51 protein-coding genes and 1 pseudogene (1 of these 52 running past the window's edge) are annotated in these 57671 nt (G+C 64.6%); 10 read left to right on the top strand and 42 right to left on the bottom strand.

What is annotated here, in order from left to right:
- From W930_RS0116700 to W930_RS0116685, 4 genes are all read right to left on the bottom strand, one after another.
- A protein-coding gene (locus W930_RS0116700) for a replication initiator protein A (RefSeq protein WP_036656036.1) crosses the window boundary here: on the bottom strand, positions 1-408 show its 5' end (the start). 438 nt of this gene lie to the left of the window's left edge; the window shows 408 of its 846 coding nt (coding positions 1-408); the start codon lies at positions 406-408; its stop codon lies beyond the left edge, outside the window.
- Positions 409-434: 26 nt separating this feature from the next.
- Positions 435-719 (bottom strand): AlpA family transcriptional regulator, encoded by a 285-nt coding sequence (locus tag W930_RS0116695; protein WP_023873389.1) that lies wholly within the window; start codon positions 717-719, stop codon positions 435-437.
- A 111-nt stretch (positions 720-830) separates the two neighbouring features.
- The gene (locus tag W930_RS0116690) at positions 831-1598 is read right to left on the bottom strand and encodes a DUF2285 domain-containing protein (RefSeq protein WP_028731134.1); all 768 of its coding nucleotides are present in this window, start codon (positions 1596-1598) and stop codon (positions 831-833) included.
- A gap of 346 nt (positions 1599-1944) precedes the next feature.
- On the bottom strand, positions 1945-2292 hold the full coding sequence (locus W930_RS0116685; protein WP_028731133.1) for a DUF2958 domain-containing protein: 348 nt from the start codon (positions 2290-2292) through the stop codon (positions 1945-1947).
- 257 nt (positions 2293-2549) lie between these two features.
- Between W930_RS0116685 and W930_RS0116680 the strand changes: the two genes are divergently transcribed.
- Positions 2550-2840: a helix-turn-helix domain-containing protein gene (locus W930_RS0116680; RefSeq protein WP_028731132.1), complete on the top strand. Its 291-nt coding sequence runs from the start codon at positions 2550-2552 to the stop codon at positions 2838-2840.
- A gap of 327 nt (positions 2841-3167) precedes the next feature.
- On the opposite strand, the gene W930_RS0116675 is transcribed toward W930_RS0116680, so the two are convergent.
- The 4 genes from W930_RS0116675 to W930_RS0116660 all read right to left on the bottom strand — a co-directional run bounded on the left by W930_RS0116675 (position 3168) and on the right by W930_RS0116660 (position 7510).
- Entirely contained in the window at positions 3168-3482 is a 315-nt protein-coding gene (locus W930_RS0116675; RefSeq protein ID WP_028731131.1) for a DUF736 domain-containing protein, read from the bottom strand.
- 775 nt (positions 3483-4257) lie between these two features.
- The gene (locus W930_RS0116670) at positions 4258-4467 is read right to left on the bottom strand and encodes a hypothetical protein (RefSeq protein WP_028731130.1); all 210 of its coding nucleotides are present in this window, start codon (positions 4465-4467) and stop codon (positions 4258-4260) included.
- Positions 4468-4530: 63 nt separating this feature from the next.
- Positions 4531-6591, bottom strand: coding sequence for a ParB/RepB/Spo0J family partition protein (locus tag W930_RS0116665; RefSeq protein ID WP_028731129.1), 2061 nt, complete (start codon positions 6589-6591; stop codon positions 4531-4533).
- 88 nt (positions 6592-6679) lie between these two features.
- Positions 6680-7510 carry a DUF932 domain-containing protein gene (locus W930_RS0116660; protein ID WP_028731128.1) on the bottom strand — a complete coding sequence of 277 codons (831 nt, stop codon included), beginning with the start codon at positions 7508-7510 and terminating at the stop codon, positions 6680-6682.
- 581 nt (positions 7511-8091) lie between these two features.
- On the opposite strand from W930_RS0116660, the gene W930_RS30165 reads away from it, so the two are divergent.
- Positions 8092-8976 carry a hypothetical protein gene (locus W930_RS30165; RefSeq protein ID WP_152552661.1) on the top strand — a complete coding sequence of 295 codons (885 nt, stop codon included), beginning with the start codon at positions 8092-8094 and terminating at the stop codon, positions 8974-8976.
- A 47-nt stretch (positions 8977-9023) separates the two neighbouring features.
- Here W930_RS30165 and W930_RS0116650 read toward each other — a convergent pair whose 3' ends face one another.
- From W930_RS0116650 to garD, 10 genes are all read right to left on the bottom strand, one after another.
- Positions 9024-9365, bottom strand: a complete 342-nt coding sequence (locus W930_RS0116650; RefSeq protein WP_028731126.1) for a DUF2958 domain-containing protein — start codon at positions 9363-9365, stop codon at positions 9024-9026.
- 246 nt (positions 9366-9611) lie between these two features.
- A complete protein-coding gene (gene radC, locus W930_RS0116645; protein ID WP_028731125.1) occupies positions 9612-10121 on the bottom strand; it encodes a DNA repair protein RadC in 510 nt (169 codons plus the stop codon).
- Between the two features lie 411 nt (positions 10122-10532).
- Positions 10533-10835 carry a DNA-binding transcriptional regulator gene (locus W930_RS0116640; RefSeq protein WP_028731124.1) on the bottom strand — a complete coding sequence of 101 codons (303 nt, stop codon included), beginning with the start codon at positions 10833-10835 and terminating at the stop codon, positions 10533-10535.
- A 45-nt stretch (positions 10836-10880) separates the two neighbouring features.
- On the bottom strand, positions 10881-12677 hold the full coding sequence (locus tag W930_RS0116635; RefSeq protein ID WP_028731123.1) for a DUF2326 domain-containing protein: 1797 nt from the start codon (positions 12675-12677) through the stop codon (positions 10881-10883).
- Positions 12664-12864, bottom strand: coding sequence for an ABC-three component system middle component 8 (locus tag W930_RS0116630; protein ID WP_235195551.1), 201 nt, complete (start codon positions 12862-12864; stop codon positions 12664-12666). Before W930_RS0116630 ends, W930_RS0116635 begins: the two co-directional genes overlap by 14 nt.
- Positions 12865-12880: 16 nt before the next feature.
- Positions 12881-13861: an ABC-three component system protein gene (locus tag W930_RS0116625; protein WP_028731121.1), complete on the bottom strand. Its 981-nt coding sequence runs from the start codon at positions 13859-13861 to the stop codon at positions 12881-12883.
- Positions 13862-13891: 30 nt separating this feature from the next.
- Entirely contained in the window at positions 13892-14212 is a 321-nt protein-coding gene (locus tag W930_RS0116620) for a helix-turn-helix domain-containing protein (protein ID WP_028731120.1), read from the bottom strand.
- Positions 14212-14574 (bottom strand): type II toxin-antitoxin system RelE/ParE family toxin, encoded by a 363-nt coding sequence (locus W930_RS0116615; protein WP_028731119.1) that lies wholly within the window; start codon positions 14572-14574, stop codon positions 14212-14214. Before W930_RS0116615 ends, W930_RS0116620 begins: the two co-directional genes overlap by 1 nt.
- A gap of 79 nt (positions 14575-14653) precedes the next feature.
- Positions 14654-16009, bottom strand: a complete 1356-nt coding sequence (locus W930_RS0116610; RefSeq protein ID WP_028731118.1) for a site-specific integrase — start codon at positions 16007-16009, stop codon at positions 14654-14656.
- 463 nt (positions 16010-16472) lie between these two features.
- Entirely contained in the window at positions 16473-18044 is a 1572-nt protein-coding gene (gene garD, locus W930_RS0116605; RefSeq protein WP_023873373.1) for a galactarate dehydratase, read from the bottom strand.
- Positions 18045-18334: 290 nt separating this feature from the next.
- Here garD and W930_RS0116600 point away from each other — a divergent pair, with 290 nt between their 5' ends.
- Both W930_RS0116600 and W930_RS27800 read left to right on the top strand, forming a co-directional pair.
- Positions 18335-19687 carry an MFS transporter gene (locus W930_RS0116600; RefSeq protein ID WP_023873372.1) on the top strand — a complete coding sequence of 451 codons (1353 nt, stop codon included), beginning with the start codon at positions 18335-18337 and terminating at the stop codon, positions 19685-19687.
- A 601-nt stretch (positions 19688-20288) separates the two neighbouring features.
- A complete protein-coding gene (locus W930_RS27800; protein ID WP_025249657.1) occupies positions 20289-20543 on the top strand; it encodes a hypothetical protein in 255 nt (84 codons plus the stop codon).
- 130 nt (positions 20544-20673) lie between these two features.
- Here W930_RS27800 and W930_RS0116590 read toward each other — a convergent pair whose 3' ends face one another.
- Entirely contained in the window at positions 20674-21783 is a 1110-nt protein-coding gene (locus W930_RS0116590) for an ArsO family NAD(P)H-dependent flavin-containing monooxygenase (protein ID WP_023597191.1), read from the bottom strand.
- Positions 21780-22661 (bottom strand): helix-turn-helix transcriptional regulator, encoded by an 882-nt coding sequence (locus tag W930_RS0116585; protein WP_330220683.1) that lies wholly within the window; start codon positions 22659-22661, stop codon positions 21780-21782. The genes W930_RS0116590 and W930_RS0116585 overlap by 4 nt, the downstream gene beginning before the upstream one ends.
- Positions 22662-22778: 117 nt before the next feature.
- Between W930_RS0116585 and W930_RS0116580 the strand changes: the two genes are divergently transcribed.
- Both W930_RS0116580 and W930_RS0116575 read left to right on the top strand, forming a co-directional pair.
- Complete coding sequence (locus W930_RS0116580) at positions 22779-24185, top strand: NAD(P)/FAD-dependent oxidoreductase (protein WP_023873368.1); 1407 nt, start codon at positions 22779-22781, stop codon at positions 24183-24185.
- 57 nt (positions 24186-24242) lie between these two features.
- Entirely contained in the window at positions 24243-25106 is an 864-nt protein-coding gene (locus tag W930_RS0116575; protein WP_023597194.1) for an NAD(P)H-binding protein, read from the top strand.
- A gap of 75 nt (positions 25107-25181) precedes the next feature.
- Here W930_RS0116575 and W930_RS0116570 read toward each other — a convergent pair whose 3' ends face one another.
- The 4 genes and pseudogenes from W930_RS0116570 to W930_RS29225 form a co-directional block, all read right to left on the bottom strand.
- The gene (locus W930_RS0116570) at positions 25182-26030 is read right to left on the bottom strand and encodes an esterase (RefSeq protein WP_023597195.1); all 849 of its coding nucleotides are present in this window, start codon (positions 26028-26030) and stop codon (positions 25182-25184) included.
- On the bottom strand, positions 26011-27213 hold the full coding sequence (locus W930_RS31160) for a glycosyltransferase family 9 protein (RefSeq protein WP_023873367.1): 1203 nt from the start codon (positions 27211-27213) through the stop codon (positions 26011-26013). The genes W930_RS0116570 and W930_RS31160 overlap by 20 nt, the downstream gene beginning before the upstream one ends.
- Before the next feature lie 129 nt (positions 27214-27342).
- Positions 27343-28107 (bottom strand): annotated as a pseudogene (locus W930_RS31155) (tetratricopeptide repeat protein); the annotation flags it as partial.
- 183 nt (positions 28108-28290) lie between these two features.
- The gene (locus tag W930_RS29225; protein WP_023873366.1) at positions 28291-34461 is read right to left on the bottom strand and encodes an autotransporter domain-containing protein; all 6171 of its coding nucleotides are present in this window, start codon (positions 34459-34461) and stop codon (positions 28291-28293) included.
- A 709-nt stretch (positions 34462-35170) separates the two neighbouring features.
- On the opposite strand from W930_RS29225, the gene W930_RS0116555 reads away from it, so the two are divergent.
- A complete protein-coding gene (locus W930_RS0116555; RefSeq protein ID WP_023597198.1) occupies positions 35171-35716 on the top strand; it encodes a glutathione peroxidase in 546 nt (181 codons plus the stop codon).
- Between the two features lie 259 nt (positions 35717-35975).
- Here the strand turns inward: W930_RS0116555 and W930_RS0116550 are convergent, their stop codons facing one another.
- From W930_RS0116550 to W930_RS0116465, 18 genes are all read right to left on the bottom strand, one after another.
- A complete protein-coding gene (locus tag W930_RS0116550) occupies positions 35976-36947 on the bottom strand; it encodes a VOC family protein (protein ID WP_023873364.1) in 972 nt (323 codons plus the stop codon).
- Between the two features lie 33 nt (positions 36948-36980).
- Positions 36981-37946 (bottom strand): PDR/VanB family oxidoreductase, encoded by a 966-nt coding sequence (locus tag W930_RS0116545; RefSeq protein WP_023873362.1) that lies wholly within the window; start codon positions 37944-37946, stop codon positions 36981-36983.
- Between the two features lie 41 nt (positions 37947-37987).
- On the bottom strand, positions 37988-38434 hold the full coding sequence (locus W930_RS0116540) for a RidA family protein (protein ID WP_024788811.1): 447 nt from the start codon (positions 38432-38434) through the stop codon (positions 37988-37990).
- A 17-nt stretch (positions 38435-38451) separates the two neighbouring features.
- Positions 38452-39483, bottom strand: a complete 1032-nt coding sequence (locus W930_RS0116535; protein ID WP_023597202.1) for an aromatic ring-hydroxylating dioxygenase subunit alpha — start codon at positions 39481-39483, stop codon at positions 38452-38454.
- 65 nt (positions 39484-39548) lie between these two features.
- Positions 39549-39767 carry a recombinase-like helix-turn-helix domain-containing protein gene (locus W930_RS0116530; protein WP_023597203.1) on the bottom strand — a complete coding sequence of 73 codons (219 nt, stop codon included), beginning with the start codon at positions 39765-39767 and terminating at the stop codon, positions 39549-39551.
- A complete protein-coding gene (locus W930_RS0116525; protein ID WP_023597204.1) occupies positions 39767-40129 on the bottom strand; it encodes a hypothetical protein in 363 nt (120 codons plus the stop codon). Before W930_RS0116525 ends, W930_RS0116530 begins: the two co-directional genes overlap by 1 nt.
- 13 nt (positions 40130-40142) lie before the next feature.
- The gene (locus W930_RS0116520; RefSeq protein ID WP_023597205.1) at positions 40143-41153 is read right to left on the bottom strand and encodes an ABC transporter substrate-binding protein; all 1011 of its coding nucleotides are present in this window, start codon (positions 41151-41153) and stop codon (positions 40143-40145) included.
- A 73-nt stretch (positions 41154-41226) separates the two neighbouring features.
- Positions 41227-42723 (bottom strand): aldehyde dehydrogenase, encoded by a 1497-nt coding sequence (locus W930_RS0116515; RefSeq protein WP_023597206.1) that lies wholly within the window; start codon positions 42721-42723, stop codon positions 41227-41229.
- Between the two features lie 13 nt (positions 42724-42736).
- Entirely contained in the window at positions 42737-43555 is an 819-nt protein-coding gene (locus W930_RS0116510) for an aspartate dehydrogenase (RefSeq protein ID WP_023873357.1), read from the bottom strand.
- Positions 43548-45200 carry a thiamine pyrophosphate-binding protein gene (locus tag W930_RS0116505; protein WP_023873356.1) on the bottom strand — a complete coding sequence of 551 codons (1653 nt, stop codon included), beginning with the start codon at positions 45198-45200 and terminating at the stop codon, positions 43548-43550. The genes W930_RS0116510 and W930_RS0116505 overlap by 8 nt, the downstream gene beginning before the upstream one ends.
- Positions 45193-45999: an SDR family oxidoreductase gene (locus W930_RS0116500; RefSeq protein ID WP_023597209.1), complete on the bottom strand. Its 807-nt coding sequence runs from the start codon at positions 45997-45999 to the stop codon at positions 45193-45195. Before W930_RS0116500 ends, W930_RS0116505 begins: the two co-directional genes overlap by 8 nt.
- Positions 45996-46862: an IclR family transcriptional regulator gene (locus W930_RS0116495; RefSeq protein WP_023873355.1), complete on the bottom strand. Its 867-nt coding sequence runs from the start codon at positions 46860-46862 to the stop codon at positions 45996-45998. The genes W930_RS0116500 and W930_RS0116495 overlap by 4 nt, the downstream gene beginning before the upstream one ends.
- A 73-nt stretch (positions 46863-46935) precedes the next feature.
- Positions 46936-47862, bottom strand: a complete 927-nt coding sequence (locus W930_RS0116490) for an alpha/beta fold hydrolase (protein WP_023597211.1) — start codon at positions 47860-47862, stop codon at positions 46936-46938.
- Positions 47863-48011: 149 nt separating this feature from the next.
- Positions 48012-48569, bottom strand: a complete 558-nt coding sequence (locus W930_RS0116485) for a cupin domain-containing protein (protein ID WP_023597212.1) — start codon at positions 48567-48569, stop codon at positions 48012-48014.
- A 58-nt stretch (positions 48570-48627) separates the two neighbouring features.
- Complete coding sequence (locus tag W930_RS0116480) at positions 48628-49419, bottom strand: SDR family oxidoreductase (protein ID WP_023873352.1); 792 nt, start codon at positions 49417-49419, stop codon at positions 48628-48630.
- A 16-nt stretch (positions 49420-49435) separates the two neighbouring features.
- Positions 49436-50218: an ABC transporter permease gene (locus W930_RS0116475; protein ID WP_023597214.1), complete on the bottom strand. Its 783-nt coding sequence runs from the start codon at positions 50216-50218 to the stop codon at positions 49436-49438.
- Positions 50219-50258: 40 nt separating this feature from the next.
- Entirely contained in the window at positions 50259-51128 is an 870-nt protein-coding gene (locus W930_RS0116470; protein WP_024788813.1) for an ABC transporter ATP-binding protein, read from the bottom strand.
- A 325-nt stretch (positions 51129-51453) separates the two neighbouring features.
- Positions 51454-52530 carry a porin gene (locus tag W930_RS0116465; RefSeq protein ID WP_023873350.1) on the bottom strand — a complete coding sequence of 359 codons (1077 nt, stop codon included), beginning with the start codon at positions 52528-52530 and terminating at the stop codon, positions 51454-51456.
- 503 nt (positions 52531-53033) lie between these two features.
- On the opposite strand from W930_RS0116465, the gene W930_RS0116460 reads away from it, so the two are divergent.
- From W930_RS0116460 to W930_RS27795, 3 genes are all read left to right on the top strand, one after another.
- Entirely contained in the window at positions 53034-54191 is a 1158-nt protein-coding gene (locus W930_RS0116460; protein ID WP_023873349.1) for an FAD-dependent monooxygenase, read from the top strand.
- A 54-nt stretch (positions 54192-54245) separates the two neighbouring features.
- The gene (locus tag W930_RS0116455) at positions 54246-55100 is read left to right on the top strand and encodes an IclR family transcriptional regulator (protein ID WP_023597218.1); all 855 of its coding nucleotides are present in this window, start codon (positions 54246-54248) and stop codon (positions 55098-55100) included.
- Between the two features lie 82 nt (positions 55101-55182).
- Positions 55183-57597: a M66 family metalloprotease gene (locus W930_RS27795; protein WP_023873348.1), complete on the top strand. Its 2415-nt coding sequence runs from the start codon at positions 55183-55185 to the stop codon at positions 57595-57597.
- Positions 57598-57671: the final 74 nt, after the last annotated feature.

Raw genomic sequence — 57671 nt, 5'->3', positions numbered from 1 at the left:
CGTGGCCACCGTGGTCGATTGCAGCCGGTCGAGCGCGGCTTTGAGGCGCTGGTAGTCGTGAAGCGACGTGCCGCGCCCGATGAAGCGCAGCACTTCGTAAGGCGTGGCCCGTATCCAGCGCGACGGCCGCAGGCCCGCGTCGCGCGCCTCCACGATCTGCGAGGCGGCCCATATCAGCACGTCGGCATCCCATATCGTTGCGATGCCGTGCTCCTGCGTACCCTCCACGCGGATGGTGATGTTCCCGCTGCGGAAATCGATTGGCGTGATACGCCGCGACTTGGCGAGGGAGAAGAACGGAAAGGCCATCAAGTCCTGGCTGTCGCGTGGCGCCATGTCGCCCGGCAGCGCACGGAACAGGTCGAGCTGTTCGCGCTGCGGCAAGGCTTGCCCTGGCGGGCTGGACATGGCGAAGGCCACCCACGCGCCGGCGATCAGCGGCCATCACGGTAGTCGCCCGCGTGGCGTTCGGCGTACTCGGGATCGGACGTGGCCTCGTAGCTGCGCTGGTCGGCCCAGGCATCGAGGTCGGACACCGCGTACATGACGCGGCGGCCGAACTTGCGGAACTTCGGGCCGCCGCCGATCACGCGCTGCTTCTCCAGCGTGCGAGGCGAAAGGCGCAGATAGTCGGCGGCTTCGTCGTTGGTCAGGTAGCGTTGAGGCTGCGCGGGCGCAGCGACAGCAGCGGCGGCAGGCCGCAAAGGAGCGGGTCGCATGGGATGTACCTCCATCAAGCCCGACCACACCACGTGGCCGGATAGAGGCACTTTCAAGAAAGTAGGGATTCTTGCTAAGGGACGTTCTCCAAGGGACGCGAAATGTCCCCCCTAGTGCAACGGTGGCAGAAGCTGTGCCAGACGGCGGTAGCCGCCGCGCATCAGCGTATTGCCCCGGCGCACCAGTCGCCGCACGCGGGCACGCAAGGCGCTGTCTTTGTGCCAGTCGGCCACGACAGCATCAGTGCCGAACAGTCCTTCGGCCACCACGCGCAAGGACGCGCCCGCCAAGGTCGCGTCGAGCGCCTGCAAAGTGTGCATTTCCAACAGCGAGGCAGACGTGGGCCGGGAGCGGACCGCCGCTGTAGGCGCGGTCACGGTCGCGGCCGACAGTGCATCCAGCTCGGCCGCGACCGTGCGATAGCGCGCGCAGAGCGTGGCGCAGGCGCGGGTCGCGTAGAGGTAGGCCATGCCGTCTTCCAAGCCTGGCGCGAGCGCGAGCCGCAGGCAGCAGCCGGGCCAGTGCGACACCAGCACCAGGCGCTTGCCGTCGTGGATCAGTTGCTTGCGGCCAGGAACGCGCCAGAACTCGAAGGCATCGGCTTCGGGAGGCGGGTCGGCATCGGGGTAAAGCTGCACCACGGCATCGTGGTCGGGGAACCAGGCCGGATGCGCGTCACGCGCATCCAGGGCCGGGTCTTCCAGCAGGCGCAGGCCCCAAGCCTGTGCCGCGTCCGACCGGCGGCGACGGCGTAGCCAGTCGCGGCGGTAATCGGGATTTCGGCGCAGGTACTCCCACGCCAGCGCAGGCCCGTCGAGATGCAGCGCGTAGAGATACGAGGCAGTCGGATACCAATGTGCGGCGCTCGGCTCGGCCATGACGCAACCTCCTGTCGATCAGCAGGAACGTCGCCACGGATTCCGCAGTGCGGGAGCTATCGAAACGCCATCAACTCGTCATCGAAATCAGGGCAAGCTGTAACTACTGGTGTCAAGACCAATTCGCTCCGGGGCATTGCTGAAATCGTCTGAATGCGACGGCTACGCCGCTCGAAAATGGCGCGCAGCACCGGACACCGTGCCGCAGCCTGCGCTCGGCATCATGACCGTTTTCAGCAGAAGCGCATCGTCTTGGCGCAAGAATGCAAATTCAGACCTGCACGGTCTTGAGTAAGACTGAAATAGTCACAATGCGCCCTTGTAGGCCGGGCTACGCCCATCCTCATCAGTCCGTGATGGAGCCGTTTCCCTGTGCCAGCCGGACATACTCCGACAGCGGGCACACCGCCTGAAAGTACCGGTCCCGCCGCACAGGCAATTTGCGTGGCCCGACGATGCTGGCCAGGTCGGAGAGTTTCACCGTCCCCAGCGCCGGCATCCCGATACCCAGGTCGATCAATCCCCATGCCGTATCGCCATCGGCGGGATCGAGCGCGGCCAGCAGCCAGGTCGCGTGCGCGTCTGGGGTGAAAAGTCGCACCACGGGCAGCGGGTCGGTGTCCTGATCGGCAGCGCGGGCCTGACCGTGGGCCAGCAGCCGTGCCCGGTCTTCCTCGGTGACAAGCGGGGTCATGACCGCGCTCCTTCCACGAATGCACGGAACCGCCGAAGCGTCTTTGTACCTGCGAACGGATGCACATAGGCGCAAGCGCACGAATCCGCAGAAACGTAGAAACAAGAAAGTGCATTGGTGGAAGTCAGGAAAGACACGGATGCGGTTCCCTGGATTTGAGGAAATCCGCAGATGCGGATTTCTGCAAAAGAACAAAAGCGGTTAATGAGTTAAAGATAACGTGGTTTTAATTGTCTCTGGATTCGACGCTTCTGTCTATGCAGAAGCGAACCGTCCAGCCCGGCCGACCGGCCGGCGCCACCACTTTCGATGCCGAACTGGCCCAAGCCTTCGGCACGGCGGTGCGCGCGTTGCGAACGGAACGTGGCATTGCTCAGGAATCGCTGGCGAATCTGGCCGGGGTTGAGCGTTCCCACATGGGCAAGATCGAGCGTGGCGAGCACATGCCTACGCTGGCGATCGTCTTCAAGATCGCCCATGCGCTCGAATGCAGTTCGGCCGTACTGATGTCCGAAACGGAAAGCCTGCTCGGGAAGCGTCGCGAGTAGGCGTGCGGTTGCCGCACCTTGGGTTTCCTGGCAAGCGGAGCGCGCAGCGCCGTATGCGCGAAGGCGTGAGGGATTGAAGCCGAATGGCCGTGACGGCGAAGTCGGCACGGGGTGAAGCCCGAAAGCCCGGCGGCGCTTACCGCGCCGGCACGCCCTCTTGGATTTGCCTCGACGAGCGCAAAATCCGCCAACCATGGCGACTGCCATACCGGAGCTGGAAACGATCAAGCAAAAGCTGAGGCCGATGGTCTTGCGCTGCCGTGCGTTCGGTGCTGCGATCAGCAGCACCGCGCCCCGCCGCAATGGGCGGGGCGCGGTGGGCGGCCGTCAGGCCGCCTTGGGCTTGTTGCGCGACCAGATCAGGTCGTGCGTGCCGTTCTCGCCTTCGATCAGGCGGGCATAGACCGTTGCCGGGAACGAAGGATCGTCCAGGGTCACGGACACATAGGGGCGTCCGGCCTCGCTGGTTTTCTTCCACGCTGCGCCAATGTCGTAGCCAGCCGCTTGCAGGCGGAAGTCGGGGGCGTTCTCGGTGTCGCCCTTGTCGTTGGGAACCAGCTTGGCCTTGACGTTGAGCGTCAGGGTGCGGAGCTGGCCGGTGTAGCCGTCTTTGTCTGCGGTGAAGGTGCCGATGTTAGCCATGATGATTTCTCCTTTCGGGTTGAACAGGGTCGCGCCAGTGCGTCCTTGTTGTGATCCGTCCGGCGGGGGATGGGCGGGTCGCACCGCGCAGCGGTCGCAGCAACGCGGAGAACCTGGAAGCGAAAAGAATTTGTCCCGCGAGGAATGCGCGTAGCGCAGGGGAAATTGTTTTCGCCGGAAGGTTGCGGCCATGAAGCCCAAGGCGCAGCCGCGCCACCGCCAGGATTCACAACAAGACAAGGACGTACAGGCCGACCGCTCCCGAAAGGAGATATGGCCGACTCGGCATCCCCGCCCAAAGGCTTCATCGGCTTGCGCCCTGACGCGGCCAGGTCAATGCCCCAATGACAAGGCAAGAGCGCCCCTGCCGCAACTCGCGGCCACATGCTTGAGGCGTGGCATGGAAGCTCCATATCGAGGCTGGGCGGTGTGTCGGTGAGCCGTCCTTCGTGACGGACAGGCAACGAACTGCCAGCGTCGAGGACGGCACGCTTTCGTGCAACCTGCCGCAGCAAGCCGGGGCGTAGCCCCACAAGCCCCGCCCATTGCGGCGGGGCGCTATCCGGCTCATCGCGGCGCGTAGCGCCGCCGCATGGCGAGCCTTGGCCGTTCCTCGTGCGCAAGGCCCTTATGCGCGACCCTTTCGCCGCCTGCCCGAAGGCGGCGAAAGGGCGTTTTGGTTTTGGGCATTGAAACCGGGCGCGGCCACCGCCGCGCCCGGATTTTTGGCATTCCCCGCGTCCAAGACGGAACGGCTTGGGCGCGGGGCTGCTCGTTATTCCTTGGTTTCGATAATCCACCACACGGCACGCGGCAAGGCGCGGCCCGTGATGGGGTGCAAATCGGTCAGGTCGGCGCGGGCTGTCCAGCCGCGAGGCGGACGATAGCCGCGCACGTCGCCATCGCCATGCCAGCGGCGGGCGCGTACCGTGCCGGGGGCATAGGTCGCCACCATGCGGGGGCGGCTCGTGGTGATCGGGTTCATGGGGGGGGCCTTGGACGGCGAAGCGCCCCGGCCGGAACCGGGGCGCTTATCTACGGTGCAGGGTCACGCGGCCAATGCCTCGGCCTGTGGCTGCTCATCCGCCACGGTGGCGGTTTCCGGTTCTTCGGCATCCGTCGCCGCGTCCTGCTGCGGGCCTTCGATGCGGAACACGGCGGGCATCCAGCCGGTGCCATCGGCCAGCCGTTCGGCTTCGCTGGCAATGTCGCCCTTCTTCAATTTCGCCAGCCGGGTGACGTGCGCCGGGGCGTACTGGTTCACGGCGTCCAGAATTGCGGCCTTGGGCACATGCCGGAAATACCCCTCGGCGGTGGGTTTCCACCATGCCGCCATGTCCAACCCCACGGCCTGCGCCAGTTCCGCGCCCGGTTGCTGCGCCGTGGAGCGGGGCGTCACCACGTCCACCGTGGACGCCACGCAGACGGCCAGCAGCCGCACCAGTTCGTCTTGCGACTTCGCCAGCAGCCCGGCGAACAGTTCGGCGCTGTCCTCCGGCAAGGCAACGCCCGCCACCTGCTGCAACTCGCGCAGCGCCACGGCGGCGGCAGATTCCGACACATCCGGGGCCATGCCTTCCAGCCGGTCTTGCAGTTTCAGGCTCACGCCCAGCGGCAAATCGTGGCCGTAGTGGTGTTCCTGCAAGACGGTCTGCACCATGCCATGCACCAGTGCGGCCAGCGCGATATGCGGATAGCGGGCCACCTCGATTTGCAGCGCGGCGGTGCGGTGGGCGCTCAACCGCTGCGCCAGCCGGTCGGACATGGCGGCGGTCTTGGGCGGGTCGTCGTCCTCGCCTTCGTCGTCGTTGTCGGCTTCGCCTTCGCTGCCGAAACCCTGCCGCAGCCGTTCCAACGTGCGCAGCGCCTTGGCTTCCGCTTCGCGCAGCAGCCCGCGATGAATCACGGCCTGCCCGTCGCGGTCGATGGTGATGATGGCACCGGCTGCGGCCTTCACGTTGGCGGCATAGTCCAGCAAGCGATCTTCCAGCACCTGCAACTGCTCGCCCAGGCGTTCGCCTTCTTCCTGCAAGGCATCGGCCTTTTCCTCGTCGTCGGCGTCCAGTGCGGCATCCACGGCTTCGGCCACTTCCTGCATCTTGGCTTGCAGCTTCTCGATGCGCTGCGCGTCGCGCTTGTTCGGGCTGCGGCGTTCCCTCGGCGCACGCTGGAAGGCTTGCAGGTCGGCATGGGTCATGCCCGGCGTGGCATCCACCCAGGGCCAACCCTCGGCCTTCACCTCGGCGGCGATGCCTGCCAGCTTGTCTTGCGCCAGCCGTTCCAGCAGCGCGGCATCGGTCAGGTACACGCCGGTTTCGCCTTCGGCGAACAGGTCGCGGCGGATGCCGCCGCCTGCCTGCTGATAGCCGTCCAGCCCGACAAAGCGCACCAGCGGATGCCGGTATGCGTCGATCTCCCGTTCGGTGAGTCGGTCACGCAACGCGGACGGCTGGCGCTGCCACGTCGGCGCATCGTAGAAGGCGCTTTCCTGCGCGGCGTGGTCGTCGGTGATGGCCAGCGCCATCAACTGATCGAGCGTGACGGCTTCGGCGCGGTAGTCGGCCAGCAGGCGGGGCGAGACGTTGGCGAGTTTCAAACGGCGTTGCACCACCAGCGGGGAAACGCTGAAATCCGCCGCTATGTCCTCGATGGGTCGGCCCTCGGCCACCAGCGCGGCGAATGCCTCGAACTGGTCGGCGGGGTGCATGGCTTCGCGCTGCACGTTCTCGGTGAGGCTGGCCGTGCGGGCGGTGCCATCGGCCACCAGCAGGCAAGGCACCTCCCATTCCTTGCTGATACGGTGCTTTTTCGCCAGCAGCTTCAAGGCAGCGAGGCGACGGCCACCAGCCACGACTTCGTAATGCTCGCCATCGGCGGCGGCAATGACGATCAGGTTTTGCAGCAGGCCCACGCGGGCGATGCTGGCGGCGAGTTCGGGGATGGACATGCGCGGGGTCTTGCGCACGTTGCGGCCCGTGGGGCGCGACACCAGCCGCGACAGCGGCACCAGAATCAGGTTCTTGGTCGGGTCGGCGGCTTCCAGCGGGATAGCGGCGGCGGTATGGATGGCGCGGGCTTCGGTTTGGTGAATTTGGGTATTGGCGTTCATGGTGAGACTCCTATCGGTTCAGGGATGCAGCAGCGAAGAAAGCGGCAAGGGCTGCTGCCTGCCCCTGCCGGGTTGAAAAACAGGGGATTCAGGCTTTCAACTGGCGCAGGCCATCGGCCAGCATCCAGAGGGCGCGATTGAGGCGAACATCGGAATCAATGCCCTGCACCGGGCGGGTTTGCTGGCGGCGACCGTTGGCGCTGCGCCCCTGCAATCCGCCTTTGGTCAAGTTTTCTTGGGTGCGGTTGAACACGCTCCACAAGTCCGGGCGGCGGTCGTCGAACCGGCGCGGCATCAGGATTTGCGATTCGGTGATGGGCGCGGGCTTGTTGTCGGCGGGGTCGTACTTGAGGGCCAGCGCGGCGCGGGCGAACACTTCGGCTTCGCCTTCGTCCAGCGTGATAGTGCGCATGGCATCGCGGGAATCCTTCACCCGGTCGAAGCCGCGCAAGACTTCGTAAGCGCCTTCGATGACATGCCCTGAAACGTCGCCTTTGTGGGGGACGCGCACGTCGGCCACCGTATCGCCACAGACAAGGCCATTGCTGCACACGAAACGGAACATACCGGCCAGCATCTGATAGCTGCTCGTACCGTCGTGCGAGTTCAGCAGAATGATTTCGTTGGCCTCGCGCCCGTTGATCTGGCTGGCGTGGCGCAAGCGCAGCATGTGTTTGGTGTGTTCGCGCTTGCCTTCATCGCGCACGCGGGTTTGGCACGCCATAAACGGCTGAAACCCTTCCTTGCGCAGTTCGGTCAGTACGGCGGCGGTGGGGATATAGGCGTAACGCTCGGAACGGCTTTCGTGCGGGGCATCCGCGAAAATGGATGGGGCCACGCGGTGGATCTGGTCATCGGACAGCGGGGCATCGCTGCGAATCGAGGGGGAGCGCGAAGCGAAACGGGAAGCGAGTTGCATGGTCTTTCTCCTGACAAAGAAGGGTTTGGTTTTCACCGCACACCGGATTCCAAGATTCGGAGCCCAGCCTTTCTGCTGTTCTGTGCGGTCGACACGAGGAACCCGGTTGGCCTCGTTGCCACCGTCTTTCCTGAGTTCATCGCCCGCGACGGTCAGGAGCGCGCGGACGGGGGCCGTCAAGGAGAAAAGCGCAGGGTTGGTGCGGCCCGCAGGCGCAGCCGAGGACACGGCCCTGCGCGCCTTGATGGCACACGGGAGCGGGCTACAGTCGCGGACAAGGTGATGAAGTCAGGGAAAGACGGCTGGACAGGCAACGGCCAGCTTCGATGTGCCGACTGCACGCAAGCGAAGCGCGCAGGCCCGGAGCTGGAAGCCGGGCCGTAGGCGTCAGGGATGTGCAAGGCTGGCGAATGCCAGTCCCGTCAGGGATGAGCGAAAAGCGAACCTGGAGCAGCGCGACCCGGTCATGCCTTTCGACCGGGAGACGCCCTATGGCGCTTTATGTGTCGTCCAATAGAATTGGCTGTTTCTATGTCTTTTAGTCAGCCGCCTGTTTTCCAGGCATAAGTCAGGGGTTTCGGATGGTCGAATTTACGGACAGCGACATCCTTAAGTTGGATGAACGCTTCGCCCAGGAAGGCATCCCGTTTCATGCTCGCCCATTTCGTGCAGCGATGGAAATTCTTGGAAAACAGTTTTCCATCGGGTTTTTCGGTAACCCCCAGGTACGCGAAATCGAACGTGCATACGCGCGATTGATTCCTGAAGTCGAGTTCACTTGGCCCGGCATGGGGACGGGCTTGGCCGCATCGGTTGATCGTGTCAGGAAGGTAACTATTGGCGTTGCCTATGGAACCCAAAGTATTAGCGTCGATAAGGGGCTGGGTTTTTTAAATCATCAGGAATGGGCCACCTGGTGTCGCAATGACCGCAGGATTGCAGAAAGATCGGCATTTGCTGTTGCTGACATGCACGACCTCGTATATGGCATTGATCGAGCAGATCAACATACGAATGCACGGATATTTTGGGGACTTGCAGCCGAACAACTTAAGCTAACGGCTGAAAGTCTTTCCCAGTCTGGTTCTATTGGCAGCGCAATTCTTCAACCTATCTGCCTAGCTGCCGAATTGGCTATGAAAGGCACGCTATTGCATCTTGGCGTGCCAGAGAAAGATCTGAAAAACCCCAAATTATTCGGACATGATTTGGTTAAGCTTGGCCAAAAAATGACCCAAGAGAGCAGCCATAGGGATGACGCTTTGCTCTTGCCCGCGCTGAGCAAGTTTCCTGACTATGTTGGTGATCGCTACAGGGAAACCCAACTGACTCGGCTGGACGTTATTACCTTAGCCTTGGACGCGCAGTTTGCCGCGGCTGCCGCTGTAAGGCGCATCTCCGGCGAGGATATGGCAAATCAGATAGAAACCGCAGGACCAGGCCCACGCAGCCAATTTTTCCCATGACTAAGCGTAAGCCGGCGCGCCGCCCGCAGGACGGCGCGCGGGTCCGATCACACGACGATCTGCCCGGCCCGCCGTGCATCGCGCGCGTAGACACTCAAGCGTTTCTCCGCTCGGAAGTGCAAATCGCGCTCGACCGGCAGGCCGAGGCGTCCGCGCACGGTCGCCAGCTCCTGCAAGCTAACCCAGCCGAGTTCGGGTTCGCCCAGGCCCAGGTCGCACAAGCCGAAAGCGTGATCGTCCGGGTCGATCTCGGTCAGCAGCCAGGTCGCGTCGGCGTCCGGCGTGAACAGTTTGACCACGGGGGCGGGATCGAAGCCCTCGTTCTGGAGGGATTCGCGGCCGTTGGCCAGCAGCAGAAAGCGTTGTTCGTCAGTGATGAATGCGCACATGGCGGTATCTCCGGTTGCACGGGCGGAATTGCCCGGAACCGTCGCCAGCACGGCGCAGCGCAGCCGTCAGGGGGCAAGGACGGCCGCCAGGCCGCCAGCGTGCAAGGCACGCGCAGCCCTTGATCGGCGAGAACGACGTGGTACGGTGAAAGGGCAGCAAGACCGCCCCCACACCTCACCAACAGTAAATAGACTCGATTGTGTTTCGGCATCGAGCGCAGAAAAAAGGGGCCGAAGCCCCTTGAATCAAAGCAGGCCACGCTCGGCAAACGACGTTGTGGTGCTGCCGGCGACGATGATGTGATCGAGCACGCGCACGTCCACCAGACCCAGTGCCTGCTTGAGCTGCGTAGTAACCGCCTGGTCGGCCACGCTCGGTTCCGGCGCACCGCTCGGATGATTGTGCGAGAGGATTACCGCCGCCGCGTTGTGCCGCAGGGCTTCCTTGACGACTTCGCGCGGATGCACCGACGTGCTGTCAATCGTGCCACGAAACATCTCCGTGTATTCGATCAGCCGATGGCGCGCATCGAGAAACAGCACAGCGAAGACTTCGTACTCGAAACCGGCGAGCTTGGTGCGCAGATACGTCTTGACCGTCGCTGGCGCATCGAAGTGTGTACCGCGTTGCATCTTCTGGTCGATGACCTGACGTGCAGCTTCCAGAATGGCGTCGCCCGACGCCGGATGGTAGCGGCCGCGCGAGTCACGCACCATCAGAGGGGAATCGAACGAGGAAAAGGACAGTTGCGACATGATCGTGCTCCGGTTGCTCGGGCGGAATTGCCCGGAACCGTGGCCAGCACGGCGCAGCGCAAGCTGTCACAAGGTCGAAGACGGCCGCAGGACGCAAGCGCGCCCAGCGCGCGCCGCCTGTGACAGCGAGAACGACGTGATACGGTGAAGGGAACAGCAAGACCGCCCACACCCTCTCAACAGCAGACAGCCCCGCCGTTGGCAAGCGCAGCGCGCAGGCCCACGAGGGTCGAAGGCGTCAGGGATCAAAGCCGGATGGCCGCAACTCGGCATGAGGTGCGGGGCGCAAGCCCGCGAGCCCGACGGCGGCACGCCGGGACGCACAGATGCTTGTGAGAGGGAGGAAATTGCGTGGAATGGTCGTATCGGTGATATGACCACCTGGACGGCCTGGTTGCCGTCTGCGAAGCATCAGAGGATGGCGTGCAAGCCCTTGTCCGCAATGATATTGAGCAGTTTGAGCGCCGGGCCGGCAGGATGGGTGACGCCTTGCTCCCACTTGCTCACCGTAGAGGCCGTGGTGTGCAAGTGAAGCGCGAACAGCGGCTGGCTGAATTTCAAGGTTTCGCGCAGACGCTTGATGTCGGCGGCACCAAACTCCCGTACCGGCGGCGGACAGATGGCGTCGAACTCGCGCATTGTCACTTTGCCGATAACGCCAGCTTGATGGAGCGCGGCCAAGTCACTACGCAGTGATTCCATTATCTTTCTCACGACGCCCCTCCGGAAACCCGCCTGACCTCAATGAATCGGGGAAAGCTACCAACCCTTCATCCTGAAAAGTCGCCCGTGATCCCCTTCGTCGTGCAGCGTGACGACAATTTCATCGGCCGTGAAGACTGGCTCTGCTTCTTCCGCACGCACGGGTAGATCCGAGTCGATGAGCGTAATCACCGGCTGCAACCCCAAGTCTGCATAACGGCGCACCACTGCCAGCAGGTTTTCTTTTTTGCGGTCATCCAGCGACTCCAGCACGCCGTCATGATAGACAAAGCGCGGGAATTTTTCGGTCAGGTGCGCCCGCAGCACAGCCATATCGAAGGCAACGCACAACAGCTTGCGATAGGTATGTCCGAGGTCAGCACTGGTGGCATTGCCCGCCCCATCGAGGATTTCCGCCTTGAATTCCAGATGACCTTCTTTATTGGGCGCCACACTCAGCAGCGCCTTGCGATCAATGACTTCTTCAACAATCTCGCTGAAGAAAATCCGGATCGTAGAGAACAAACTTTTCTGGTCGGCGTTTTGCTTCTCTACATCAGCCTCGATCTGCGCCTGCAAATGGCCGCGTTCGTCCGTCAAAGATCGAATCTCGGCGCGTAACTCCTGGAGGCGATGCAAATGGCCACGCTGTTGCTCTAGCGACGTTATAGCGGCGCGCAGCGTCACCATCTCATCCGAGAGTTGTCTGTACTTGTTGAAAACATCCGTATTGCTCAAAAATGAGAGCATTTCTGAACGCTTCTTCCCCAATGCATTCAACTCAGCATTGACCCGTTTCAATTCGCCCTCAATCTCAGCGAATTCCTCCTGGAGATAGCCACGGCGCTCATCCGTGATTGCCCGGTTGAAGGCAATCAACTGCTGGAAATCCTTTTTGATCTGCCCCTGGAACAGCACGCCGACCTCACCAAACAGCCGCTGCGCTTCATCGGGACTGAACAGGATTTGATCCTCCTGCAACGATGCCTGGATCTTTTTTCTATTCTGGCTTAAGGAATAACGTTCAGCGTTCAGCGAGGCAATGCGTTCATCGACCTCATCAACCACCTGCTTGGTGCGATCCTTGTCTTGCGCCCGGAAGTCGAAAGCATCCAGCAACACTTGCTTCTTTTCGGCATCCTTCTGCTTGAGCAGGAGAAGGCCTTCAATTTTGCTGATGTCCTCGACGGAGCCACCCAGTTCGTTCTTGATGGTTTGCGCCGTTTCCTGCTTTTTTACCAGCTCTTGCTCTTTCGCATAGTGGTCGGTAATCAGCTTGGCATCAAATCCCAACAGGTGGGCCAGGAACGGTTTCCAGTCGGCGTGCTTGGAAGCAAATTTCCGTAGCTGGAATACCTCTCGAAAATCTTCTTGCGAACGCAGCAGGTAACCCAGCGCTTTACGGTATGACCACGGCTTGAGTGCCCGCCAGTCGAGCAGGCCATCGAGCAGCTCACGCGCACGCTCGAAAGGGACGTCTTGATGATCCCACCCGGTGAGTGGCAGCGCAGACAAATCCTGATGGCCGGCCTCATGCCGCTTGAAGGCAATCTTCGTCGCGTCCTCGACGCTGCGCCTGATCGTGACGAAAGCACCATCTTCCAGCTCGATTTCAAGGAAGAAAACGAACTTTTCAAATAGTTCATAGTGCTTGAACAGGAAGAATCTTGGATCTTTACCCGACAGAAAACCGAAGTCGAGAAGGCGTCCGAGCGTAGTCTTCCCGAGATTGTGAGTGTCCTTGTTCCGATTTTCCGGCAGGCGGATTTCCGCCATGACGACATTCAGCCCGGAAACAAAGTCCACGGGCTCGAAGATGTCCGGTTTGTTGGAATAGAGTTTAGACAGCTTCATTTGGCCCCACGTATTCCACAGCGTCCGTTTTGGGGCGGTATTCAACCAGGCCCATCAGATAGAGAAAGTTGAGCGCGGGCAGAAAAAGCACATCGCCACCCACGACGTTCTTCTTCGCGAACTTCCGCAAGACATCGTATTCATCGACGCGCCGGTCCTTCAGCCGCGACAGGAGCAGCAGAGACACATTGATAACAGTGCGATCAGGGTGCGAGTGTTTGGTCGGCCGCAGCATCCCCCACCTCCCCAATGTCGCAGTTCCAGTACATATAGAAAAGAACAGCCCGCGTCAGTCGCTTATGCGCATGCTGCCGAAGCACCGGATCGCGATTGCATAGCAGATCGACCAAATACTCCATGACCTGATCGAAGGTTTGATAGTCCTTGCGCTTGGCGATGATTTTGAGCTGAAATTCATCGACGATGGACTCGTACATGTGCAGCAGTTCGATATTTTCCGGTGCGGCCAGGAAAGTACGAATTTGCGCAGTTTCCTTCAGGTACTTGCGCCGCTGCGCCTTGGCATACTCCGCCGTCATGTTGTTGAGCGCATTCTTCTGTTCGTAGGTCACACGTGCCGTCGGCGGATCATCGAGCAATGCCGTCAACCCATCCTTTTGACGAGCAAGCGCCTCGACAACCTCGGCGAGATCATCGGGGCTGACGATCAGCGGGGAGTCCACCGCGTCGAGCTTCGCCGCCTGAGCCACCTCCGGAAAGTGCTTGAGCAACAGTTCCAGTTGCTCCAAACCACAGAGATAAATCGACTCGACAGGAATGCCGCATTGAGCCGCGATGTGACCACGGATCTCGGTTTCAGCGTTACCAGTCAGCCGGCGATTCGCAAACAGCATGTAGTGATCGAGCTGGCTGGCCTCACGCAGCTTCTTGATGCGCGGCACCTCCTTGCCGACTACCGTGCTGTTACTCGACGCGCTGTAGAAGTCCAGTTCCGAAAAGCTGCGGTTATACCCGTTGGTATGCTTGGCCTGAACGATGACTGTACCCACCCACGGGGCGGCTTTGCTGGGGTGCAATTCCGCTGTACCGACGAATTTGGCATCGCGCCCGCCGTCCGGTCCCTTCGCGAATCCCTGAGTCGCGATGCCCAGCAAGCGATAGCACAAGAGCACAACCAGCACCTCGAACTGGTCGTCGCTCAGATCCTCATAGGCAAACTTCATTCTTCCCATCCCCTCAATGGCACCGGCGCATTACGCAGCTACCGTGATGCCGTGCTCATGTGCTTGCCGCGCAGGACGCACCACGATTTCAACATGCTGGTCTAGCGACACCAGCGCCTGCATCAGCCGCTCCAGCGAAATATTCTGAAGTTTATAGCGGCGTACTTGCGATACCTTGGGTTGAGTCATACCCGTAATCACTGCCGTTTCGGTCTGGTTTAAACCGCGCTGGTCGATCAGCTCGTTGAGCTTGAGCGCCAAAGCTGCCTTCGCCGTGAGTTCTTCGGCGTCTTCAAAACCAAGATCGGCCAGCACGTTATCGGTGCCTTTGGGGGGGGCGATATGAGCCATCACGTTCTCCCGCTCGTCCCGTAGCGGGCGAGCACTGCTTTCAGTCGCTTCTCGACTAGCACTACGTCCGGCTGCGGCGTCGCGATGCCGGACTTGGATTTCTTCTGGAACGCATGAAGTACGTGCACCGCGTCACCGAGCCGCACGGTATAGACCGCCCGGAAGGTGTCGCCCCGGTGGTCGTCCGCCAGTTCGTACACACCAGAACCCAGCCCCTTCCACGGTTTGGCTGAATCCGGCATGCCGCCCAACTGGACGACGAACAGTGCCACCCCCATGTCCTTCTGCACGTCGATCGGGAACGCCTTGAAGTCCTTTTTCGAGGACCCCTCCCAATACAGCAGCTTACGCTTCTGCGCCATAATTATATCTGTTCAGATATGAAACACAAGCATCATCCGAATTGTCGCGACACTGTCGCGACAATTCGGGGAGGCCCGCTCAGGGAATAATCGGCTCCGACACGCCGGGCTTGGACTCGTCCGTAGCGCGCTTGGTGCCAGGCGGTACGGCGCGCTTCGGGCTCTTACGATGGCGGTAGGGCCGGTAGTTGCCCTGACTGGTGCGAGTCTTCTCGCCCTCCGCGCTGGCGGATGCCGTCGCAGGCGACGCAGCCGACGCCCGGCTGTCGATGGTGTCCCGCCGCAGATTGGCGACCTTTTCCGCCGCCGCCCGGATCGGGTCGTCCTCCGTATGCACATAGCTCATGAACTGCGTGACGGTCTTGTGGGCGGTCAATGCCATGCCGACCTTGACGGGAACGCCGGAATTGGCGATGTCGGTGGCCGCGCGATGGCGGATGCCATGCGTGCCGACGTGCGGCACCTGAGCCCGCTCCAGGATGCGTTTCCAGGAGTTGTAGTAGGTGCCTTCGGGCAGCGGTTCATCGCTGTCGAAGATCGCCGGACACACGTAAGGGGAATCGTTGATGCGCGACGCATTGGACAGCAGCTTGTAGGCCACCTCGCTCATCGGCTTGGAAATGTCGCCGGTCTTGCTGTCCGGCCAGACCACACGGCGATTCTCGAAATCGACCCAGGCCCATTCGAGCGAGCGGATCTCCGACATGCGTGCCGAGAACTCGAATTGCAGGCGGATCGCCAGCGTTAGGGTTGGATGTTCCAGCCCTTCAGCATCCGCCCGGTCAAGATAGGCGTAGAGGCGCGCCAGCTCGTCGTTGACGATATACCGCGTCACGCCATCTTCCCGGTACTTGGGGACGTGACGGCACGGGTTGGAGCCATCGGGCCGATAGCCCCACACCTCGGCCATGTTGAGCATCTTGCGCAGGCAGGCCAGGATGCGGTTGGCCGTGACACCGATATGCGCCTTATCCCGCATCAGCGTCGTGATGTCCGCACGGGTGAGGTCAGGCACCTTCATCTTGCCCAGCGCCGGGATGATGTGCCGGTCGATGTAGCCTTGGTAGGTATCGACCGTGCGAGGCTTGTTGCGCGGCTTCGAGTATTCCTCGATGAACTGGCCGCACAACTCCTTGACCGTGGGTGCCATGCGCGCAGCCAGCTTGGCGGCGCTGGGGTCGTTGCCCTTGCGCACATCGGCCAGCCAGTCCTGCGCGATCGAGCGGGCCTGTTCGACGGTCAACTCGCCGAATTGTCCGATCTTCGGCTTGCGACGCTCGCCCCAGTTCGTCCGGTACTGGAGCATGAAGACCTTGCGGCCGTGGGCAGTGACTTTGCAGAGGAATCCGGGGACAATAGTGTCCCGCAGTTCGTAGTCTGCACCGGTGACTTGGGCCGCATCGACAGCGGATTTTGTGAGCTTGATCTTAGCCATGACGCCTCCTAGTTCGGGATCGAACGCAGGAACCAGCCAGGAGCCACGGCATCGGAAAGTGTGCCGCAATCGGTCTGGTCAAGGCGTAAGGTTAGACGGGACTAATCCCTTGGGAAACCAAGCGCAGCAAGGCTTAGCGGGTTCCAGCGTAGTCTCATGCTATTCGTCACGATCAATCTCAAAATCCCCCGCCGCAAGGCGTGCCGGTTCGATTCCGGCCCTGGGCACCACAACAGCCTTATCTCGCAAGACTTCCCGCAGGTCATCCCTCTTCGCGCCGATGGTCCGCCTATCCGTCGCGACATGGGCAGGTTTTTACCCGGTCATTCACCGATTCCCACGGCCATCGGATCTTCCCCGAACGGAATCCCGCCCCGACGCGCCGGGCAACACGCGGGTGACGCATCCGTCCCGCCGCCCTAGGCGGCTCACGAACCGCGCCCCGCGCGCAGCACCCCAGGCATCAGGTCACAGGGGCCGGATTGAAAAGCACCAGGGCATTGTGCAGTTTCAACTTTTCCGCCGCCGTCTGCTTCTCGCCACTCGCGACGGCAAGCATCGTTCGGAAGAGCTGCCAGCCCACCTCCTCGATCGTGGCCGCACCCGTCGCAATCGTGCCGGCATCGATGTCCATCAGGTCGTGCCAACGACGCGCCAGGTCCGAGCGCGTCGCGACTTTGATGACGGGCACTTCGGCGAGACTGTACGGCGTGCCTCGCCCGGTCGTGAAGACGTGCAGATTGATGCCCGCGGCAACTTGCAGCGTGCCGCAAATGAAATCGCTCGCCGGTGTCGCCGCGTAGATCAACCCCTTCTGCCTTGCCTTTTCGCCCGGCGAAAGTACGCCTGAGATCGCCGCGCTTCCTGACTTGACGATGGACCCCATCGCCTTCTCCACGATGTTGGAGAGCCCACCCTTCTTGTTACCGGGCGTGGTGTTGGCGCTGCGGTCGGCGCCACCCCGCTTGAGATAGTTGTCGTACCAATCCATCTCGCGGATGATGGCCGCAGCGACTTCCGGCGTTGCCGCACGCCCCGTGAGCTGCCCCACGCCGTCACGCACCTCCGTGACTTCCGAGAACATCACCGTGGCCCCCGCCCGCACCAGAAGATCCGAGGCAAAGCCCACCGCAGGGTTGGCAGTGAGTCCGGAGAACGCATCGCTGCCGCCACACTGCACGCCGACGACCAGATCGGACGCGGGACAGGTCTCCCGCCGCCGACGATTCAACCGCGTCAAGTGCCCTTCGGCCGTTCGCATGATCGATTGAATCATCGACTCGAAGCCCACATGCGACTCGTCCTGCAACACGACCACGTCGCCGTTGTCGACACCAGATTCGCCGCCCGGCGCCGAAACGCTCGAGATGGGAATGGTGCCCGCCGGCATGAGGCGCTCCGGTTGCAGCTTTTCGCAGCCCAGGCTCACCATCATCACCTCGCCACCGAAGTTCGGGTTCAGCGCAATATTGCGCACCGTACGGATGGGCACCATGGCGTCGGGTGCGTCGATGGCCACGCCACATCCATAGGTGTGACCAAGACCGACGACATCGTCGACATTCGGAAATTTCGGCAGCAACTCGCGCTTGATACGCGCCACGGCATGCTCGACGACATCCGCGACGCATTGCACCGTCGTCGTGATAGCGAGGATATTGCGCGTACCCACCGATCCGTCGGCGTTCCGATACCCCTGGAACGTGAAATTCTCGAGCGGCGGCATCTCCGGCGCGGGAATCGTCGCCATCGGCAGGTCGTCCAGCGCGGGAGGCGTCGGCATGCGAATGACATGCTCATTGACCCAGCTTCCTCTGGGTAATGCCTTCGTCGCGTAGCCGATGACGACGTTGTACCGGATAACCTCGTCACCCTCGGCCAGATCCCGCAACGCGACTTTGTGCCCCTGCGGCACTCGCTCGAGAAGCGTCAACCCATCCGCGAACGTCGCCCCTTCCCCCAGCCCCCCGTCATTCACAACAATCGCAACGTTGTCATTGGGATGCACACGTATATATAGCGGAGCCAATTCCATTTGCTTCTTCCTCTCCGGGCCATAGCCCAACCACCTAAAAGTTACATCATCATACAACGTATGACCTGTTTTCTCATACGCGTTAACCCTCTAACAATGACGTTTTATGGTACTTGACGTTGCGATTCGATCAATCACGTTGTACGATGACGTATAAGAAATAAATCGATGCATCGAAAGAAGCTCGGCGGTCGACAAGCGCCGCTTGAGGAGACGGGCGAGGCGCGCCCGATCCCCCCCTCGGGAACAGGAATCGTCGCCTCGCAGGCAAGCAATAGAGGAAGAACGTCATGGCAATCGGCCGAACCGTGAGCGCCGCGCACGCGCTCAAACGCACCAACGTCCGCTACATCATCCTGGCACTCGTTTTTTTCATCACGACCCTGAACTACGCCGACCGCGCCACGCTTTCGGTCACCGGCTCGGCGATGCGCGGTGAGTTTGGTTTCGACGCGATCGAGATGGGGTACATCTTCTCCGCGTTCAGTTGGTCGTATGTCCTGTGTCAGGTTCCGGCCGGATGGCTGCTGGACCGCTTCGGCGCTCGCCGCGTCTACGCCGCAAGTATTTTGCTTTGGTCGCTCTTCACGCTCCTGCAAAGCACCATCGGATGGACCGGCAGCGCGGCGGCGGCCGTCACGGGCCTGTTCATCCTGCGCTTTGCCATGGGCGCGGCGGAAGCCCCCGCATTCCCTGCAAACGCCAAGGTCGTCGCGAGTTGGTTCCCCGCCAGGGAACGGGGTACCGCGTCAGCCATCTTCAACTCGGCGCAATACTTTGCCGCCGTCGTATTCACCCCTCTGATGGCGTGGATCACGCACGCGTTCGGCTGGCATGAAGTGTATGTCGTGATGGGAGTCGTCGGCCTTGTCCTGTCGGGCGTGTGGCTCAGGTTCATGAAGCACCCTGCCGACCATCCGGGCGTCAGCCCACGCGAGCTCGAATATATCGAGCAAGGTGGCGGATTCATTCGCGGCCACTCGGCGGCCGCCGCCCATGCCCCTCGCAGCAACGACAGCTGGCGCGTCGTACGCCAACTGCTGGGCAACCGCATGCTCCTGGGCGTTTATCTCGCCCAGTTCTGCATCAACGTGCTCACATACTTCTTCCTCACCTGGTTCCCCATCTATCTGGTCCAGGCACGGCACATGACCATTCTTCAGGCCGGCCTTGTCGCATCCTTGCCGGCCATCTGCGGCTTCGGTGGCGGGGTGCTCGGCGGACTCCTGTCGGACACACTCATCCGTCGCGGCCGCTCGCTCACCGTTGCCCGCAAGGTCCCCATCGTCGGCGGCATGCTGCTGTCGTGCTGCATCGTCGGGTGCAACTACGTCACCACCGACTGGATCGTCGTCGCATTGATGTCGCTCGCGTTCTTTGGCAAAGGCATCGGCGCGCTGGGCTGGGCCGTCGTCGCCGATACGTCACCGCGAGAGGCGATCGGCCTTTCCGGCTCCCTGTTCAACATGTGCGGCAACGTCGCAGGCATCGTGACACCGATCGTTATCGGGTATCTGGTCACGCGATCCGGCGGCTCCTTCAACGGCGCGCTGGCATTCGTCGGCCTGAACGCACTGTTGACGGTGTTTTGTTACCTCGTCATCGTCAAGGACATCAAGCGCGTGGCGCTTCGCCCTATCTAGTTCGTTCGATTACGAAACGCCTAAAGGGCGCATGACACGTATCGCCCCCAGCGGAGACGCCATCCACCGATAGGTCGAGTCCGAATCCGACAGCGCGTCATCCAATATCCGCACGCAGCGTGCAATTTGCCCATTGGACAAGCATGGCGCGGGTTATCCCGATACGCCTCACTCGCGAAACGCACCGGTGCTTTCGGCACGCGACGCCCATTCGGGGGATTCGGATGTTGCTGAAACTCAAGTGACTTCACTGCTGCCATGATGAAAACGCCCCCTCGATATGGCAATGGGGTTACTTCATGGAGGATCTATGAGCAGTCCGAAAGATAAAACCGGCAAGTCCCTATGCGGCGACACGAGGCCGCCGGCGACCGGCGACGAAGCGCCCCGCGCCCTCGACACACCATCCGGCGACGACGACGCAAGGAAAGCCGAAGACTCGCCCCGACGCATTTGCCCGAAATCTCGACGCGAGACGTCGAAAGCCACCGACGCAGGCGACGCGTCCGCGCCCCTGGTCGATCCACGCCGGGAGCCGGCGAAATCGGGACGGGAACCGGCAAGATATCTCGGCGCCAACCGAAAGGTGGCGCCAGCGGCCGTGCCGACCCTGAAGCTACCGAGAGCGCTGGCGCGGGAGGGCTTCGTCGTGTGGTTCCACGACCATGGCCAATACCTCGGCCTTGCATGGAACGACGCGGTATCGGAGATCGAAAAAGCCCACGTCGACGACGCGGATCACGCGATCTATTTCGACACCTTTGCCCAGGCCGCCGTCGCGTGTGAGAAGTACATCAGCCCATGCCGGGTACTGCACTCGCCCGGCCCCGGCAAGCGCCCGAGGCTCATGGGCTAGTCCGCACCCATGGTTCACGTCCGAGAGACTCGCACCCCGACGCCACACCCGCAGACGTCGCATCGCCGGCCCCGCGATCGCCCGGGCGCGGGGCGAATGCCGCATCAGGGGCCCCCGCCCTTGACGACGCTCACGTCTCCCGGCTCGGTGTGACCGCAGCCCCTTGCGCGCCGAGATACGCCACCACTTCCTGCGCCGTGGCACGAGCACTTCGCATCACGCCGATCAGCGTGGCCGAAGCGTACCCGGTCCATTCTCCGTAGCCGACGAGCCACAATCGAGGTTCGTCGACGGCACGCGTGCCCGTCACGCGAATCGTGCCGTCGGCGTTGACGATCGACAAGGCGCTCAAATGCGCCAGCGCGGGCCGAAACCCGGTGCACCAGATGACGACGTCGACCGGCGAATGCGTGCCGTCCGACCAGATCACGCCGTCTTCGACGAAGCGCTCGAACGGCCGTACCGCGTGCAGGACGCCTCGTTCTCGCGCCGCGCGCACCGAAGGCACCATGACGATATTCGCCAGACCGCTGTCCGGATAGGGGTCGGGCAAGCCACGTTGGGCGGCCTGCCAGCGCGCGGTCGCTCGCTCGAACAGCACACGGCCGTCGACGTCGTCGGGCAGGAACGTCGGCGGTTCGGGGGTGACCCAGACCGATGCGGCAACGGCAGAGACTTCCGCATGAATCTGCGCCCCCGAATTGCCGCCGCCGACCACCAGAACGCGCAGGCCGCGCAACGCCTCCGGACCGTGATAGTTCGCCGAATGCCATTGGCGACCGCGAAACGAGGATTGGCCGGGGTATGACGGCACATGCGGCGCGTGCCACGACCCGGTGGCGCTGATCACCGCACGCGCCAGCCAGTCGCCACGATTGGTGTGCACGCGCAGCCCGTCGACCTGCGCCGTGACCGAGACAACCTCGACTGGACGCTCCACCGGTACGGCATAACGTGTTTCGTACTCCTGCAAATACGCCACGACTTCGTCGCGCGACGGATAGTGCTCCGCGCCGCCTCGCATCGGCCATCCCGGCAGCGAACTCCATTGCGCCGGCGAGAAGAGCTGCAACGACGGCCAGGCGCGCTGCCAGGCGCCCCCCGGCCCGGGCTGGTCGTCAAGCACGACGTAATCCACCTGCCAGCGATGCAGAAAATACGACGTCGCCAACGCCGACTGGCCGCCGCCGACGACCAGGGCATCCACGGTGCGCAACGGCACCTCGTCACGCTGCGTCATGCCACGCCCTCCTCGCCCTCATCGTCCCACCGCGTCTGCGGCCCCACCTGACGGAAATAACGTCCGGGCGACTCGCCGAAGGCCCGCCGGAACATCGCAATGAAGTTGCTCGGTGTGGAATAACCGAGCGAATCGGCGACCGCGCCGACGGCCTCGCCATTGGCGAGTCGATCCAGCGCACTCACCAGCCGCGCCTGCTGGCGCCACTGCGTGAAGCCCATGCCCGTCTCCGTCACGAAAAGCCGTCTTGCCGTGCGCGCCGACACGCCTGACTGCCGGGCGAGCGAATCGAGCGACGTATGCGCGCCAAGATCGTCGAGCACCGCGCGCGCCACGCGTATCGCCCGGGCATCGGTCGGCATCGGCAACCCGAGCGCCTGCTCGGGCGCGCGTTGAATCTCGTCGACGAGCACCTGCGCAAGACGCCTTTCCGCATCCGTAAGCGTATCTCGCATCGCCCACGACACCGCCCGTTTGACCAGTGCCGCCAACAGCTCCGAAACGCCGACAACACATGGCGTCCGTGGCAGGCCGGTCGCCGCGCTGGGCGCCACGAGCACGATCCATCCGCTGACCACGCCGGTGAGCGATACGCGGTGCGTCATGCCCGGCGGTATCCATCCGGCGCGATATGGCGGCAGCACCCAGGCCCCGAGCGGCGTGTGAACGTGCACCAGGCCCGAGTGAATGCAGAAGAGCTGCCCCCGCAAATGGGAATGCCAGTCGAGCTCCCGCGTGCCGATCCGGAACAGACTCCGCTCCTTGTCGTGGCCACCGAACGCCCAGACCGGCGGCCCGTCAAGGCGGTCGTTCGGCTGGTATTTGGCGAGCGGCGATTCCGACAGCGACATCAGGGGGGGGATTTGGCTAGCCTCCATCATTTTGTCCGGAAATCATTGTTTTATGACCAAACAATGTTATCAGGTCGACAGTGCTCGCGCCGACAATGAACGCATCGTCACAGCCGGCCCGCACCATCGGGGCCCATTCACCTCATGACCGCCTTGCATGTCAACATCATCGGCGCGGGCCTTGGCGGCCTGTGCCTTGCCCAGGGCCTGCGCCGGGCAGGAATCGCCTTCGACGTCTACGAGCGCGACGCCTCATCCGACGCCCGCTTCCAGGGCTATCGTCTGCGCATCGACGCCGACGGCCTCGACGCCCTCGCCGAATGCTTGCCGGACGAAGCCCTCGTGCGCATCCGCGAGCGCGCCGCCGTGGCGCGGTCCGGCGGCCGCTTCGTCACGCCGCAGCTCGACGATGCCGACGTCGTTCTTCCACCCAGTTGGCACGAGGCCCGGGCGAATGCCGGCTTGCCTTCGCCAAGCGACCAGGGTCGCCGCCGCCGCGGCGCCGCAGGCAAGGCGGCGCGGCACCTGCCCCGGACCGACCACATTCCGGGCGACCTCAGCGTGCATCGACAGACGCTGCGGGAAATTCTGCTCGACGGCATTCGCGAGCGCGTCCATTTCGGAAAATCGTTTGCCCGCACGACCTCAACCCCGGACGGCCAACGCGTTGCGCATTTCGACGACGGTTCGCGCAGCCGCGCCGGTCTCGTGGTTGCCGCCGACGGCAGCCATTCGCGCGTGCGCGAATCCGTGCTGCCCGGCATGGCGCCTCGCGACACCGGCAACGTGTGCTGTTACGGCCTGACGCCGCTCACGACCGCGATGCTCGTGCTCATGGACCGTCACGGCGAGGCGACCGTGATGGAGGGAAGCACCGTGGTGTTTGCCGACGGCTTCGCCGTCGTGATCGAGGCGATGCTCTTTCGCCGCCCCGACAGCGAGCGTGCGCAGGCGCCGCTGCCCGGGCCGGAACGCATGCCGCTCTCACCCGTGCCGGACTATCTGTACTGGGCCTTCATCGGTCCGGCGTCGACGCTGCTCGGCGCGTCGCGCACGAACGGTGCGAACGGTGCGAACGGTGCGAACGGTGCGAACGGGGCGAACGGGGCGAACGTCCAATCCGACGAAACGCTCACGCTTGCGCGCATCGACGCGCTGACCGATGCGTGGCATCCGCATCTGCGTTCGCTTTTCACGTACGCCTCGCCCGACACGATCCGTACGCTGCCGGTACGCAGCACGACAAGCCCGCTGCCATGGCAGATCGACGGCGTGACGGGGCTGGGCGACGCCGTGCACACGATGAGCCCCGCAGGCGGTCTCGGCGCGAATACGGCACTGCGCGATGCCGCCCGGCTCACGACATGGCTGCACGACGTTGCACGAGGGCGCGCCTCGCTTGCCCGCGCCATTTCGCGATACGAGCGCGACATGTGCGAGCGCGCACAGGAGGCCGTGCGACTGGCCGACGCGGGCGCCGCCTTGCTCAACGGTCGCCGTCATCCCCCGCAAGCAACCCAGCCAGCCCCGGCCGACGCGATCCATCTGTGAACCCGGCGCGCTCCCGTGTTACAAATACGGCAACGTGACTGCGCGCCAGGAGTAACCATGTACACCGTAATGGGTATCACGGGACGAGTCGGCGGAGTGATCGGACACGATCTGCTGGCGGCCGGCCGGCCGCTGCGGGCGATTGTTCAGGATCCCGTCAAATCCAGTCGATGGGCAACGCTGGGCAGCGAGATCGCAGTGGCCGAGCATGGCGACGTCGACGCCCTCACGAACGCATTTCGCGGCAGCGAGGCGGTGTTCGTGATGCTGCCGCCGAACGCCGATCCGGAGCCGGACTTCTCTCACGCACGACATCTGATCGACGCCATTCGCCAAGCGCTGGCCGCCACGCGCCCCAGGCGTGTGGTCTGCCTCTCGAGCATCGGGGCGGACAGCGAGGTGCCGAGCCTGCTCTCGGCGCTGCACATGTTCGAGACGGCCATGGTGTCGCTGCACCTGCCCGTCACCTTCCTGCGCCCCGCCTGGCTGATGGAGAATTTCGCTTGGGACATCGCGCCCGCGCGAGAACGCGGCGAGCTGCCGAGCTATCTCGCGCCGGTGGATCGGGCGATACCGATGGTGTCGACGAGCGACGTCGGTCATTTCGCTGCCCGCGCCATGCAGGAGGATTTCGACGACGAACGCGTTTGGGAGATCGAAGGGCCTCAGCGATACTCTCCCGACGACATCGCCGCGGCACTGGCCCGTGCGCTGGTGCGCGACGTGAGCGCCGAGGCCGTGCCGCGTGCCGGCTGGGACCCGCTCTTCCGTGCGCAGGGCATGCGCAATCCGCTGCCGCGCATCCAAATGCTCGATGGCTTCAACAACGGCACCTTTCAGTTTCGCGACGACGGGAAACACACGCTGCGTGGCGAGGTGACGCTTCTCGAAGCGATCACCGCGCTGGTGCGAGAGGCCTGAGCGAGGGCGCACCACCACGCACCACCACGCACCTCCGCGCGGCTACACCGCTTCAGACACGCCGAGCCACGCCGCTCAAGGCGATACCGCGCATGCGGGCGTCCGCGCGAGCAACGCCGGCCAGCGCGCCGCCCAATCGCCGTCATGCGCCACGCCGTTGACCACCAACGTGCGGACGCACCGGCCGCCGACCGCGGCGGCGAAGCGCTTCGCGACCTCCGGTGGCACGACCGTGTCCTGTGCGCTGCTGAAGTGCACCTGCGCGACGCCCGACAGACGTGCGGCCTCATCGATTGGATTGAGCGATGCTGGCATCGGCGACACGCCGTGGATTCGATTGACATATGCCACGTCGAGATTGCCCGCCACCGTGCGCAGCGATACGACGTCGTGGCGGCGCGCGGCAATGAGTGCGGCAATCGCGCCGCCGCCTGAAAAGCCGACGAGGCCCAGACGCTGTCCGGGCACGCGCGCGGCGATGCGACCAACGGCGTCGTTCATCGCGTCGACCACTTCCGGCGCGAACCGCTTGCCGGTCCAGTACGCCACGTTGCACGCCGGGTTTCGAGCCATTGGCGTGAACTGACAGGGGCGAGCGAGATAGACCACGTTCGGTGACGTATCCGCGGCGGCCAGGGCGAGTCCGGTTGCCGCGACAGGCGTTGGGTCGGGCGACGGCTCGGTGCGCGACAACCAGGCCAGACCGTCCCCCTCGATATAGATGCGCACCGGCGCGTCGGCGCGCGCGATACGCACAAACGCGGTCAGCACGAATGCTCCGCCCTGCACCGTTTCCCGATGCAGTCCTGCGGGGCCGGCCAGCGCCTGCGCATGCGCGTCCCGATCAAGGCTGGCGCAGCCCGAGAGCGCGGCCGCCGCGACAGCGCACGCGCCGATCCAGGCTTCAGCGCGCATGGTCGTCATGCGCCGTCTCGCGCGATGCGGCCACGAAGGCGTCGAGCGCACGCGCCGTCTTCTCGACGACGGGCGTCCACTCGGCACGCGCCGTCTGGCGAAACAGGCGCATCCCTGGATACCAGGGAGAATCGTCGCGCCCTTCCAGCCATCGCCAGTCGGGTACGAACGGCAGCAGCACCCACACGGGGCGTCCCATCGCACCGGCCAGATGCACGGGCGACGAATCGACGGAGATCAGCAGATCGGCCAACTGGAGAATGGCGGCGGTGTCCTCGAAATCGCGAATCTCGTCGCCGAGCACAACGACCTGCATGCCGTCGGGCGGAGCACTCGCCTGCGCGCTCGCCGGTCCCTTCTGAATCGAGAGAAAGGACGCACCGGATGCGCCCAACGGCGCCAGTTGCGCGAGCGTCATCGAGCGATTGTGGTCGTTCACATGCTCGGGACGCCCGGCCCAGACGAGGGCGACCCACGGCCTGGGCACGTCGGCGAGACGCTCGCGCCAGAGGGCCACGCGCGCCGGATCGGCGCTCAGATACGGCATCTCGCCCGGAAGATCGTCGAGCCGAAGCCCCATTGCCATGGGCAGGCTCATCAGTTCGCAATGCAGGTCGAACGCTTCGGTCAGCGAGCCACGCGCGACGATATCCTCGTCACCCCACATCCGCTTCGCAATGGACAGCGCCTCGGCATTGACCTCGAAAATCACACGCGCCTGACTGCGCTCGCGCGCCCAGCGCGCCATGCGCATGAACTGGAAGGTATCCCCGTATCCCTGTTCGTCGTGAATGAGGAGCGTCTTGCCGGGAATCGGCTGTCCGTCCCATCGAGGCCGCTGCACCTTGCGCTCGATCGACTGTGTGTGCTCGAGACTGTAGCGATACCGATACTCGCGCCAGCCGCGCTCGAAGTCGCCGAGCAGCAATAACGCTTCGGCAAGATCGAACCGGTTCGACAAATCGCCCGGCACCTGACGCGCGAGCATGTCGAGCACGTCGCAACCTTCACGCGTTTTCCCTTGCGCTCGCAGCACCATCGCCAGCAGGCGCCAGACCGACATGGGCGCAACGCCCTCGGCCACGGCTTCGCGCAGCAAGGGCTCCGCGCCTTCGTAATCTTGCGCCGCGACCAACGACGCGATGGCGCGCTGACGCTCGGTCTGGACTTGCGTCGGCGCCGGCGCGTCGATTGCGGACGTGGCCGCGCCAGCGTCGGCGTGCCCCTGATCGCGCCCGGCGACGTCGGCCTCGACGGCGGCGAGCGCCGCGCGGGCGCCGACATTCTCGGGCACGATTCGCACGGCCTCGCGTGCCGATGCGAGTGCTTCATCGAGACGTCCCAGGAGTCGCAGAATGCACGCGCGCGCGACGAGTGTCGACGGATGCTGCATGGCGAAGGCCGACATCACTTCCACGATCTGCCATGCGCCGCCCAGATTGCCGCGCGCGAGTTCGATGTCGGCGAGATTGCGGTAGGCGTCGACGAATTGCGGGTCGATTTCAATGGCGCGCCGCGCCATCGCGGCCGCTTCGTCATGACGTTGCTGCGCACGCAACAGCGCCGCCAGATTGCTGTGCACGTCGGCGCGCTGTCCGTCGAGTTCGAGCGCACGCCGGTAATGCCGCTCCGCTTGCTCGGTCCGGCCCAGCAGACGCGCCGTGTTCCCGAGATTGTTCCACGCGTCGGCAGACCCGGATTGCAGTTCGCTCAGACGCTCGAGACTCGCCAGGCTCTGCGACAACTGACCGGCTTCCTGCTGCGCGATCCCCAGATTGTTCCATGCCGCGGGGAAGGTCGGATCGACCTCGACGGCCCGCTGCGCGGCGTTCAGCGCCTCGTCGAGACGTCCGGCCTGACGGTTCATCTCGGCCAGATCCGACCAACAGGCAGCCGGTGCGCCCGGCACCTTGCATACCTCGCGCAAGTGCTCGATGGCCACGTCCAGTTTTCCGTACGCGTGCGCCATCAGGCCCAGCAGGTAATGCGCGTCCGGATGCCCGGGGGACGCCGCGAGCACGCGTCGGCACAGGATTTCGGCTTGCGGCGCCTGCCCGGCCTGCCAGTGAGTGCGTGCACGGACCATGGCCTCGGCGAAAGTGATCGTTTCCGTGGCGGGCACGGTCGAGGCGTTTGGCGAAACCGGAAGGGCGGGGCTGGAAGACATCGGAACGATGGGCGGGCGGTGGCGGACCGCAAGATACTTCCACGGCGCTCGCCATCGTGTCAACGATGGCGAGCGCCGGTGTCGGGTCACGGCACCAAGCCGTCAGAAGCGTTGCTGGATGCGCACGATGCCCGTGTGCGATACGAAGCCAGAGCCGGCCTGAAGGTTATAGCGGATCGATGCACTCATGTTGCTCGCGCGCATGAGCGTGAGGCCCAGCGAAATATCGGCAAGATCCGACACGGGCGTCGCGCCCACCGTCGTGAACGCCGTCTGCCCTGACGGATCGGCGGCGAAGCTCGCCCCCGTCGACAAGCGCGTGCGATTGTACTCGTGCACCCAGCGCACGCTCAGCTCCGGCATCCACGTGCCCGACGACGTCTCGAACGGGACACCGATCTTCGCCCCCAGCGCACTGCGCACCGAGCTGGCGCTCGCGCTGCCCACCGAGAGCGCCGCACCATTGCCACCGCTTTCCGTGTAGCCGGGCTGATTCAGGTGGCTGTAGCTCAGGCCCACCAGCGGCGTCACGATCGCGCGCCCCACCGCCAGCGGCCAGCCGAACTCCGCGCTGCCGACGTACTGCTGCCCGTTGAAGCTGCCGCCCGCCGCGCCGTTGAAGCCCTGCATCGACACCAGACGCGTGGTGTTGTAGCGCTGCATGACCACCGAGCCCGAGAGATTCACGTACCACGGCTCGCCGGTATAGGAGGCGTAGCCGATCAGTCCGTACCCGTTGACGCTCGTGTTGTTGCCCGACGTGGCGCCGTCGTTGTTGATGACCGTGCGCGAGAACTGGAATGCACCGCCCGCGCGCCAGCGGTCGCCGAAGGCGCGGTCCGCGCCAATGAGCAGGCCACCGTAATTGGCGGCGTAGCCGTCCATGCCGTCACGCTCGGACTGGCTGGCGTGGCCGCCGAACGCCTGGCCCCACACGCCCCAGTTCACAGCAGCGTCGCCCGTTGCAATCCCGGTCCCCCCGGCCGAGGCCGTGCGCAGACCGTTGACGTGGGCACTCACCACACTGAGCGCGTCGATCGCGGCGGCCCCCGCGGCGCGTGTCACTTGCGACGGCGCCAACTGATTGCCCACACGGTTGGCCGACGCCGTCGAACCATCGGAGAGCGAACCCAGCGTCGCGTTGTACAGGTTGAGCAGTTGCGCATTGCTCACGCCGGTATAGCCGAGCAGCCCTCGCAACGCCGACTGGGCGTTCTGCGTCGAAGCGATCGTGGCATTGGTGCGCGGATCGAACGACGGGATCTGACCACCAGCGTTGCCGCCAGCGCCGCCGCCAGTGGTGCCGGCACCGCCGCCCGTACTGCCGCTATTGCCACCATTGCCGCTATTGCCGTTGTTGCCGTCGTCCTTGCCCGCGTTCGGATCGGAGACCACGGTCAGCACCAGATCGCGCTTCGTGCCGTTGGCCACGTTCGCGCCAGTGGCGCCGAGCGTCGTCGAGCCGTTAACGCGATAGCTCAGCGAGCCTTCGTTGTAATTGGCCGTACCGGCGGTGTCGATCACGACATAGCGCTGGCCGACCGCGAACGAATACCCGAGCGACTGCAACGCGATGCTGGAGCCGGGTGCCAGCGTCGTATTGCCGGTGACTACGAGCCGGCCATAGCCGCTGTCGGTCGTCATGTCGCCGGTCGTCACCGCATTGCTCGCCACACCGACCTGCAGCGTACCGCCCGCGGCCTGGTCGAAGTTGCCATCGACGTTGAGCGTTCGGTTGATCTGCAACACCGACGCGTCGTTGTGCACCGTACGAACACCGCCAAGGTCAAAGTGGTCGTCGAGCACCAAACGTCCCCCTGTGAAGCGGGTGTCGGCATTGGTGCTCACGATGGTGCCCGGGAAAACGCTGCCAAAGCCGGTCAGGGTGCCGTAAGTGCCATCCGTTGCGCCAGCGATCTTCAACACGTTGGGCGAGCGATTGATGATCCAGCCGGCGATCGTGCCGGCGTTGTTGATCGCATCGATGGACGACGTCGTTGCCTGGTTCGAGATCGCGCCGCCGACGCCCGTGATCAGGCCTCCCGCCTGGTTGTTGATCGTGCCGATGGACGCATCGTTGTAAATCCCGTAATAAGCGCCCGAGATCGTGCCGGCGTTGTTGATCGCGCCGATCGTGCCTGCGAACAGCGTGCCGCCAATCCATTGCGACGCGTTGTTCAGGCCCACGGCATACTGGCCCGGCACGCCGGTGCCTGCGGTGATCGTACCGCCGGCCAGGTTGTTGATGGCAGCGATCGAACCGCCGTAGTTCGCAAGGCCATACATCTGCCCGATCAGGGCGCCGGTGTTCTCGATCAGACCGAACGACGACGGCCTGGCCAGATCGCCGGACGCCGCCAGCATCACCCCCGTGTAGCCGGTGATTCGCCCGCTGTTGGTGAGCACGCCCCACTCGCCCGTGCCCCACACGCCCACGCCATTGGAGGCGGTCGTGGTCGCGGCGATCGTGCCGGCGTTGACCAGTGTCGTGAGCGAACCCGTGTTCGCAACGCCCAGCGTGGCGCCCTGGATCAGGCTGCGGTTCTCCAGACGCGCAAGCGCACCGGTGTTGTTCACGCCACCGAGGTTGTCGGACACGATGGTGCCCACGTTCAGGATCGTTCCGACCAAGCCGCCCGCATACAGGCCCGAATTGGTGCCGCCGGACGCCGAAATCACGCCGTTGTTCACCACGCTGTCGACCTGACCGCCGTTGCTGGCAATGCCCAGTGCACTCTTGCCAGCGATGGTGCTGGCAATCGTGCCCGTGTTCGTGATCGTGCCGAGGTGACCGGTAATCGACGCCTGGGCCGTGCCGCTGACGTCGAGATTCGCGCCGTCGAAGCGCCACTGCGACGCATCGCCGCCAGTCACGCCCGCCACGAGATTCGTGGTGCCGTTGACGACGCCGAGGTACTGCGGCGTGAAGAGCGTCACGAGCAGCGTGGTGCCCTGGTGCGCACCGTTGGCCGCGAGCGTCGGGTTGCCGTTGATCACATAGCGCAACGTGCTTTCGTTGTAATTGATCGTGCCCGCCGTATCGATGACCACGTAGCGCTGCCCTGCGGCGAACGCGTACCCCATCGATTGCAGCGCGATGGTCGAGCCCGGTGCGATGTACGTACTGCCGCTTACGAGGAGACTGCCGTAATTCAGCGAGTCCGCGCCCGCCACGCCGATCTGAAGCGTGGCGTTCGCGCTCTGGTCGTAATTGCCGAAGATCGAGAGCGGACGATTGACCTGGAGCAACGAACCGACGTTGTGCAGCGTGCGCATGCCGGTCACGTTGCCGCCGATCGTGGTGCGCAGTTCGAAATCGTTGTTTACCAGCAGGTTTCCGCCGGTGAGTCGTACGTCGGCGTTGGTACTCACGATGGTGCCCACATTCGCACCGCCACCGAAACCGGTGAATGTGCCGAACGTGCCGTCCGTTGCACCGCTGATACTCAGTTCGTTCTGGGAGCGATTGATGATCCAGCCGGCAATCGTGCCCGCGTTACGAATCGCGCCGATCGACGCCGACGTCGCCTGGTTCGAGATGGCGCCACCCAGACCAGTGATCACGCCGCCTGCCAGGTTGTCGATCAGACCGATGTTGCTGCCGTTGGAAATCCCGTAGTAGCTGCCGGCGATCGTGCCTGCATTGCTGATCGTGCCGATCGTACCCGCCAGCAGCGTGCCGTTGGCGGTGAGATCGAGGTTCTCGATGCCGGAGACAATGGTGTTGCCCGTGCCGCCCGTTCCGGTGATGGCGCCCCCTGCCTGGTTGTCGATCTTCGTGATCGTCGAGCCATTGTTCGACAAGCCGTTCTGCGCGCCTGTAATCACTCCGCTGTTCGTCAGCAGGTCGAGCGTCGCAGGGGCCGCAATGGTGGCCGAGGCGTAATTCACGAGACCGTTCCAGCCGAGGATAAGCCCTTGGTTGGTCAACTGCCCCAGATGCCCCGTATTCAGGGCGCCATAACCGGTACTGGCGCTCATCGTGCCGGTGTTCTGCACCGAGGTCAGCGAGCCATAGTTCGCAAGACCGTCGAGCACGCCCGTTATCGTGCCGGTGTTCTCGAATGTGGTCATCGTGCCGGTGTTGTTCACCGCATCGCGCGTGCTCGTTCGCACTGCGCCGTGGTTCACCAGCGTGCCGACGGTGCCGCCGTTGAAGAAGCCCGAGTTGTTCGGCCCGGTCGACGCGATGGTCCCATCGTTGACGAAGCGGTCGACCGAGCCGTAGATCGCGGCAATGCCCATGGCCGACGTCCCCGTCAGGGTCCCGGTGTTCGCGATCGTGCCGATCGAGCCGACGACCGTGCCGAACGTCGAGCCGGTGATCGAGACGTTGGTGCCGTCGAACGACCACCCGGTGCCGCTGGACGGTACCCCCTTGAGCAGACTGGCGGTCCCGCCGATCGTGCCCACGGCGCTCGGCGCGATCAGCGTCACGATCAGATCGAGATAGCTCCCGTTGGCCTGACGCACGCCGCTGCCGACGAGGGTCGACCCACTGATGACGTAGTTGAGCGACGCTTCGTTGAATGGCGAGGACCAGTCCATCGTTTCGAGCACGACATATCGCTGGCCGGACGCGAACGCGTAGCCCATCGACTGAAGCGCGATGGTCGTGCCCGGCATGAGTGTCGCCAACCCCTGCACCACAAGACGGCCATAGCCGCTGTCGGAGGTGCGGTCACCGGTCGTCGTGGCGCCCGAGCCGACGCCGATCTCGAGTGTCGCCCCCGCGTCCTGTTGATAGTTCCCGTACACCGAGATGGTGCGGTCGAGGTGAAGCCTGGCGCCGCTGTTCAACAGCGTGAACGCGTTGCCCAGGTTCACGTTGTCGTTGAGGATGAGATTGCCGCTCGCGAACCGCACGTTCGATGTCGGACTCTCGAGCGAGCCGACGGAAGTGCCGTCGAAGCCGGTCAGCAAACCGTAGCTGCCGCCGGCGTCACCGTTGATCGTCAATTCCGCCGAGCCGTTGTTGACGATATTGCCCTGGATGGTTCCGGCGTTGTTGATCGTGCCGATCGTTCCCCCGCCGGCGGCAATCGCGATCGCGTTGAGCCCGCGGATCACGCCGCCGCTGTCGTTGTTGATGGTGCCGATGCGGCTCCCGGCCGCTCCCGTCACGATGCCAGTGCCTGAAGCCCCCCCATCGATGCGCCCGGTGGCGAGGTTGTGAATTTCATCGATGGAGCCCGAGTTCTGGATAGCGCCGCCATAACCGGTGATCGTGCCGCCGTTGACGATCGAACCGAGGGTCGCGTTGTACACCGTCCCGCCGATGGTCGTGGTCGAATTGTTCAGACCGTAGACCGAAGCGCCCGCGCTGGTCGCGTCAATCGTGCCATAGTTGCTGAGCGAGGTGATGCCGCCGCCGGCATTGTAGACGCCGACAAGACCGCCCGTGATCACGCCGGTGTTCGTGATGGTCCCCACGGACACCGGGGCGGCGGTAGTGCGTTGATTCAACACGCCGTAATCGCCTGAGATCGTGCCGCCCGTCTGATTCGTCAGGTTGTCGATCCGCCCTGCGTTGCTGATCGCGGCTTCGTTCCCGCCAAGAGCGACGCCAATCCATCCCATGTTGCCGAGGTTCGAAATGGTCCCTTGGTTCAGCACCCCCGCCCGCCCGGGGACGTTGTTGTTGACCGAGATGGTTCCCACGTTGGTGAGCGTGCCGAGCTGGCCCGAATTCAGTACGCCGAGCGTGCCGCTGACGATCTGGCCGTAGTTGGCGAGCAATCCGATGGTGCCGCTCGATTGCACGCCACTCTGGTCGCCGTAAATCAAACCGTTGTTGATGAGCCTGCCAAGCGCACCCGACACCGACACCCCCGTGGCGGTGCCGATGATCGTGCCGTTATTGGTGAGCAGCGAATCCAGGCCGACAGGTGTCCTGATGAGCGCCCCGACCGTATCGCCCCTGAACGACACGCCCTGGTCGAGGACGATCTCGCCGAAAGCCCCCGTGAAATTCACGCTGCGCGTACCGTCGACGAGGACACTCAGGATGTTGCCGTCCCAGTCCCACGTTTGCCCGCCATCCTGCACGCCCCTGTATAGCTGGGTCGCCTGCCCGTCATATCCGGTCACCGAGCCGACCGTCTGCGCCATCGCCGCACCGGAGGCCGCCATCAAGGCAGCGGCTGCGACCGCTGCCCTGCGGGCGCGCCGATCCACGCTGCGCGTCGCCTTCCCGTGGCTGCAGGCCACCTCGGAAGCGACTTGATACATCCCCAGACTGGTGCTCCACACCACGCGGTAAATGCGATTCATACGATGCCCCGGCTCACTGTGCCTATGTCGATGTGTTGGATGACGGAATTCGGTATGACTTCCCGAAGCCATACCTGTCCCCGGCTCGGCCGCAGGCGTGCCGGGACATCGCTGCGAGAACCATTTCCGGCAGCGGATGCGTCAGGGATTCAGGCGAGAAAAATGCGCTCGTGCGCTACGTCAGGCGGGGGTCCGGTCGCCGCACGGGAGAGTCAGCAGAAGCACGCGCGGAAGCGTGGATTTTTAGAGAAGTTTTACAAAACATTCGGACTACCCCGTAAATATTGACAGGCGCCTTGCCTTTTGATTTTGTTGCTTGTTTTTGTCCGGCGAATCCTTTCATATGCTTTTTCGACTGTCAATCGACAATCGTCGAGTTTCCTTTAAATGCCTGATTTTATTAAGTTATACAAAACAATAAAAAACAACGATTCGTCCCCCAATCGTCCTACTTTTATTCGAAAATTACTCCACTCAATGAGGGCCATAACAACAATGGGATGCTGCCTTCTCGAAGCATGCGTTCGCACCACCTCGTGAACCTTCCAGGGGATTGCATGCTCGCGGCGCGGGATGGACTGGCACAGGTCGACGTCACGGTTGCGCCGCCCGTCCTGCGGGCCCGCCGGGCTTGCGCTACACTCGTTCGACCCTGCGCGGCTCGCCTCGGGCGGCACGCCCTTTCCCACATCAAGGACACGACACGCACATGACCACGAACCTCGAAACCATTCCCGTCAATCGGAACGACGGCAGCGCCGCGACCCTGGGCGACTACGCCGGCAAAGTCCGTCTCGTCGTCAACGTCGCGTCGAAGTGCGGTCTCACGCCGCAATACGAAGGCCTGGAGCGCCTCTACGAAGACAAGCGCAACGCCGGCCTCGAAGTCCTGGCCTTCCCGGCGAACAATTTCAAGGGTCAGGAGCCCGGCACCGACGCCGAGATCCTCGACTTCTGCACCACGCAGTACAACGTGACCTTCCCCCTGTTCGCCAAGATTTCCGTGATCGGCGAAGACCGTCACCCGCTGTACACGGCACTGGTGCAGGCCAGGCCGGAAGCCACCGGCGAAGGGCCGTTTCGAGAGCGCCTGAAGGGTTTCGGCGTCGAGCGCGAGAACCCCGCCGACGTCCTGTGGAACTTCGAGAAATTTCTAATTGGCCGGAATGGTCAGGTCGTGGCGCGCTTCTCGCCGGACGTGAAGGCCGACGATCCGCGTCTGGTGGCCGCCATCGACGCCGAACTGGCCAAGTAAGCGAGTCCGGGGGCGGCGCCGGGATCGCCGCGAGAATACAAAAGGGGGCTGCGCAAACGCATGCCCCCTCTGGTGCCGCCAGCCGCCGCAAGACGGTTGCCGGCGCACGATATTCGCCGCTCGTGCACGGCCTGCGTCTGGACAGACCGTGCACGGGCCTCATGGCGAGATATCGCGCGCCGGTTCCCGCTTCTCGCGACAACTCGCGAAAGCCGGGCGCCTCATTCCCCCCGGAGTGAGGCGCCCGCGATGACCGACCTCAGCGCTTGGCCGTGTCGGTCATGAACTTGCCGCCCGGCGCTTCGCCGCCCTTCTTCTGACGGCGCGTGTTCCCATCGATCCCGCCGTCCACCGCCCACTCGGCGAACACCGTGGGCCCCGGCTCGAAATCGCGCGGCTGCCATTCCGGCGTGAGGATGTCCTCGTCGGCGTAATACTCGATGAGCGCGCCGCAAGGATTCTTGAAGTACCAGAAGTACGCCGACGAAATCGGGTGACGGCCCGGCCCGAGCTGCGTTTCCCAACCGCACCGATCGATGTGCATGCCTCCCCCGAACACTTCGTGGATGTCCCGCACGGTGAACGCCACGTGATTGAGGCCTCGCTTGCCGTTGGGCAGCGCCAGCAGGAACAGGTCATGGTGACCGCCGTGCGGCGCGCAGCGCATGAACGCGCCGCGATCCGGGTAGCGATCCGACAACTCGAAGCCGAGCTTGTCTTCGTAGAACTTCTGCGTGGCCGCCAGTGCGTTGGTGAAAAACACCACGTGGCCGACCTCGATCGGCTGCGCCCGCTCGTACACCGGACTCGGCGTATTCACGCGCTGCGCCGGAATGCCCCACGGGTTGGTCGGTGCGCCCTTCACGTCGATGGCGCGCTTGGCGGTGACTTCCACACGCAGGGCCAGCCCGTTCGGGTCGATGCAACCGGTCGCGCCGTCCCTGAAGTAGTAGCCCGGCTGGTCCGCGAGACGATCCGCGATGGCCGCGACCTCCTGGGCCGTCGTCACGCCCCACGTGACCTCGCGCAAGGTGGGTCCCTCCTCCATGGCGGGCGGCAGTGCTGAATCGTCGTGGCGCACCGCCAGCACGCGAGCACCGTTGAGCGTCTCGAAGCGTGCGCCATTGGCGTCGGCGGACACTTCCGTGAGGCCCCAGTCGGCCAGGAAGCGGCGGCAGGTGTCGAGGTCGGTGACCCCGTAGGTGATTTGTTCGATGCCCAGAATCGTCATGTCTGTCTCGGGGAGGGGTTCAGGGTGTGGCAATCACAGATCGAGTGTCAGACGGTCGCCCTTGCAACCCGACACGCAGATCATCATCACCTTGTTGGACGCACGCTCGGCCGCGCTGAGCACCGAGTCGCGATGGTCGGGGCAGCCTTCGAGCACGCGCGTCTCGCACGCGCCGCAAACACCCTCCATGCAGCTGTGTTCGGCGTCGATGCCCGCGGCAAGCAACGTTTCGAGCAGCGTGGCGCCGGCAGGCACCGCAACTTCCCTGCCGGACTTCGCGAGCGTTACCACGTAGCCCTCGGACGTTGCGGGAGGGGGTGCGTCCGGCGCGGCGGAAAAGCGTTCGATATGCACGTGGTCGATGCCGGCTGCGGCGCAGGCCGCCTCGAACGCGTCGAGCATCACGCCCGGGCCGCAGCAGTAGGCGTGCGTGCCCGCCGGCTGCCCGCTCAGAAAAGCCGCAAGCGATGCCGGCTTGCCGCCGTGCTGGTCGTCGAAGTGATAGGTCACGTCGCCGCCCAGGGCGTCGAGCTCATCGAGGAACGCCGCCTGCGGCGCCGTGCGGGCGCAGTACATCAGCTTGACGCTTCGGCCCAGCGAGCGGAGCCGACGGTACATGCACAGGATCGGCGTCACGCCGATCCCGCCCGCCACCAGCACCGTGTGCTCGGCCGTCTCGTCGAGTTCGAAGTGGTTGCGCGGCGCCGAAATGTCCAGCGTCATGCCCACGCGGAAGTTGTCGTGAATGAAGCGCGAACCGCCACGGCTTTTCGGGTCGGCCAGAATGCCCAGCACGTAGCGATTCGGCTCGCCGGGGGCATTCACGAGCGAATAGCTGCGCACCAACCCGCTCGGCAGATGCAGGTCGATGTGCGCGCCCGGCGTGAAATCCGGAAACGGGGTACCGCTGCCCGACGCGGGCACGAGTTCGATGCTCATGATGCCCGCCGCTTCGTAGCGCAGCGTGCGCACCATTGCCGACAGGTTTGACTTGCTCATAACGCCGCTCTCTGATGTTGCTGATTCTCTTGTCGTGCGGGTCAGCCCGCCACGGACAAATCGATGTCGAGTCGCGCGAACGCCTCGATCTCCACGCGCAGCTCCGGGAACACGAGGCCGCTCACCTGCACCAGCGTCGAACACGGATACGCACCGCCGTTTGCCGCCACCGCCGCGAAGCACTCGCGGCGCGCGCGACCGACTTCGTCCTTGTCGGCGATATCGGTCACGTACACCACCAGCTTGTAGACGTTCGCCAGGCGCCCGCCGCCCGCCTCGACCAGCGCCCGGATCTTGCCCAGCACCACCAGCGTCTGTTCGTAGGTCGTGAGCGGCTTGTCGGCGTTGCGCGTGGCCGGATGCGCGGTCATGCCCGACATCAGGATTTCATTGCCGAAGCGAATGCCGTTGCTCCACGTGGCCGTTTCCAGATCGGGCACCGCCACGGCGCGCAGGCGTTGCGCCTCGAGAGGTTGATCGACTGGCATGACGTGTCCCGCGCCGATCACGCCTTGCCCGGCTGCATGCGCTCGAGCTCTGCCTTCGCCAGGTTCTTCAGATGGCGACGCAGGCGCACGATGCCCATGTCGTGCTGATACAGATGCTCGTGCTGATTGGCGTCGGGCTCCATGTCCTCCAGCATCACGCGATCCTGCTCGAGCACTGCCCAATGGCGCGCCTCGAGACGATTGCGGTACAGGAAGCGCCACGTGTCGCGCTGCCAGCCGTCGAGCTTGCGGCAACGCCAGTGGAACACGGCCGCGAGCGTCGGCGAAATCGGCGTGTAGCTGCCCACGATCACGAAGTTGCCGCCGGGGCCGCCCGTCTTCGGATACGGAATCTCGAGACGCATCCAGTGCGTGCCGGTATCGGCCCACTCGGTCCAGTCGAAGTTCACATCGCGCTGGCCTTCTTTCTCGAAGACGAAACCACGCTCGGTGTCGCGAATGCGGAACGCCGCCGTGTTGTCGCCCTCGGCCATCGAGTGCGACTGCTTGTGCAGATAGGTGCCGTGCATCGGGTCCATCACGTTGTCGAGCACGTAACGGTAGTCGCCCTTCCACTCCGTGTAGCACAGGAACGACGAGAAAGCGCCGTCGGCGTCGAGCTCTTCCGGCAGCACCAGCGGCGGCGGCGTGTCGATGTTGCCGGTGGCGTTGTACAGCCAGATCGCGTCATTGCGTTCGACGATGTGGTAGGCCTGTGTGGGACGCGAGCCTTCGAGCTTGCAGCCCGGGCTGCCCGGCACGCGCATGACGGTGCCATCGCAGCGTACCTGCACCCCGTGATAGCCGCAGGCGATGCGGTCTCCCATCACGATCCCCTTGGAGAGCGGTGCGCCGCGGTGCGGGCAATGGTCGTCGAGGGCGTGGACCTGATTGTCCTGATCGCGCCAGAACACGAGCTTCTTGCCCAGACGTCGCAGCGAGACCGGCTCGCGGCCGACCATGTGCGACGGGCAGATCGGATACCAGAGGTTCTTCAGGCCGCGCTCGAGAATGGCGTCGGCGGTAAGAATGGGTTGTTGCGTAGTCATGGGGGACATCTCCGTCGCAGTCGCCGGGCGCAGGCAGCGCTCGGCGATCGCGCAATGTTTGGGGTTTACTCTTCGGCCAGCCGGGCGATCTGCGCCTTGTAGATTTCTTCGGTCCACACGTCGCCTTCCTGCGGGCCGGGGCCGGTACGGTTCAGATAGGCCACGAGGCCTGCCAGATCGTGCGTGCCGGCGGCGTAGGCGCGCTCGATGGCGTCGCCCAGCAGGCTTTCGTATTGCGTCGGCTCATGGCGACGCGCCTGATGCGGTTCGAGATAACGGTCCATCATTTCCCTCCATTGCGAACCCGTTCGCGAATGCGCGCATGCACGGGTACGAAGTCGTAAGTCGGATAGCATTCGGTGCGAAACACGCCCCATGCCGAGCGCTCCAGCTCCACATTGACCACCGGCAACAAATGCGGTGGCAATTCGAGCGTGACGATCTGGCCGAAGCCCATCGCGACCGTCCACGACACGACCTTGACGCCCTCGGGCGGGAAGCGCTCCCACCATTCGGCCGCCTTCAGGCGCTCCTGGAAATCGTCGAGATTGTTCGACTGATCGTGGCGCAGGAACACCGTGAGCAGCATCGTGCCGGATGGCCCGGCCGGTGACTCGTCCGGCGTTGCGATTGCGTTCTGGCTCATGAGGCGCCTCGCCTTACTGCACGAATTGATTGGTGAACAGGTCGGCCGGGTTCGACTTCTCGCGAATCACCTTTTCCTGCGCATAGAAGTCCTGCAGCTTGGTCACGCGCGCCGGATCGAAGGCGCCCAGGCGTTGCTGCCCCGGATACACATTACGCGCGTAGTACGTGAGAATCTTCTCGATCTCGGCTTCCTTGCCCTTGTAGCCCGGCACGCTCGCGCAGTATTCCTTCGCGGCGCCGGCCGGATCGCGCATGATCTCGGCCACCGACTTGATCGTGGCGCGCACGAACTTGCGAATCATCTCCGGGCGCTCGGCAATGGTCTTGTCCGAGGCCAGGATGGCCTGCGCCATGCCGGGGAAGTACTTGTCGGTCGACGTCATGGTGATCTTCACCCCGGCGTCCTCGATGTTCTGCGCCCACTCGGGCGTGCCGACCATCGCTTCGGCCTTGCCCGTGGCGACCTGCTGCCACACACCCGCCGGTCCGGCGCCCTGGATGCGGGCGTCGTTGCGCGTGAGACCGGCCGAGGCCAGCAGGCCGAGCGTGGCGTAGAAACCGGTGTCCTGATAGGCCAGCACGGTGATCGTCTTGCCCTTCAGGTCGGCGGGCGACTTGATGTTCGCGTCGTCGCGCACGACCAGCTGGTGCAGCGTGCGTCCGCCAAGCAGCGCCACGCCCTTGATGGTGATGCCGTTCGGACGCAGCACGATCGGCGTGTCGCCCAGGCCGCCGCCCAGGTCGCCGTTGCCCGACGCGAGCTGCTTGCCCACGTCGGCGCCGCCCTGCACGGTCAGCCAGCGCACCGACAGGCCTTCGGCCGCGTAGTAGCCCTTCTTCTCGGCCAGCATCAGCGGCGCGAACGCCGGCAGGTTCGCCGGGGCCGGGAGCAGATAGGTGATCTGCTGCGTGGCCGGTTGCGCCATGGCGGGCGCGGCCAGCCCCGAAAGACCGGCCACGGCGCACAGGCCGGCCGTCAGAAAGGCGCGGCGCGCCAACGATCCACGGAAAATCGACAACATATCTCTGCCTCGCTCAGTTGCGGTTACCGCGATGCCCCGTGCATCGCGGCTTGTTCTGCCATCACTTGCCCGATCAGACCTTGCCCGCCCAGCCGAGCGGGTTGTCGTTCATGCCCCAGTAGAGGCTTTTCTGATGGGTGTATTCCAACAATCCCAGACGCCCCTTCTCACGCCCCATGCCGCTCTCCTTCCAGCCGCCGAACGGCGTCGAGATCGAGAACTGCTTGTAGGTATTGATCCAGACGGTCCCCGTTTCCAGCGCACGACCGATGCGCCACGCGCGCTTGTAGTCGCGCGTCCAGATGCCCGCGGCAAGTCCGTAGACGCTGTCGTTGGCCTCGGCCAGCAAATCGTCCTCGTTCTCGAACGGCAGCACGGCGAGCACGGGTCCGAAGATTTCCTCCTGCACCATGCGCGCCCGATTGGTCAGGCCCTCGATGATGGTCGGCGAGTAGAAATATCCCTTCTCGCGACCGTCGCCCACCGGACGCTCGCCGCCGCACAGCAGGCGACCGCCCTCCTCCAGTCCGATGGCGACATAACGTTCGATCGACTCGCGGTGCGCCGACGTGACGAGCGGGCCCATTTGCGTATCTTCACGCAGCGGATCGCCAACGCGCAGCTGCTTCGCCCCGGCGACCAGACGCTCGACGAACGTGTCGAAGATGGCCTTGTGCACGAACAGGCGCGAGCCCGCGATGCACGATTCGCCCGACGAACTGAAGATGCCGTAGAGCACACCGGCCACGGCATGGTCGATATCGGCGTCCTCGAACACGATGGTCGGCGACTTGCCGCCTAGCTCCAGCGACACAGGCATGAGCTTCTCGGCGGCCAGACGCGCAATGCCGCGGCCGACTTCCGTGCCGCCCGTGAAGGCGACCTTCCTGACCTTGGGATGGCGCACCAGAATGTCGCCGATCACCGAGCCCTTGCCCGGCAGCACCGACAGCACACCACGCGGCACACCGGCGGCTTCGCAGATGCGGCCGAGTTCGAGCGAGGCGAGCGGCGTGACTTCCGCGGGCTTGAGCACCACGGCGTTGCCGGCGGCGAGCGCGGGTGCCAGCTTCTGCGCATCGGATGCGATCGGCGAGTTCCACGGCGTGATGGCGGCCACGACGCCCAGCGGTTCGTGCACGCTCATGGTGAGGTAATCGCCACGCGAGGGCGTGAGCGTTTCCTCCAGCGTCTCCAGGCACGAGGCGAAGTACCGGAAAGTGCCCGCCGCGCTTGCCACGAGCGCGCGCGTCTCGCTGATCGGCTTGCCGTTGTCGCGGCGTTGCAGATGCGCGAGCGCCTCGGCGCGTTGCGTGATGCCGTCGGCAACACGATGCAGCACGGCAGCGCGTTGATGCGGCTTGAGGCCCGCCCAGTCGGCACGGCGCCACGCCGCATCGGCCGCTTCCACGGCTTCGACGGCGTCCTCGGCGCCGGCTGCCGCGATCTCGGCATTCACACTCTCGTCGGCGGGATACAGGCTCTGATAGCGCTTGCCGGTACCGGCGCGCCATTCGCCGCCGACCAGAATGTCGCTCGAAAATCCCTGCAGCAAATCTTGATGGCTCATGATGCGGTTCCTGCTAGATCACACAGTTCGCGACGCGATTGCGCAGCGCGCGAATGGCCGAATACGCGGTCAGCGCCGAGGTCTTGGGATTGTCCGGCAACGGTTTGCCGCACATCTCCAGCGACATCTCGCCGAACGCGCCGCGCGCCGCGATGTGGTGCACGTTGCGCGTGGTCGCCGGGTCGGCGATCAGACGCACGCGCGTGGCGTCGAGGCCCAGGCCCGCGATGGCGACCGTGGCCGCCACGTTCGCGTTCTTCGGATACAGGCGCGCCGCTTCGCGGGCGCTGCCTTCGAAGATCACGGTGGCACGCGTGAGCGACGCGAGATCGCACACGTGCTCGGCGGGCGTGCCCTGCCATCCCAGCGGGGGCTTGCGGCCCGTGTACAGCACTTCGTCCAACCCGCCCTCGCGCGCGGCGGCAATCGCGTCGATGCCGCCAATGGCGCCCGAGAGCAGCGTGACGGTCGAGGCGCCGTCTCTCGCGGCCTGCTCCAGCGCGGCCAGCAGCGCGGTGTCGGACAGCGCACCGATGGAGGCGACCGCGCAGTCGACGCCCGACTTGAGCAACGGCACGACATGTCCGGACAGAGCGCTGTGGCCGGCACACTCCAGAACGAAATCCGGACGGCTCGACAGGGCGTCCGCCGAGGACACCACCTCGGTGCCCTCGCGCACGCTTTCGCGCACGCGGGCGGCCGCGTCCTCCGGCACGATCACGTGGCCCACGCGCAGGTGCGGATCGCTCGCGCACGCTTCGTAGACCTTCGAGCCGATCGCACCGAAGCCGATCAGCGCGACGTCGACGGGACGATGATTCAGCTCATGCATTGGCGGGCTCCCGGACCGGCGGGCCGGCAAAGTGAGACGCGAAGTTGCCGACCGACAGCATGTCGACCTCCAGCAGTACCGGGCCGTCGTGCGCGACGGCGCGCGCCACCGCGCTCTGCGCCTGGTCGATGTGCGTGATGCGTTCATGCTTGAGTTGCAGGCTCGCGCAAAACGCGGCGAAATCCGGTTGGTGCAGTTGCACGTAGTGACGACGGCCGCCGTACTGCGCGTCCTGAATGTTGCGGATCACGCCGTAGCACTGGTCGTTCATCAACAGGATCACGACCGGCGCCTTCTCCTGCACTGCCGTGGCGAGCTCGCCCACGTTGACCATGAGGCCGCCGTCGCCGCACAGCGCGACGGTCTTCTTCGCATTGCCCGCGAGCGCCGCGCCAATGCCCATCTGCATGCCCTGACCGATGCCGCCGCCGAGCGCGTGCACCCCGGCGCGCGGCGAAAAGATCTTCAGCAGGCGATTGCCCCACGTGCTGTTCGAGATCGTGACGTCTCGCACCCAGTTGAAATCGCGGCCCAGCGCGCCTTGCAGCGCGGCCACGAGCTGACGATACGGACCGAGCCCTTGCGCGACCTGGTCGATCGCCGCGTCGCGCGCGGCCGCCAGATCGGCGTGGAATGCCGGATCGACCGAAAGACGCCCCTGCAGGCGGTCGGCCAACGCGTTGAGCACGCGCGAGGCGTCGCCCTGCACGAAGAGGTCGTTGCGGTAGCCGCGATTGTCCGCGAGCCCGTCGGCATCGACCCGGTACAGCGGACGCGGCAGCGCGAGCTTGTACTTGAGCGTCTCGTTGCCGCGCAGGCGCGAACCGACGACGAGCACCGCGTCGCAAGTCCTGTAGAACTTCTCGACCGTCGGGTGAATGTTGAACGCGCCGAGCGTGGCGGCGTGGTCTTCCGGCACGATGCCGCGCCCCTGCACGCTCGTCACCACGCCGAAGCCCATGTCGACCAGACGCTTCACGGCCGCTTCCGCGCCCCGGGCGCCGCCGCCCAGCCACAGCAGCGGACGATGCGCCGCCGCCAGCTTGTCGGCCAGCTCCGCCACGCGAGCCTCGTCATGCGTGGGTACGGGAATGTGCGGCGCCGCGAGATCGGACGGCCACTCGATTTCGGCGGCCTGGATGTCGATCGGAATCTCCACGCTGACCGGGCCGGTCGGCGCCGTGAGCGCGGCGCGCACCGCTTCGCGCACCGTCGACAACGCCGTGTCCACGCAGCGCACGCGATAGGCCGCCTTGGAGATCGAGTTCAGCATGCTGAGCTGGTCCGGCGCTTCGTGGATGTACGCCAGATCGCGGTCGAGGAATTCCGTCTCGATCTGACCGGTGATGTGCAGCACGGGCGTGCCCGCCGTGAGCGCTTCGACCATGGCGCCGGCGGCATTGCCCGCGGCGGTGCCCGTGCTCGTGAACGCCACGCCGAGGCCACCCGACACGCGCGACAGGCCGTCGGCCATGTTCAGCGCGCCGGCTTCGCCGCGTGCGCCCACATAGCGGATTTTTTCGCGACGCGCGATGGCGTCGAGGATCGGCATGTTGTGAATCGAGATCACGCCAAATGCGGTCTGCACGCCGCACTGTTCGAGAAACGCCGCGATGACTTCGCCGACGGTGGTTTTGTTAGACATGTCTTGCCAGGCCTCCGGAAACATCGATGTGGCTGCCCGTCGTATAGGACGATTGCGGGCTGGCCAGGAAAAAGATCGCCGCGGCCGCCTCTTCAGGCTTGCCCAGACGTTGCAACTGGATTTGCTTCTTGCGCGCGAGCTCCCCGGTCCACTCCTGCCAGGTCTTGCCTTCGCCCTGCTCGGCAAAGCGCCGCCGCCACTGCCCCGACTCCACCAGTCCGATCAGGATCGAGTTGACGCGAATGCGATCGGGGGCGAACTCGCTTGCCATCGATCGCACCAGGTTCTGGATGCCGGCGCGCGCCGACGAGGTCGCCACCATGTGCGGCTCGGGCTGCAGCGCAAGCAGCGAATTGACGCAGACGATGGCCGCATCCCCGGTCTCGCCCGCGGCCTCGCGCAGCATCGGCAGGCAGGCGCGGGTGGTGCGGATCACGCTGAAGTATTTCAGTTCGAGCTCTTCGCGCCAGGCGTCGTCGGTGGTGTCCGCGAACGTCGAGACACGGCCCTGGCCCGCATTGTTGACAAGCATGTCGAGACGGCCGAATTCGTCGCGGATACGCGCGGCGAGCGCCGCAACGTCGCTCTCGACGAGCACGTTGCATTGCGCCGCGATGAGGCGCGCCTGCGGGTGACGCTCGCGCAGATGCGCCTCGGCCTGCGCCAGACGTTCCGGGTTGCGCCCGCAAATCGCCACGGCCGCACCGGCGTCGAGCAGGCGCCCGGCCGTGGCGAGGCCGATGCCGGACGTGCCGCCCGTGACCAGCGCCGCGCGTGAGGAGAGGTCGATCTTGATCATTTCAATCCCAGTGACTTCATGTAGGGGGAGGTGCGGCCGTCGCCGCCCGGCCGGTAATTCAGACGGTGCGAGAGCGCGTCGGCGGCTTCGCGCACCTGCCCGATCAGTCCCGCGTCGAGCATTGCCGAATCGATGTTCGCGCGCGGGATCGTGACCGTGATCGCGGCGCAGATGCGGCCCGCGTCGTTGCGTACCGGCGCGCTCACGACGCTTATGCCGCGCTCGAAGGACGAGGCCGAGACGGCATACCCGCGTTCGGCGTCCTCGCGCACGCGCTCGAACAACTCGGCGAGCGTCTCGGGGGTCTGCGGCGTGTATTTCTCCAGCGTCTTCTCGGGATACAGCGCACGCAGTTCGGCGAGCGTGAGATCGCCCATCAGCACATGGCCGTGGACCGTGGCATGCGCAGGCAAGCGCGTACCGACGTTGACCTTGATCGAATTGAACACCCCGGCCACGCTCTGCGCCTTGGCCACGAACACGATGTCGCGCCCGTCGCGAATCACGATGTGCGACGTCAGCTGGGTGGCATCGCGCAGCCGCTCGATGATGGGAATGCCCAGATCGGTGAGCTCCAGCGAGCTCAGGTATTCGAAGCCCAGACGCAGCACCGCCACGCCCAGACGGAAGTTCTTTTCGCTGCCCGCGCGCTCGAGAAAGCCCATCGCCTCAAGCGTTTGCAGCAAACGGAAGACCGTCGTGCGCGGAATACCGAGGCGCTGCGAGAGCTCCGGTGCGCTGAAGACCGACTCGCGCGGCGAGAATTGCGTCAGGATGCGCAGGCCGCGCTCCAGCCCCGGCACGAGGTAACGCGATTCGGCGGGCGCCGCCTCGGCGACTTCGTCGTCCAGCGTGTCCTGCATGTCCTGTACGTCCTGCGTGCTGTCGTCGATCGACGCCGCGGCGACGGCGCGTTTCGGATTGGCGGGTGCCATATCAACGCTCCCCTGCCGCAATGCGCCCGAGCCACGCGGCAAGCGCGGCATCGAGCACGTCGGGCGTTTCAATGTAAGACGCGTGGCCGGCCCCTTCGATAATCTGAAGCGGCACACCGGCGACGTCGGCAATCGCCTGGCAGCTCGCGGGAGGGGTGACGCCATCGTGGGCGCCGACGGCCACCGCGACGGGGCCGGCCTTGGCCGCCGCGTACCGGGCCAGGTCGCCCGCCACATCGCCGTTCGAGAGCAGATGGGTCGCCTGCGCGTAGCCCTCGGGCCGCACCCGCGACATGTTCCACTTCACCCAGGCGCGCGGCAGGTCGGCCGCGTTCGGTGCCACGAGGTTGTCGCTGCGTTCGCGCGCCATGCCCGCGGGACCGAGTTTGTGAAGCATCGCCAGGCGGCTGTCGCGCTTGGCCGCCCGGACTGCCGGGTCGGCCTTGCCGTAGCCCCCTGCCGGCGAGCACAGAAACAGGCCGAGCACGCGGTGCGGCGCACGCGCGGCAAACCTCGACGCCATGATCGCGCCGAGCGAATGGCCGGCCACCGCCACGCGCGCAAGACCGAGCGCATCGAGCCACGCTTCGAGGGCGTCGGCGTAGGCGTCGGCATCCGGCTCGGCAGGCGCGACATTCGTTGTCTGACCGTAGCCAGGGGCATCCCAGGCATAAAGCGAGGCGCCAAGGCCCGTCGCTTCGAACTGCGCCAGCCACGACGCCGCCCCCGACCCGATGCCGTGCAGCATCACCACAGGGACGGCATCAGCGGCTTGCGCCGTCGCGCAGCGATAGCCGACGGTCCCCGCGCGCGTGGTGACGGTGCGATACGGGAAGGCCGCCAGGCGCGCGCGCAGGGCGGCGACATCGGGGACATCGGCGTCTGCGGACACTTCGGACACTTCGGACGAGTTGGCTTGGGCTTGCATGGCTGAGGCTGAACGTCTGGCTTCGTGAATTCTTGCCGGCGAATGGCACGCGAATGGCACGCGAATCGCATGCGTTTCACCGGACTTCGGCCGGGGCGGCCTGTCGTGGATGCGCCGAGCGCCGGCCCACCCCGGGCGCCCCCGGCGGATTACTTTTGCTCGCGCTTGATCTTCGCGAGCGGCGAATCGGGCGGATACGTGGGCGTGACCGGCTTTTGCGAGCCGAGCATCACGCACATGAGCGCGTCTTCGTCGCCGATGTTGATCTCCGTGCGATACACGCCCGGCGGCACCGAGATCAGGTCGCGCTCACCCAGAATCGCTTCCCACGTCTCGCCGTCGCGCTCGCAGATCACCTTCATCTTGCCGCGCATCACGAAGAAGATTTCCTCGACGTCCATGTGAATGTGGCTCGGTCCGATGTTGCCGGCCGGAATCACCATCGTGGAGAACGTGAAGTGGCCGGCGGGCACCGTGTTGGCGTCGCGCGCCACGCCCGTGCCACCCGTGCCCACGTAGCGCATCTGCGCGCGGCGATACTTCGGGTCGTAGTCGGCCTGGAACTTCAGGGCGTCCCAGTCGTACTTGCGTGTGGAAAAGCGCGCCACGCGCGTATCCAGCCATTCGGCGAACGACTGTCCTTCGGCCTGCGTCCAGCTCTCGACGGCCTGGGGCGTCGCGGTATTTTTAGCTTCGGCTTGCGCCATGATGTAACTCCTTGAAGGCGTTGCGAATTGAGTGCGTCTAGGGCTATGGCCGGTTTCGTCAGTACATGACAAAACCGCCGTTGACCGGCAATACCTGCCCGGTCACGAATCGGGATGCGTCGGAGAGCAGGAACAACACGGGACCGATCACGTCGTCCGGCACCTGCGCGCGCGGCAGCGCACGTCCTTCCAGATAGTGGCGATGGCGCTCGGCCGGCACGTAAGCCGTGGCCTCGACTTCGACGAGGCCCGGCGCGATGGCATTGACGGTGATGCCGTCCGGGCCGAGCTCGCGTGCGAGCGAACGCGTCATGGCCATGACCGCGCCCTTGCTGGCGGTGTAGGCGAGCAGGCGCGGCGCGCCCCACAACGCGGTGTCCGAGGCGATGTTCACGACACGCCCCTGACCCGAGGCGCGCAGGAACGGCAATGCCGCCATGGTCATGAGCCAGGTGCCACGCACGTTGACATTCATCACCGCGTCCCACGTCTCGAGGCTCAGCTCGGTGGCCGGCTTGCCGCCCGAGTTGGTGATCGCGCCGTTGTTGACCAATCCGTCGATGCCGCCCATTTGATCGGCCGCCGCCCTGGCTGCCGCCTCGATCGAGGTTGGGTCCGACAGATCGACGCGCACGAACGACACGGCGTGGCCGGCCTTGCGCAGCGCTTCGGCCAGCGCCTCTCCGGCCGGCGCGGCGATATCGGCAATCGTCACCGCGGCGCCCCGCGCGGCGGCCGCGCGGACGAAACCTTCGCCAAGGCCACGGGCGCCGCCCGTGATCAGCAGCTTCTTGCCGTCGAGCGGCGCAAGCGTAGCGGTGTCGAGCGCGGGGATGGGCAGTTCGGTCACGTTGGTACTCCGTTGCTCAGGCGATGTTCATCGCGGCGCGCGGCACGTAGTGCAGCGCACGGCGTTCGAGCCAGACCACCGCGGCGTACGCGGCAATACCGATGACGGTCAGGCCGGCGATGGAGACGAACACCATCGCGGTGTTGCCCTGACCCTCGCCGTAGACGAGCAGGTAGCCCAGGCCTCGGTCACCGCCGACCAGTTCGCCCACGGTCACGCCGATCACGGCGAGCGTGGAGGCGATGCGCAAGCCGGCGAACAGCGCCTGCATGGCCGACGGGAATTCGACGAAGCGGAAAATCTGCCAGCGGCGGCCGCACAGCGCACGCACCAGATTGACCATGTCGGGATCGACCGAGCGCACCGCGCCGAGCACGTTGATCATCACGGGGAAAAAGACGATCAGCACCGCGACGAGGATCTTCGGGTAGATGGTGTAGCCCATCCACATCACGAACAACGGCGCGAACGCCACCTTCGGCGCGATCTGCAACGCAAGGATGTACGGCGAGAGCATCGCCTCGGTCGACGGCGACAGGCCGAGAATTACACCGATGATCACGCCCAGCGCCGAGCCGATGACGAAGCCCGCGATCACTTCGAGCGCCGTCACACCAATGTGCAGCCAGAGGTTCTCGACCTCGAACATGCGCACGCCCTCGACGATCGTCGACGAGAGCTTGGGCAGCACGAACTCGGGCACGCCGAATGCCGTCGGGCCCCATTGCCATACGGCGGCGAAGATCAGCAGCAGCAGAATGCTGCCGGCGGTCAGTTGCGTTTTGGAAAGGGATTTCATAGCGGGAATTTCCAGTGGCTTGCGATGTCGATGGCGGCGATCAACCGAGGTGGTCGTCGCGGCCGACCTTGAGCAGTTCCATCAGATGCGCGACGTACTCGTTCATGCCGGCCTGCTTGCGCCGCTCGATGGGATTGTCGCGATGCGGCAGATCGACCGTGATCTCTTCGATGATCGTGCCCGGGCGCTCGCTCATCACGAACACGCGATCCGACAGCGCGATCGCTTCGGCCAGATCGTGCGTGATCATCAGCGCCGTCTTGCCCTCGGCGGCGAGCATTTGCGCGAGATCCTGCTGGAGCACCATCTTGGTTTGCGCGTCGAGCGCCGAGAATGGCTCGTCCATGAGCAGCACGTCGGGCTCGACGGCCAGCGTGCGCGCGAGCGCCGCGCGCTGACGCATGCCGCCCGACAACTGGTGCGGATAGTGATTCTCGAAGCCCTTCAGATGGCAGCGCGCGAGCAACGCCCGGGCGACCTCGGCACGTTCGGCCTTGCCGCGTCCGCGAATCTGCATGCCCAGCTCCACGTTCTTCTGGATCGAGCGCCACGGCATGAGCAAATCCTTCTGCAGCATGAATGCGACTTGCTGCGAGGGTCCGCGCACCGGCTTGCCCGCGAGCGTCACCTGCCCTTCGCTCGGCGCGTACAGGCCGGCGCCCATGTTGAGCAGCGTGCTTTTGCCGCAGCCGCTCGGCCCGATGAGCGAGACGAACTCACCCGTCTTGATGCCGATCGACACGTTCGAGACGGCCGTCATCTCGCCCTTGCCCTGGCGATTCCTGAACCGACGCGTGACGCCGCGGTACTCGATCGCGAACGGCATGGGTGCCGACGCGGGCTGCGCCTGACGTGCCTCGGCATGGGCCTCGGCAACGTTCGCGTCCTTCAATTGAATCGACCTGAGCATGGGAAACCACCGTGTTTCTGGATGTTCAACTTGCGCCGGGCAGCCCTTGGTAACGCTTCGCTTGCATGGGCTGCCTGCCTGTCTTTCGCCTTCGTCGTACGTTTCATATGTGAAACGTTGATTTACTTATGGATCAATTATAGGGAGGGATCGACGGAGTCAAAATTGTTTTTTGACTAGGGGAAACCCGTAACCGCGTACGTTTAGCCGTTTTTTGCCGTGAGAAATCCCATGCGCCATAAAAAAACGCCGACAGGCGCGAGCCGGTCGGCGTGTGAAGTGAGACCACTGGGTGAAAACCCGCGAAGGCAGGCGCGCCGCTCGTTCAGAACGCGTGATGCACGCCGGAAAGGATGACGAACTGGTTCGACGTCGACGACGCGCCGATCGTATTGATGGCCGTGATCGCGCCGTTGCCGCTGGCGTGCTGGTACACGCCGCTCAGATAGACCTGGGTGCGCTTGGACAGCGCATAGACGTCACCCAGGCTGAACTGCGTCCAGCGTTTGCCCGACATGTTGGTGGACGCCGCGCCGAAGGTGATCGTGTTGGCAACGCTCGTGGCGTAGTTCGCACCGGCGTCGAACGACTGGTAGGTATCGCTGTACCCGGGCGACTGGAGCTTCACGCGGGTGTAGAGCGCGTGCAGCAGCCACGAACCGAAGCCGTACGACATGCCGGCCCCCATGTTCTCGACATTCGACGCCGCGTAGGCCCCCACCGGCTGCCCCTGGAAAGTCGCGCCACCGAGCACGGCCACGTTGGGCGTACGGTTATTCTCGTTCGAGTACACCGCCGACGCCTTGAAGCCGCCGTTCGTATAGTTCGCCGCCACGCTCCACTTGCGACCGTTGGCGAAGTTCGTCGTGTTGCCCAGGGAAATCATGGCGCCGGCCTTGAAGCCCGCGAAATCCGGCGTGACGTAGCGCACAGAGTTGTCCACCTGGACAACCGACGTGTTCGCGAGTTCGTCGAGGTTGCCCGGGTGGAACATGTACCAGTTCATCCCCAGATAGGCGGTGCTCATCGGCCCCAGCCAGTCAAAGTTGAACGTCGTCATGTGACCGAGCGTCAGCGTGCCCATCCTGTCGGATTGCAGGCCCACCCACGACTGTCGGTTGAACATCGAACCCGCCTTGATCGTGTTGCCGCTCAGGGTCGAGAAGCCATTCTCCAACAGGAAGATGGCACGATTGCCGCCACCCAGATCTTCCACGCCGCGAAAGCCCCAGCGATCCGGCTGCGTGGCGCCCTGTTGCGCCATCCAGTTGGCGCTACCACCCTGATTGTTCACGTAGGCCACGCCGGCGTCCATGCTGCCGTACAACGTCACGTTGCTCTGCGCATGCGCCGCGACCGGCACGCCCGCTGCCAGCAGCATGGCCGCCGCCAGCTTCGTCATGCCCGGGATCCGCCCCGTCGGAAACCGCTTCATCTGTGCACTCCTGTCATTCGATGATTCGAGAACGGTGGTCACGCACGGCCACCTCGCGTCCCGCCGGTTCGTCCACCCGACCTTCCGCACTTTTACGCCGCACGTTCCACCTATGAAACGTTGGATCACTTATGAAACCAACTGTGCAGAGCTTAGGTCAGATGGCGCGCGAGTCTCGCAGCGGAGATGCACGAATTGCCGTACGTAAATTGGCGTGCTACCGCACGCCTGTTGCACCACCGGTGGCACGACACGCAAGGCGTGCGGCAGCGCCATTCGTCCCGTCGGCGTTGCCGTTCGTCCGATGCGCCGGGCCTTCGGCGGCCCATCGCATGCTCAGGATTTACCCGAAGAAGGGTTGCGGCAAGTCGAATCAAAAACAATAATATTTGAACATCATGTTCATATTTGAACATTTAATTTTTTCGATTCACCGGCGGCTTACGCCACTTTTGTAAAAGGTGTTCTCCATGCAAGCTCCCCTCATCGGCATCAACGGCGCCGGCATCGGCGGTCTGGCCGCGGCCATCGGTTTGCTGCGCGCCGGATTTCGCGTGCGCGTGTTCGAGCAGGCGGCGCAGTTCGCCCGCGTTGGCGCCGACATCAATCTGACGCCGAACGCCGTGCGTGCGCTCGACGGTCTCGGTGTTGGCGACGCGTTGCGCGAGACAGCGGCGCAGCCGAGCCACCGGATCAGCCGCACTTGGGACACCGGCGAAGAGACGTCGCGTCTGGAGATGGCGCAGACCGCGCAGGCGAAGTACGGCGCGCCACAGCTCACGATGCATCGCGCGGATCTGCTCCAGGCGCTGGAGCGGGCCGTGCCCGCCGACGCAATCGCGCTCGGCAAGAAGCTCGTGTCGTTCGAAGCGCCGCCGCAGGGGCAACCCGGATCGATTCGCCTCACCTTTGCCGATGGCACGCATGACGACGTGGACGTGCTCATCGGTGCCGACGGTATCCACTCGGTGGTGAGAACCGGCCTGTTCGGGCCGGAGTCGCCGGAGTTCACGGGCGTGGTCGCGTATCGCGCGGTGGTGCCTGCGCACAGGCTAGACGGCCTGCCGAATCTCGGCGCGTTCACGAAGTGGTGGGGCCCGAACCCGTCGAGCCAGATCGTGACCTTCCCGCTCAACCTCGGGCGCGATATCTTCGTGTTCGCCACGACGCCGCAAGACAGCTGGACACTCGAATCGTGGACGGCGCCGGGCGACGTGAACGAGTTGCGGGCCATGTATGCCGATTACCACGGCGAGGCCCGCGCCTTGCTCGATGCGTGCGACAGCGTGCTGAAGTCGGCGCTGTACGTGCGCGATCCGTTGCCGCAGTGGTCACGCGAGCGCGTATCGCTGCTGGGCGACGCCTGCCATCCGATGATGCCGTTCATGGCACAGGGCGCGGGCATGGCGATCGAGGATGCTGTGGTACTGTCTCGCCACCTCGCCGCGGCCGGCACGCAGGCCGACGCCGTGTCGCTGGCGGACGCACTCGGACGCTACGAAGCCGCGCGCCGCGAGCGCACGGCGCGCGTGCAGATCGGCTCGCGCGGCAATCAGTGGCTCAAGGAAGGCGGCAACGCCGACTGGGTCTACGAATACGACGCGTGGCAGACACCGCTCGCGGCTTAAGCGGCCCACGCCGCTCGCACGCCGCGCCGGCGCCCTTTCAACGGAATCGAACGCATGACGAAAGCCGCACCCGACACCGACCGCGCCGACGGCGCCGCGGATGCCCCCGACACAGCGCAAGCCGGTCTCGTCACACCGGTCATGCGCGCGCTCAAGCTGCTCCGCTTCGTGGCGGACGGCGGCTCGACGGCGAACCTGAGCGAGGTCGGTCGTCGCATCGGGGTAAACCGCGTGACCGTCATGCGCCTGATCGAGACGCTGCAGTTCGAGGGCGTGCTCGAACCGCTCGCGCAAGGCGGTCATCGACTCGGACTCGGGTTCCTGACGCTCGCGGCCACTGCGCTGGCGGGCGAGGATCATCTGGCGACGGCGCGACGCGTGCTCACGCGCGTGACGGGCGAGACGGGGCTGTCGAGTTACCTGACCGTGCTGGACGGCGCAAACGTACGCTATCTGCTGTGCGAGACGCCGGCCTTGCCGCTGGTGAGCAATATTCGTGCAGGCAGTCGCGTCACCGCGCATCTGACAGCGCCGGGGCGGGCGTTGCTCGCGCATTTGAGCGGGGAACGCCGCCGCGCGTTGCTCGGACCGGAGCCGCTTGCAGCGGTGACGGCGCAAAGCGCACGCACGTACGCCGCGCTCGACGCCCAGCTGGCCGCCGATCGCGACGCGGGCTGTGCGTGGAGCCAGGACGGCTTCGAAGCGGGCATCGACGCCTGCGCCGCGGCCGTGCTCGACAGCCATGGCCGACCGCTCGCCGCGCTGAGCGTGGCCGGACCACGCACGCTTGTCGGCACCGACCCCCGCACCCGCGAGCGCACGGCCCGCGCCGTGAAGTCCGGCGCCGCCGACCTGGCCGTGTTGCTGACGGATTCACCGGCGTTTCTCGCCGCTGCCGAGCGGGGGTGAGGCGATAACTGTCAACCTTGACAGTGGTTGAGCACGCAACGCGCGGAGCACCATGAACTCCCTCGGACACCGCAGAGAGGTCATGATGAACAAAGCCCCGCCCCCTTCCGTCTCCGCATCCCCGACGCGCAGCGCCGCATCGCGCACCACCTGCTGCGGTCACGACGTTCTGCATCGCGATGCCGATCGTGCACACTGCGGCACGCAATCGCCGGGCGCCACGCTCGACGCCGATGAACCGCTGATCTTCGACGCGCTGCCCTGGCCCAACGACCTCGAGGGCGCGCTCGCCGCCGGTGTGCGCTTCGTGCAGCACCACGTGATTGCCATGACGCCCGTGGCGCCCGAGGCGCCGCACGTCCTGACCTCGCGTCGCAAGACCCTGCTGCTGGTCAGGCCGCAAGTCGCGCTCGTGTCGCTGCAGGTGACCGGCATCGACCGCACCGGCACGTCGATTGGGGCACTGGCGATGCACCCGCCCGAACAGTTGCCGAAGACCGTCTATCACCACGACGACGCTTCGGATGGCGCCGCGCCGGCCGATGACGAAGAGAATCAACGCCTCATCTACGCGGAGAATGTGTGGAGCGTCGAACTGCCCCCCTCCTGGATCGAGCCGGGATTGCAGTTGCACTTCGACAGCCCGGCCGGCGGCGGACAACTCGCGGACCTCCGGGTCGGTGCGCCCGTGGAGGTGCTCCTCCATACCATCGACATCGGCATGCTCACGCCGCCGCGAAACGCCTTTCGGTTTGCCGGCGAGCCTGCGCTGCAACGGGAGTACTTTCAGACGGTGCCGCTGCGCAAGCTGATCGTGAACCAATACGAAGCGATTCACTGGCAGCCGGTCATGCTTCCCGACGGCACGCTGCTCACGGACAATGCGCCCGATGAGGGCGACTGGCACCAGGGCACATTCCGTGCGCTGAGCTGGTCGCTGATCTCGAGCGCCATTCATCTGGCCAATCTGGGGCAGAACGCCTCGTCTGGCAGTGAAGACGCGGCCGCGCATGACATTGCGCAGTTCACCGTGAGCAACGTACGCGGCAATTACGCCAACGGCGTGGTCACGCACGGCGGCATTGCCTACTCTGGCTTCACGACGACGGTGGAGTTCTCGGAAGGCAACGAGTTCAGTCACGAGGTCGGGCACGTTTTCCACCTCGATCACTACCCGGGCGGTTTCGACGGATCGATTCATCGCGCGGCCGGCCAGCCCAATTCCACGTGGGGTTGGGACATGGATCTGCATCGATTCATTCCGAACTTCTTCCCCGGTCGCTCCGGAGAGGATACGTGTCAGGACGACATCTGCGAGCCGCCCTTTCACGACCGAAGTTTTGGCCGCGACGCGATGGCCGGCGGAGAACCGTTTTCGGATCGAAATCGTTATACGTTGCACACCCCCTACAGCACTCGCATCGTCCACGACGCGCTGAGCGGCTATCGCGTTTTCAGCGCCGAATCGCCAACGGGGTATCGCGCGTGGGATGCCGAGTCGCAGACCATGCAAGCCGCGCAGACACTCGTTCGCACCAAGGATATCGCGTATGCCGATTACGCCGACCTCGGCGAGGCAGCGTTGGCAGCGCTGCTCGCCACGGCGGATATCGTGAGAATCGATCTCACGATCGGCTATTTCGTCGAGTCCATACACGTGCCCGCCGCCTCTGCGGCAAATCGTACTCAGGCGATCTCCATCGAAGGCAGCGTGGGCTATCCGATCGATTTGCATATCAATGGACAGACGATCGTCATTTCGGAGCCGGTCCACCTGTGCTTTGTCAGCGACGGCGAACGCTGGAACGAGGGTTATGTACCACTTTACGACTGGATGGCACGAGCGCGAGCGCGCAACGCGTCGATGAACGAGACCTACATGGGGGTACTGTTCGAGCAAAATAACCTGGTCGAAGTCCACATCACGGACGAGGACTGGGTGGCCGATGTGGCCGTCCCGCAACTGTCATTGCTCTGGGACCGCATCGTCGTCATCAACCATGACGCCGAGAACAGCACCACGCTTGCCATCAACGGACAGTCGATGCCGATATCGCGCGGTCAGTCAAAAGTGTTTCGCTGGAATTTTTCCGACGAGCGCTGGGTGGAATACGGCCACACCTTCGATACCGCCGCCCCCAGGACACCATCGACCGTCGGCGTGCCGGTCACGACGCTCGTCGGCTTCTACGATCCGCAAGGCACGCTGCCGGCGCACATCTTCCCTGCGCTTCACGGCGCCTACGGCATGCTGCATGAGGCCGATGGCGACGTGAGCGCGACCTGCCGCCTGGTCGTCGACGGGCCGGGCGGCGAACAGCACTTCAGGCTGTTCCGATCGCGCGGCTATCCTCACGAAATGAACAAGTTTCACGTCAACATCCCCGAGTCGACACAAGCGCGTTCCGCGTACGTTGTCGTGAATGGCGCGGTCGTCGCGCAACTTGCCATCCAACCGGCGGCATCCGTGCCGCAGGTGTTTGTATACGGCGAATGACAAGGCGGCCCCGACGCGCCGCTTCGGGGCATCGGGGCATCGGGGCCGCCGGGCCGTCGGGGCGTCGGGGCGTC

It is taken from the genome of Pandoraea sp. E26, from assembly GCF_000681415.1.
GTDB classification, from domain to species: domain Bacteria; phylum Pseudomonadota; class Gammaproteobacteria; order Burkholderiales; family Burkholderiaceae; genus Pandoraea; species Pandoraea pnomenusa.
The sequence above is the reverse complement of the archived record's forward strand: the minus strand, read 5'-3'. Positions and strand labels throughout refer to the sequence as shown.

Coding starts and splice junctions, on each gene's coding strand:
- W930_RS0116525 (WP_023597204.1), bottom strand. CDS start 40,129: ATGAGCCAGAACGCAATCGCAACGCCGGACGAGTCACCGGCCGGGCCA.
- W930_RS0116490 (WP_023597211.1), bottom strand. CDS start 47,862: ATGCAAGCCCAAGCCAACTCGTCCGAAGTGTCCGAAGTGTCCGCAGAC.
- W930_RS0116555 (WP_023597198.1), top strand. CDS start 35,171: ATGACCACGAACCTCGAAACCATTCCCGTCAATCGGAACGACGGCAGC.
- W930_RS29225 (WP_023873366.1), bottom strand. CDS start 34,461: ATGAATCGCATTTACCGCGTGGTGTGGAGCACCAGTCTGGGGATGTAT.
- W930_RS0116665 (WP_028731129.1), bottom strand. CDS start 6,591: ATGAACGCCAATACCCAAATTCACCAAACCGAAGCCCGCGCCATCCAT.
- W930_RS30165 (WP_152552661.1), top strand. CDS start 8,092: ATGGTCGAATTTACGGACAGCGACATCCTTAAGTTGGATGAACGCTTC.
- W930_RS0116610 (WP_028731118.1), bottom strand. CDS start 16,009: ATGGCTAAGATCAAGCTCACAAAATCCGCTGTCGATGCGGCCCAAGTC.
- W930_RS0116520 (WP_023597205.1), bottom strand. CDS start 41,153: ATGTTGTCGATTTTCCGTGGATCGTTGGCGCGCCGCGCCTTTCTGACG.
- garD (WP_023873373.1), bottom strand. CDS start 18,044: ATGGAATTGGCTCCGCTATATATACGTGTGCATCCCAATGACAACGTT.
- W930_RS0116690 (WP_028731134.1), bottom strand. CDS start 1,598: ATGGCCGAGCCGAGCGCCGCACATTGGTATCCGACTGCCTCGTATCTC.
- W930_RS0116620 (WP_028731120.1), bottom strand. CDS start 14,212: ATGGCTCATATCGCCCCCCCCAAAGGCACCGATAACGTGCTGGCCGAT.
- W930_RS0116470 (WP_024788813.1), bottom strand. CDS start 51,128: ATGCTCAGGTCGATTCAATTGAAGGACGCGAACGTTGCCGAGGCCCAT.
- W930_RS0116575 (WP_023597194.1), top strand. CDS start 24,243: ATGTACACCGTAATGGGTATCACGGGACGAGTCGGCGGAGTGATCGGA.
- W930_RS0116535 (WP_023597202.1), bottom strand. CDS start 39,483: ATGACTACGCAACAACCCATTCTTACCGCCGACGCCATTCTCGAGCGC.
- W930_RS0116675 (WP_028731131.1), bottom strand. CDS start 3,482: ATGGCTAACATCGGCACCTTCACCGCAGACAAAGACGGCTACACCGGC.
- W930_RS0116550 (WP_023873364.1), bottom strand. CDS start 36,947: ATGACGATTCTGGGCATCGAACAAATCACCTACGGGGTCACCGACCTC.
- W930_RS0116670 (WP_028731130.1), bottom strand. CDS start 4,467: ATGAACCCGATCACCACGAGCCGCCCCCGCATGGTGGCGACCTATGCC.
- W930_RS0116570 (WP_023597195.1), bottom strand. CDS start 26,030: ATGACGACCATGCGCGCTGAAGCCTGGATCGGCGCGTGCGCTGTCGCG.
- W930_RS0116515 (WP_023597206.1), bottom strand. CDS start 42,723: ATGAGCCATCAAGATTTGCTGCAGGGATTTTCGAGCGACATTCTGGTC.
- W930_RS0116600 (WP_023873372.1), top strand. CDS start 18,335: ATGGCAATCGGCCGAACCGTGAGCGCCGCGCACGCGCTCAAACGCACC.
- W930_RS27795 (WP_023873348.1), top strand. CDS start 55,183: ATGATGAACAAAGCCCCGCCCCCTTCCGTCTCCGCATCCCCGACGCGC.
- W930_RS0116590 (WP_023597191.1), bottom strand. CDS start 21,783: ATGACGCAGCGTGACGAGGTGCCGTTGCGCACCGTGGATGCCCTGGTC.
- W930_RS0116485 (WP_023597212.1), bottom strand. CDS start 48,569: ATGGCGCAAGCCGAAGCTAAAAATACCGCGACGCCCCAGGCCGTCGAG.
- radC (WP_028731125.1), bottom strand. CDS start 10,121: ATGTCGCAACTGTCCTTTTCCTCGTTCGATTCCCCTCTGATGGTGCGT.
- W930_RS0116510 (WP_023873357.1), bottom strand. CDS start 43,555: ATGCATGAGCTGAATCATCGTCCCGTCGACGTCGCGCTGATCGGCTTC.
- W930_RS0116500 (WP_023597209.1), bottom strand. CDS start 45,999: ATGATCAAGATCGACCTCTCCTCACGCGCGGCGCTGGTCACGGGCGGC.
- W930_RS0116475 (WP_023597214.1), bottom strand. CDS start 50,218: ATGAAATCCCTTTCCAAAACGCAACTGACCGCCGGCAGCATTCTGCTG.
- W930_RS0116545 (WP_023873362.1), bottom strand. CDS start 37,946: ATGAGCAAGTCAAACCTGTCGGCAATGGTGCGCACGCTGCGCTACGAA.
- W930_RS0116680 (WP_028731132.1), top strand. CDS start 2,550: ATGCAGAAGCGAACCGTCCAGCCCGGCCGACCGGCCGGCGCCACCACT.
- W930_RS0116635 (WP_028731123.1), bottom strand. CDS start 12,677: ATGAAGCTGTCTAAACTCTATTCCAACAAACCGGACATCTTCGAGCCC.
- W930_RS0116695 (WP_023873389.1), bottom strand. CDS start 719: ATGCGACCCGCTCCTTTGCGGCCTGCCGCCGCTGCTGTCGCTGCGCCC.
- W930_RS0116650 (WP_028731126.1), bottom strand. CDS start 9,365: ATGTGCGCATTCATCACTGACGAACAACGCTTTCTGCTGCTGGCCAAC.
- W930_RS0116580 (WP_023873368.1), top strand. CDS start 22,779: ATGACCGCCTTGCATGTCAACATCATCGGCGCGGGCCTTGGCGGCCTG.
- W930_RS0116465 (WP_023873350.1), bottom strand. CDS start 52,530: ATGACGAAGCTGGCGGCGGCCATGCTGCTGGCAGCGGGCGTGCCGGTC.
- W930_RS0116660 (WP_028731128.1), bottom strand. CDS start 7,510: ATGCAACTCGCTTCCCGTTTCGCTTCGCGCTCCCCCTCGATTCGCAGC.
- W930_RS0116530 (WP_023597203.1), bottom strand. CDS start 39,767: ATGGACCGTTATCTCGAACCGCATCAGGCGCGTCGCCATGAGCCGACG.
- W930_RS0116585 (WP_330220683.1), bottom strand. CDS start 22,661: ATGGAGGCTAGCCAAATCCCCCCCCTGATGTCGCTGTCGGAATCGCCG.
- W930_RS0116615 (WP_028731119.1), bottom strand. CDS start 14,574: ATGGCGCAGAAGCGTAAGCTGCTGTATTGGGAGGGGTCCTCGAAAAAG.
- W930_RS0116540 (WP_024788811.1), bottom strand. CDS start 38,434: ATGCCAGTCGATCAACCTCTCGAGGCGCAACGCCTGCGCGCCGTGGCG.
- W930_RS0116505 (WP_023873356.1), bottom strand. CDS start 45,200: ATGTCTAACAAAACCACCGTCGGCGAAGTCATCGCGGCGTTTCTCGAA.
- W930_RS0116625 (WP_028731121.1), bottom strand. CDS start 13,861: ATGAAGTTTGCCTATGAGGATCTGAGCGACGACCAGTTCGAGGTGCTG.
- W930_RS0116685 (WP_028731133.1), bottom strand. CDS start 2,292: ATGACCCCGCTTGTCACCGAGGAAGACCGGGCACGGCTGCTGGCCCAC.
- W930_RS0116455 (WP_023597218.1), top strand. CDS start 54,246: ATGACGAAAGCCGCACCCGACACCGACCGCGCCGACGGCGCCGCGGAT.
- W930_RS0116495 (WP_023873355.1), bottom strand. CDS start 46,862: ATGCAGGACACGCTGGACGACGAAGTCGCCGAGGCGGCGCCCGCCGAA.
- W930_RS0116460 (WP_023873349.1), top strand. CDS start 53,034: ATGCAAGCTCCCCTCATCGGCATCAACGGCGCCGGCATCGGCGGTCTG.